The sequence below is a fragment of the Pseudomonas sp. GL_117 genome (genome assembly GCF_057835125.1).
In genome coordinates this window covers 4,284,879-4,342,549 of sequence record NZ_CM174418.1, presented here as the reverse complement: position 1 = coordinate 4,342,549, position 57,671 = coordinate 4,284,879, and the positions used below count along the sequence as shown (strand labels likewise).

44 protein-coding genes (2 of these 44 cut by a window edge) are annotated in these 57,671 nt (G+C 62.8%); 19 read left to right on the top strand and 25 right to left on the bottom strand.

Features of this window, described 5'->3' with window-relative positions:
- The 5 genes from AC3ISR_RS19675 to yegS form a co-directional block, all read left to right on the top strand.
- On the top strand, nt 1-1,589 hold the 3' portion of the coding sequence (locus tag AC3ISR_RS19675) for a hemagglutinin repeat-containing protein (RefSeq protein WP_489324414.1). 6,181 nt of this gene lie to the left of the window's left edge; only the last 1,589 of its 7,770 coding nucleotides appear in the window; its start codon lies beyond the left edge, outside the window; its stop codon occupies nt 1,587-1,589.
- 11 nt (nt 1,590-1,600) lie between these two features.
- A complete protein-coding gene (locus AC3ISR_RS19670; protein ID WP_192296982.1) occupies nt 1,601-1,906 on the top strand; it encodes a hypothetical protein in 306 nt (101 codons plus the stop codon).
- Between the two features lie 24 nt (nt 1,907-1,930).
- Nucleotides 1,931-2,260 (top strand): hypothetical protein, encoded by a 330-nt coding sequence (locus tag AC3ISR_RS19665; RefSeq protein ID WP_192296981.1) that lies wholly within the window; start codon nt 1,931-1,933, stop codon nt 2,258-2,260.
- A 138-nt stretch (nt 2,261-2,398) separates the two neighbouring features.
- Nucleotides 2,399-2,941: a hypothetical protein gene (locus tag AC3ISR_RS19660; protein WP_192296980.1), complete on the top strand. Its 543-nt coding sequence runs from the start codon at nt 2,399-2,401 to the stop codon at nt 2,939-2,941.
- Nucleotides 2,942-3,034: 93 nt separating this feature from the next.
- A complete protein-coding gene (gene yegS, locus AC3ISR_RS19655; protein WP_192296979.1) occupies nt 3,035-3,952 on the top strand; it encodes a lipid kinase YegS in 918 nt (305 codons plus the stop codon).
- On the opposite strand, the gene AC3ISR_RS19650 is transcribed toward yegS, so the two are convergent.
- The 3 genes from AC3ISR_RS19650 to AC3ISR_RS19640 form a co-directional block, all read right to left on the bottom strand.
- Nucleotides 3,911-4,570, bottom strand: coding sequence for a response regulator (locus tag AC3ISR_RS19650; RefSeq protein WP_192296978.1), 660 nt, complete (start codon nt 4,568-4,570; stop codon nt 3,911-3,913). The genes yegS and AC3ISR_RS19650 overlap by 42 nt on opposite strands.
- A complete protein-coding gene (locus AC3ISR_RS19645) occupies nt 4,567-5,460 on the bottom strand; it encodes a sensor histidine kinase (protein ID WP_463984090.1) in 894 nt (297 codons plus the stop codon). The genes AC3ISR_RS19650 and AC3ISR_RS19645 overlap by 4 nt, the downstream gene beginning before the upstream one ends.
- Before the next feature lie 258 nt (nt 5,461-5,718).
- Nucleotides 5,719-6,168 (bottom strand): hypothetical protein, encoded by a 450-nt coding sequence (locus AC3ISR_RS19640; protein WP_192296976.1) that lies wholly within the window; start codon nt 6,166-6,168, stop codon nt 5,719-5,721.
- 548 nt (nt 6,169-6,716) lie between these two features.
- Between AC3ISR_RS19640 and AC3ISR_RS19635 the strand changes: the two genes are divergently transcribed.
- Together AC3ISR_RS19635 and AC3ISR_RS19630 are read left to right on the top strand one after the other, a co-directional pair.
- The gene (locus AC3ISR_RS19635) at nt 6,717-7,652 is read left to right on the top strand and encodes a chemotaxis protein CheV (RefSeq protein WP_192296975.1); all 936 of its coding nucleotides are present in this window, start codon (nt 6,717-6,719) and stop codon (nt 7,650-7,652) included.
- A 104-nt stretch (nt 7,653-7,756) separates the two neighbouring features.
- A complete protein-coding gene (locus tag AC3ISR_RS19630; RefSeq protein ID WP_192296974.1) occupies nt 7,757-8,563 on the top strand; it encodes an MOSC domain-containing protein in 807 nt (268 codons plus the stop codon).
- A gap of 49 nt (nt 8,564-8,612) precedes the next feature.
- Here AC3ISR_RS19630 and ppnP read toward each other — a convergent pair whose 3' ends face one another.
- The 8 genes from ppnP to AC3ISR_RS19590 all read right to left on the bottom strand — a co-directional run bounded on the left by ppnP (nt 8,613) and on the right by AC3ISR_RS19590 (nt 17,785).
- On the bottom strand, nt 8,613-8,897 hold the full coding sequence (gene ppnP / locus AC3ISR_RS19625) for a pyrimidine/purine nucleoside phosphorylase (RefSeq protein WP_192296973.1): 285 nt from the start codon (nt 8,895-8,897) through the stop codon (nt 8,613-8,615).
- 64 nt (nt 8,898-8,961) lie between these two features.
- On the bottom strand, nt 8,962-9,504 hold the full coding sequence (locus tag AC3ISR_RS19620; RefSeq protein ID WP_192296972.1) for a 3'-5' exonuclease: 543 nt from the start codon (nt 9,502-9,504) through the stop codon (nt 8,962-8,964).
- Between the two features lie 72 nt (nt 9,505-9,576).
- Nucleotides 9,577-11,460 carry an acetyl/propionyl/methylcrotonyl-CoA carboxylase subunit alpha gene (locus AC3ISR_RS19615; protein WP_463984091.1) on the bottom strand — a complete coding sequence of 628 codons (1,884 nt, stop codon included), beginning with the start codon at nt 11,458-11,460 and terminating at the stop codon, nt 9,577-9,579.
- 111 nt (nt 11,461-11,571) lie between these two features.
- Nucleotides 11,572-12,333, bottom strand: a complete 762-nt coding sequence (locus AC3ISR_RS19610; RefSeq protein ID WP_463984092.1) for an enoyl-CoA hydratase/isomerase family protein — start codon at nt 12,331-12,333, stop codon at nt 11,572-11,574.
- Nucleotides 12,330-13,487, bottom strand: a complete 1,158-nt coding sequence (atuD, locus tag AC3ISR_RS19605) for a citronellyl-CoA dehydrogenase (protein ID WP_192296969.1) — start codon at nt 13,485-13,487, stop codon at nt 12,330-12,332. The genes AC3ISR_RS19610 and atuD overlap by 4 nt, the downstream gene beginning before the upstream one ends.
- A 13-nt stretch (nt 13,488-13,500) precedes the next feature.
- The gene (atuC, locus tag AC3ISR_RS19600; protein ID WP_192296968.1) at nt 13,501-15,117 is read right to left on the bottom strand and encodes a geranyl-CoA carboxylase subunit beta; all 1,617 of its coding nucleotides are present in this window, start codon (nt 15,115-15,117) and stop codon (nt 13,501-13,503) included.
- 3 nt (nt 15,118-15,120) lie between these two features.
- Nucleotides 15,121-15,993, bottom strand: coding sequence for an SDR family oxidoreductase (locus AC3ISR_RS19595; protein ID WP_192296967.1), 873 nt, complete (start codon nt 15,991-15,993; stop codon nt 15,121-15,123).
- A 13-nt stretch (nt 15,994-16,006) separates the two neighbouring features.
- Nucleotides 16,007-17,785, bottom strand: coding sequence for an acyclic terpene utilization AtuA family protein (locus AC3ISR_RS19590; protein ID WP_192296966.1), 1,779 nt, complete (start codon nt 17,783-17,785; stop codon nt 16,007-16,009).
- Nucleotides 17,786-17,938: 153 nt separating this feature from the next.
- Here AC3ISR_RS19590 and AC3ISR_RS19585 point away from each other — a divergent pair, with 153 nt between their 5' ends.
- Both AC3ISR_RS19585 and AC3ISR_RS19580 read left to right on the top strand, forming a co-directional pair.
- Complete coding sequence (locus AC3ISR_RS19585) at nt 17,939-18,562, top strand: TetR/AcrR family transcriptional regulator (RefSeq protein ID WP_463984093.1); 624 nt, start codon at nt 17,939-17,941, stop codon at nt 18,560-18,562.
- A gap of 93 nt (nt 18,563-18,655) precedes the next feature.
- Nucleotides 18,656-19,444 (top strand): substrate-binding periplasmic protein, encoded by a 789-nt coding sequence (locus AC3ISR_RS19580; protein ID WP_463984094.1) that lies wholly within the window; start codon nt 18,656-18,658, stop codon nt 19,442-19,444.
- 209 nt (nt 19,445-19,653) lie between these two features.
- On the opposite strand, the gene AC3ISR_RS19575 is transcribed toward AC3ISR_RS19580, so the two are convergent.
- Nucleotides 19,654-20,205: an RNA polymerase factor sigma-70 gene (locus tag AC3ISR_RS19575; protein WP_005789991.1), complete on the bottom strand. Its 552-nt coding sequence runs from the start codon at nt 20,203-20,205 to the stop codon at nt 19,654-19,656.
- Between the two features lie 302 nt (nt 20,206-20,507).
- Here AC3ISR_RS19575 and AC3ISR_RS19570 point away from each other — a divergent pair, with 302 nt between their 5' ends.
- The 3 genes from AC3ISR_RS19570 to AC3ISR_RS19560 all read left to right on the top strand — a co-directional run bounded on the left by AC3ISR_RS19570 (nt 20,508) and on the right by AC3ISR_RS19560 (nt 37,052).
- Nucleotides 20,508-21,260, top strand: coding sequence for a thioesterase II family protein (locus AC3ISR_RS19570; RefSeq protein ID WP_192296963.1), 753 nt, complete (start codon nt 20,508-20,510; stop codon nt 21,258-21,260).
- 51 nt (nt 21,261-21,311) lie between these two features.
- Nucleotides 21,312-34,217: a non-ribosomal peptide synthetase gene (locus AC3ISR_RS19565; RefSeq protein ID WP_463984095.1), complete on the top strand. Its 12,906-nt coding sequence runs from the start codon at nt 21,312-21,314 to the stop codon at nt 34,215-34,217.
- Between the two features lie 129 nt (nt 34,218-34,346).
- Nucleotides 34,347-37,052: a hypothetical protein gene (locus AC3ISR_RS19560; protein ID WP_192296961.1), complete on the top strand. Its 2,706-nt coding sequence runs from the start codon at nt 34,347-34,349 to the stop codon at nt 37,050-37,052.
- Between the two features lie 57 nt (nt 37,053-37,109).
- On the opposite strand, the gene dsbG is transcribed toward AC3ISR_RS19560, so the two are convergent.
- The 3 genes from dsbG to dsbD are packed head-to-tail and all read right to left on the bottom strand — an operon-like array spanning nt 37,110 to nt 40,419.
- A complete protein-coding gene (gene dsbG / locus AC3ISR_RS19555) occupies nt 37,110-37,871 on the bottom strand; it encodes a thiol:disulfide interchange protein DsbG (protein WP_192296960.1) in 762 nt (253 codons plus the stop codon).
- The gene (locus AC3ISR_RS19550; RefSeq protein ID WP_192296959.1) at nt 37,847-38,692 is read right to left on the bottom strand and encodes a TlpA disulfide reductase family protein; all 846 of its coding nucleotides are present in this window, start codon (nt 38,690-38,692) and stop codon (nt 37,847-37,849) included. Before AC3ISR_RS19550 ends, dsbG begins: the two co-directional genes overlap by 25 nt.
- Nucleotides 38,692-40,419: a protein-disulfide reductase DsbD gene (gene dsbD, locus AC3ISR_RS19545; protein WP_463984533.1), complete on the bottom strand. Its 1,728-nt coding sequence runs from the start codon at nt 40,417-40,419 to the stop codon at nt 38,692-38,694. The genes AC3ISR_RS19550 and dsbD overlap by 1 nt, the downstream gene beginning before the upstream one ends.
- Before the next feature lie 176 nt (nt 40,420-40,595).
- On the opposite strand from dsbD, the gene AC3ISR_RS19540 reads away from it, so the two are divergent.
- The 5 genes from AC3ISR_RS19540 (at nt 40,596) to AC3ISR_RS19520 (ending at nt 45,297) form a co-directional block, all read left to right on the top strand.
- Nucleotides 40,596-41,276 carry a response regulator gene (locus AC3ISR_RS19540; protein ID WP_192296957.1) on the top strand — a complete coding sequence of 227 codons (681 nt, stop codon included), beginning with the start codon at nt 40,596-40,598 and terminating at the stop codon, nt 41,274-41,276.
- Nucleotides 41,273-42,595 carry an ATP-binding protein gene (locus AC3ISR_RS19535; protein WP_192296956.1) on the top strand — a complete coding sequence of 441 codons (1,323 nt, stop codon included), beginning with the start codon at nt 41,273-41,275 and terminating at the stop codon, nt 42,593-42,595. Before AC3ISR_RS19540 ends, AC3ISR_RS19535 begins: the two co-directional genes overlap by 4 nt.
- A 122-nt stretch (nt 42,596-42,717) precedes the next feature.
- On the top strand, nt 42,718-43,485 hold the full coding sequence (locus AC3ISR_RS19530; protein ID WP_192296955.1) for an N-acetylmuramoyl-L-alanine amidase: 768 nt from the start codon (nt 42,718-42,720) through the stop codon (nt 43,483-43,485).
- A gap of 113 nt (nt 43,486-43,598) precedes the next feature.
- Nucleotides 43,599-44,993 carry an aspartate aminotransferase family protein gene (locus AC3ISR_RS19525; RefSeq protein ID WP_192296954.1) on the top strand — a complete coding sequence of 465 codons (1,395 nt, stop codon included), beginning with the start codon at nt 43,599-43,601 and terminating at the stop codon, nt 44,991-44,993.
- Nucleotides 44,994-45,075: 82 nt separating this feature from the next.
- Nucleotides 45,076-45,297, top strand: a complete 222-nt coding sequence (locus AC3ISR_RS19520; RefSeq protein ID WP_192296953.1) for an MbtH family protein — start codon at nt 45,076-45,078, stop codon at nt 45,295-45,297.
- Between the two features lie 129 nt (nt 45,298-45,426).
- Here the strand turns inward: AC3ISR_RS19520 and AC3ISR_RS19515 are convergent, their stop codons facing one another.
- The 7 genes from AC3ISR_RS19515 to minC form a co-directional block, all read right to left on the bottom strand.
- Nucleotides 45,427-47,574: a mechanosensitive ion channel family protein gene (locus AC3ISR_RS19515; protein ID WP_463984532.1), complete on the bottom strand. Its 2,148-nt coding sequence runs from the start codon at nt 47,572-47,574 to the stop codon at nt 45,427-45,429.
- A 52-nt stretch (nt 47,575-47,626) separates the two neighbouring features.
- Nucleotides 47,627-47,803, bottom strand: coding sequence for a hypothetical protein (locus tag AC3ISR_RS19510; protein WP_010208820.1), 177 nt, complete (start codon nt 47,801-47,803; stop codon nt 47,627-47,629).
- 192 nt (nt 47,804-47,995) lie between these two features.
- On the bottom strand, nt 47,996-49,285 hold the full coding sequence (locus AC3ISR_RS19505) for a M18 family aminopeptidase (RefSeq protein ID WP_463984531.1): 1,290 nt from the start codon (nt 49,283-49,285) through the stop codon (nt 47,996-47,998).
- Between the two features lie 187 nt (nt 49,286-49,472).
- Nucleotides 49,473-50,108, bottom strand: a complete 636-nt coding sequence (locus AC3ISR_RS19500) for an RluA family pseudouridine synthase (protein ID WP_005789965.1) — start codon at nt 50,106-50,108, stop codon at nt 49,473-49,475.
- 96 nt (nt 50,109-50,204) lie between these two features.
- On the bottom strand, nt 50,205-50,459 hold the full coding sequence (minE, locus tag AC3ISR_RS19495) for a cell division topological specificity factor MinE (protein ID WP_003175252.1): 255 nt from the start codon (nt 50,457-50,459) through the stop codon (nt 50,205-50,207).
- Nucleotides 50,460-50,462: 3 nt separating this feature from the next.
- A complete protein-coding gene (gene minD / locus AC3ISR_RS19490; RefSeq protein ID WP_192296950.1) occupies nt 50,463-51,275 on the bottom strand; it encodes a septum site-determining protein MinD in 813 nt (270 codons plus the stop codon).
- Between the two features lie 200 nt (nt 51,276-51,475).
- The gene (minC, locus tag AC3ISR_RS19485; RefSeq protein WP_192297237.1) at nt 51,476-52,213 is read right to left on the bottom strand and encodes a septum site-determining protein MinC; all 738 of its coding nucleotides are present in this window, start codon (nt 52,211-52,213) and stop codon (nt 51,476-51,478) included.
- Nucleotides 52,214-52,332: 119 nt separating this feature from the next.
- On the opposite strand from minC, the gene AC3ISR_RS19480 reads away from it, so the two are divergent.
- Entirely contained in the window at nt 52,333-53,268 is a 936-nt protein-coding gene (locus tag AC3ISR_RS19480; RefSeq protein ID WP_192296949.1) for a lipid A biosynthesis lauroyl acyltransferase, read from the top strand.
- 80 nt (nt 53,269-53,348) lie between these two features.
- Nucleotides 53,349-54,497, top strand: coding sequence for a patatin-like phospholipase family protein (locus AC3ISR_RS19475; protein ID WP_192296948.1), 1,149 nt, complete (start codon nt 53,349-53,351; stop codon nt 54,495-54,497).
- 139 nt (nt 54,498-54,636) lie between these two features.
- Here AC3ISR_RS19475 and AC3ISR_RS19470 read toward each other — a convergent pair whose 3' ends face one another.
- The 3 genes from AC3ISR_RS19470 to AC3ISR_RS19460 form a co-directional block, all read right to left on the bottom strand.
- Complete coding sequence (locus AC3ISR_RS19470) at nt 54,637-55,422, bottom strand: outer membrane protein OmpK (RefSeq protein WP_305391284.1); 786 nt, start codon at nt 55,420-55,422, stop codon at nt 54,637-54,639.
- 228 nt (nt 55,423-55,650) lie between these two features.
- The gene (locus tag AC3ISR_RS19465; RefSeq protein ID WP_192296946.1) at nt 55,651-57,000 is read right to left on the bottom strand and encodes a nucleobase:cation symporter-2 family protein; all 1,350 of its coding nucleotides are present in this window, start codon (nt 56,998-57,000) and stop codon (nt 55,651-55,653) included.
- A gap of 195 nt (nt 57,001-57,195) precedes the next feature.
- Nucleotides 57,196-57,671: the end of a urate hydroxylase PuuD gene (locus tag AC3ISR_RS19460; protein WP_192296945.1), read on the bottom strand. The gene runs 811 nt beyond the window's last position; the window shows 476 of its 1,287 coding nt (coding positions 812-1,287); the start codon falls outside the window, past its right edge; it ends in the stop codon at nt 57,196-57,198.

Below are 57,671 nucleotides of genomic sequence, written 5' to 3'. Positions count from 1 at the left end.
GCAAGGACACCACCCTGCGCGGTGCGGTGGTCTCGGCCGACAAGGTCAAGGCCGACGTCGGCGGCGACTTGAATATCGAGAGCCTGCAAGACACCAGCACATTTGCCTCCGAGCAGAAGAGCATGAGTGCCGGCATCAGCATCTGCATTCCGCCGGTCTGCGCCGGCGCGGCGACGGCCAGCTTCAGTTCGAGCAACACCAAGCAGAAGTCCAACTTTGCCAGCGTCATCGAGCAATCGGGCATTCGCGCCGGCGACGGTGGTTTCGACCTCAACGTACGCGGCAACACCGGCCTCAAGGGCGGCGTGATTTCCAGCACCGACAAGGCCATCGCCGACGGCAAGAACAGCCTGACCACCGGTACGCTGACCGTGGCCGACATCCACAACACCTCCGAAGCCAGCGTCAAGACGTCAGGGGTGGAGCTCAGTTCGGACATGCTCGACGGCAAGCTCGGCACGGCCAAGGCGCTGCTCGCCAACAGCCTCGCCAACGGCTCGGACTCCGACTCCGCCGCCAGCGACACCCGCAGCGCCATCAGCGCCGGCACCCTGGTCATCACCAATGCCGAGCGCCAGCGCGTGGTCGCCGGCATGAGCGTCGACCAGACGATTGCCAACCTCAACCGCAATACCGAGGCTGCCCATGCTGCCGTGGAGCGTCTGGACGTGGCGGAAATGGGGCGCAAGGTCGAGGCTGAGCAGGAGATCAAGCGTGAGTTCTACAACCAGGTGTCGCTGCTGGCGGATGAGGCGTATCGCAAGATCTTCCTTGAGAAGGCGCGGGTGTATGAGGTGTTGAAGGATGAGAATGGCAAGGCGCTGCTGCTCGATGGCAAGAAGGTTCAGTACCGCGAGTTGAGCGACGAAGAAAAGCAGCACCTCAAGCCTGGCCCGGACGGCAAGGTACATATCGCCAACAACGGCATTTTCAACGACGCCGACGGTGCCGCCAAATATGCCGAGCAACACAGTTCGGCCGACACTGGGCCGCAGTATCTGATCCATTTCGAGAAGGCCAACAACTTCACGTCGGAGTTGATGATCGCGGCGTATCAGAAGAACCTGGAAAACGATTTCTGGGGCCTGTCCAACGCGACGGTGCAGACCAAGGAATACATGGTCCAGTTCGGTCAGAGCGGGTTGCATATCGACGGGCATAGCCGTGGCACCATGACCACGGGCAATGCCATGGAGTCGTTGGTACGTGATCAAGCGAACGTTGGGCTGTTGGGTGATACATCGATGAACTTCTTCGGGGCGGCGTATGGGGTGAAAAAGGCCGATACGCTATTGGGGATATTGCAGGACCGTACAAAAATCACCTCGGCGGAACAGCGCGACGGGTTGATCTTGCAGTATCAGAACCATGACTTCGACCCCGTTGCCCGCACACCGGGCGTAGGGTTCAACCCGGGGACTGGCGGCAACATTCCCGATGGCAGTAATCGCTTGTGGGAGTGGTTGAAGGTATTTGGTGCTGAGAACACCGTGCATAACTGCTACGCCAATGGCGGAGAAGCGTGCCGCAAATACTGGAGCCACTCCCCCACGGGCAAGCCAGAGTTCGTCAAGGTCCCGCAATCATGAGGAATCCGAATATGTTCAAGATTACCGTTATGTTGAGTCTGTGCCTTTTGGCACTCGGCGCGTGTACGCCCTTCCAGCCTCCGCCTGGGTCCTACACCCAATGGAAAAAGAAGGGGGTCTCCCAGCAGGGCGTCGACGACGCAATGCGTGCTTGCGGGTACACCAACCTTGATGGTGTGGGAGACAAGTCGCCAATTGATGTGGTGCTGACGCGCTTCTACTGCATGAAGGATGCAGGTTTTACCCGCAAGGACAACCTGGACCTGTGCAAGGAAGGCCGCATCGGCGAATCGCCGGTGTGCGAAGGCCGCCGCTAATCCATCACTAAAAGGAACCAAGGAATGATCGATCTACGCAAAGGACTGTACGGCGCCGCATTGGTGCTGGCGGCAACCACCCTGGGCGGTTGCGCCTCGTCGGCCGCCGTCACTGGCGAGCCAGGAGTGAACATGGGTGACAGCTACCAGAAGGTGCTCGCCGTGGTCAGCCGTAACAACACCGTGACCAAGCAAGTCGATGGCCAGGGCTTTCGCGCCGAGGGCTATTCGCCGATGTTCAAGGATTGCCGCGCCAAGTACTTCCTGTTCCAGGGCGCCGACGGCTTGCAGCGCGTGAGCTACGAACCGGCGCCGCACCTGTCGGTCAACCAGAACTGCCGCCAGCCCCAGTAATGAGCGGGCTTGCCCGCGCTGGGTGGCGAAGCCGCCCCAATCCATACACCGCGTTTATCCTGTTAAACCGTGTCGCCAGGTTTTGGGGCGGCTTCGCAACCAGCGCGGGGCAAGCCCGCTCACTACAAGGATGTGCTGATGAAGTATCCAAGCGTTATTGCTGTTGTGTTGTTCGCGCTAAGCGGCTGCGGCCAGGTGGCGAACATCCGTTCGTTGTCCACCGGCTACGTACCGCCGCAAAGCGGCGAGACTGCGCGGGTGCGCATTGTCACCGACGGCCTGGTGCGCGCCGTGCCTGGGCGTGATTGCCTGGACTGGAACGTGCCGGGCGCCGGGGTGATGGCGTCGGTGAAAGCCGGTTTTCCCGATCACAATGGCGAAAACCTCGGCATGCCCGGGCCGATCTACTCGTGGGCCGGTGCGGTCACGTCGGAGTTGGTGGTGCCGGCGAACAAACCCATCGCGTTCCATTATCTGGGCCGGCTGCAATACCCTCGCCAGTGCGCCAAGACCATGACCTTTGTCCCCAAGCCAGGGCGTGACTACATGGTGCAGGCGTCCATGTCGGCAGATTGTTCGATCCTGCTCGACGAGTTGCCGGTGGACGGCAAGCAATGGCTGCGGATCGAACCGACCCCGGTGGGCAAAGTCCCGATGTGCAACGCGATGGATAATTTCTAGGGCGGCAGATTAATTTGCCTCGCCGATGGCTTTTTTCCGGTTGCCAAAGGTCCACATCCTTCATGCACCTTTGAATCCAGGAGTAAGCCCGCTATGACCAGCCCCAAGGCACTGTTGATCCTTCACGGCAAGCAAGCCCTCAACGAGGACGTGCGCGCCGCGGTGCTGGCTCGGCGTGAGCAGGGCTGGGAGTTGGCGGTGCGCGTCACGTGGGAGGGCGGCGACGCCAGGCGCCTGGTGCATGAGGCGCTGGACGCGGGCTACACCCACCTGATCGCCGGCGGCGGTGACGGCACCTTGCGCGATGTCGCCGAAGCCATGGCCCAGGCCAAGACCGACGCGAGCCTGGTGCTGATGCCCCTGGGTACCGCCAATGACTTCGCCCGCGCCGCCGGTGTGCCGCTGGCGCCAGCCGAGGCCCTGGCCCTGTTGGACGTGCCGCCCAAGGCCATCGACCTTGGCCAGGCCGGCGAACAGATCTTCCTGAACATGGCCACCGGCGGCTTCGGCAGCCAGGTCACCGCCAACACCTCCGAAGACCTGAAAAAAGTGCTGGGCGGCGCCGCCTATCTGTTCACCGGGCTGACGCGCTTCAGCGAGCTGAAGGCGGCCTATGGCGAACTGGAAGGGCCGGGCTTTCACTGGAAGGGCGACCTGCTCGCGCTGGGCATCGGCAACGGTCGCCAGGCGGGCGGTGGGCATGTGCTGTGCCCGGGGGCGATGGCCGACGATGGGCTGCTCGACATCAGCATCCTGCCGGCGCCCCAGGAAGTGGTCGGCACGTTGCTGACCCTGATGACCGACGGCGGTCTGGACAATATCTTCGTGCGGGCGCGGTTGCCGTGGGTCGAGATCAAGGTGGCCGACGGGCTGTATATCAACCTCGACGGCGAGCCGCTCAAGGGCGACGACTTGCGTTTCAGTGCACTGCCCAAGGCCTTGCGCGTGCACCTGCCGGTGGGGTCGCCGCTAGTCGTCGAGGCTGATGATTTGCTCGCGCACCGCGAATAACACCAGGCCCGCCACGTCGAAAATCTGCAGGCGCTTCATGATCTGCGAACGGTGCGCCTCCACGGTCTTGATGCTCAATCCCAGGCCGTGGGCGATCTCCCGGGTGGACTTGCCGCGCACGATCAAACGCAAAATCTCCAACTGACGCGCCGTGAGGTTATGACTGTGGGCGATGGCCGCGGCGGGCGCCTGGCTGCGCACCAGCGCCTGGTTGATCACCGTATGGGCAATTGCCGGGCTCAGGTAGCGTTCGTTGTTGCGCAGCGCCAGCAGGGCGTGTTCCAGCTCGCTGGCGCTGGTGTCCTTGAGCAGGTAGCCGTGGGCGCCAGACTCCAGGGCACGCATGATCAGCTCCGGGTCGGTGTGCATCGACAGGATCAACACCTTGCACTTGGGATGGGCGCGCTTGAGCTGCTGCAACGCGTCCAGGCCGCCCATGTGCTTCATCGACAGGTCGAGCAGCACGATGTCCGGTTGCAGCGCGTCGAACTGCGCCAGCAACTGCGCGCCGTCGCCAGCCTCGCCGACCACCGCATAGCCGGGTATATCCATGATCAGCGCGCGCACGCCAGCGCGGATCAGCGCGTGATCATCCACCAGCAGTAAATTGCACGTCACTCTAGCACCTTAGGCGCGCTGGCCCGTTCGAGGGCGCGGGGTGCCCAGGGGAAAAGGGCGTCGATCCGCGTGCCGCAGCCTGGCTGGCTGAGCACCGCCAAGGTGCCCCCCAGTTGATCGATGCGCTCGGCCATCCCGGCCATGCCCCGTTGCCCTTCCAGGCCGGGGTTGGAGGCGGGCGAAAAACCCTGGCCATCATCGCAGATGCTCAGCGACAGGCCTTCCGGCAAGCGTTGCAGGCGCACCCGCAGGTTGCGCGCCTGGGCGTGGCGCAACATGTTGGTCACCGCTTCCTGGGTGATGCGAAACGCGGCCACGGCCATTTCTTCGGGGATGCCGGTGAGCCGTTGCTGGCACTCCAGGCTCCAGTGGATGGGGGTGTTTTCCAGGGTCTTGAGCAGGTGCGCGCGCAGGCTTGCTTCCAGGCCCAGGCTCGCCAGCTGGCGCGGGTTGAGGATGGCGGACACATCGCGCACTTTCGCCAGGGTTTCACTCAGGGTGTTGCACAGCACCGTGCATTGGCCTTGCAGCTCTTGGGGCATGCGCCGTTGCAGCCATTCGCTTTGCAGCTTGGCGGCGGTCAGCAGTTGGCCGATGTCGTCGTGCAGTTCACGGCTGAGGCGGTGGCGTTCGTTTTCCTGGACTTGCAGCAGGCGGTCCGCCAGTTCCTGGGGTTGGAACTTGATGGATTTACGCGAGGACCACTGTTGCAGGGCAACGATGCTCAAGGTGCTCAGGTTGAGCAGGAGCAGCGCCAGCGGCACCGGCGCAGAGCGGCTGTAGGCCCAGAGGCTGATCAGCAGCGAACACAGGCACAACGCGAGAATGATGCGGCGTGCCTGACTGCGGGAAATGGATTTGGCGAGGAGTGACTTGAGGCTGGCGTACATAGCGGATGCTTTTTCAGTTTTTATGCATCATGAAGTTGAGTCACTTCGAGGGCTGCATGGTAACACTTTGATTACCGTTGGTCGCCAAACGTCACTTTAGCAACGAAGGTTATATATCGCCGCTCGCGCTGTATAAGCGTGTGCTTATAACCGGCGTTATTTTGCCGGGATATAAGTGCACGTCGCGTATTAGTTAATGTTGTCGTTTTTGGATAAGTCATTGATTAAAAGCGACAACTTTACCCAGTCAGCATGCAGTCATGACGCGTGATGCAGGCGCTGCTGTGGTTTATGGCCGAAGTTTTTCTGCGGGATCTGCAAGGCCACCGTCGCAATCAAAGTGGTTTGTTCGCTTTCGTCCAGGCCCAGTTCGCCGGTACGCGTGTCGATCAGTTCCAGTTGCCAGGCCAACAACGTCAGGCAGGCATGCAACGCATCCAGGGCCTGATCATGCAGTTGCAGCGGGTTGACGGCGTTGGCGATCAGGTACTGGATGTGCCGCGAGAATTCGCTGATGGCCTGCAGGGCCAGGCTATCGGCCTTTTCGGCTAGTTTGGTGAGGCTGAGTTTCATGCAGTCGATCGCATCGCTGTCGTTGCGGATCAGATGCAGGTGGCTCAGGCATTCTTCCGACTTGGCCAGCAGTGTTTCCGCTTCGAGCAGAAACTCTGGAAGTGCGGTTTGCCATTCGTTTGCGCTATTCATCATGCAAGTCTCCACAACGTAAGGTCGTAAGGTCGGGCGATGAGATGCCGCATCGGGTGAATGGCGTAAAACTAGCGCTGAAATATGACTTGGGTCTGTAGGGGGCGTCTGAACTTTTAGTAGGACGTTTATTTGAATGCACACAAAAACCGCGCATTGCCCACATCATTGGCGGCGTTTGCGCGGCTTTGGTTGCCAGCATGTAAATGTCTGGAAGACCCGTGGGCGGGGGGCTTGGCATAGCAAACAAAAGCCTGACTCCATTCATGCAAGTGAGAATGGCGTCACATTAATGGCTATTAGATATTGCGAATATCAGGTTGGGCCTGATTGCGTATAGGGGAATCCCTTATATGACGGAACCTTGCGTCGGTTTGAGTGTCGCCGTGGGTCGCAAGATTGCCATATGAAGCGTCAGGCCAGTAAAGCATGATGTCAGTGTGACATCAATTAAATTACGTGGCATTTTAACGGGGTCAAGATCTGGCGGTCGCCGCCGATAAACAGCCATAAGTGAGCTACACAAACCCTTAGCGCATCAGGAGCTTTTAATGGCCGGCATTCTCGACACGGTAGATCAACGTACGCAACTGGTCGGTGAGAATCGTCTGGAGATCCTCATGTTTCGCCTGGCCGGGCGGCAGCTGTTCGCAATCAACGTGTTCAAGGTGCAGGAAGTCCTGCAATTGCCCAAGTTGACCCTGATGCCCCAGCGCCATCCGTTTGTCTGCGGCGTGGTCAACCTGCGCGGCCAGACGTTGCCGGTGATCGACCTGTCCCAGGCCATCGGCATGCGCCCATTGGTGCCGGGTCCGAACAGCACCATCATTGTCACCGAGTACAACCGCTCGGTGCAGGCGTTCCTGGTGGGCGGCGTGGACCGCATCGTCAACATGAACTGGGAAGCCATCCTGCCACCGCCGACCAGCGCCGGGCGCCAGCATTACCTCACGGCCATCAGCAAGGTTGACGACCAGTTGGTGGAAATCATCGACGTGGAAAAAGTCCTGGCCGAAATCGTGCCGTACAACGCCAAAGTCTCGCGGGAAAAACTCGAAGACCCGGTGCTGGAGCGTGCACGTGGCCGCGAAGTGCTGCTGGTGGATGACTCCAACGTGGCCCTGTCGCAACTGCGCGATACCCTCGGCCAACTGGGTGTGAAGATGCACATCGCCAGTGACGGCCTCAAGGCGTTGAACATGCTCAAGGCCTGGGCCGACGCCGGCCATGTGATGACCGACAAGCTGCTGATGATCTTCACCGACGCTGAAATGCCCGAGATGGACGGTTACCGCCTCACCACCGAGATCCGCAATGACCCGCGTCTGCGCAGTCTTTACGTGGTGTTGCACACTTCACTGTCGGGCAGTTTCAACGAATCGATGGTGAAGAAGGTCGGCTGCGACAACTTCCTGTCCAAATTCCAGCCCGACAAGCTGGTGGACGTCGTGCGTCAGCGCCTGATGCTGGACGAAGCGCCCGTTTGACCTGAGGCGAGGGCGCAAGCTCTGTCGCCACAGGTTCAGCACAAGGTGCCAGAAGGTGGGGATTGGGATAGGGTAGTGGCTTTCGTCCCAAGGAACGCAGGCCCATGCTTCGTCTCAGCGCGTTGTACCGTTACCCCTTGAAGTCCGGCAAGGCCGAGGTCTTGCAACAGATCGGCCTGGATAAACTCGGGCTGGACGGCGACCGACGCTGGATGCTGGTGGACGAGGCCAGCGGGCGTTTCCTCACCCAGCGTGCGGTGGCGAAGATGAGCCAGCTGTCGGCTCTGTGGAACAGCGCCGGTGGCCTGACCCTCAGTTCACCCGGCCACCCCGCGCTGGACGTGACGCTGCCCGGCAGCGACGCTGAGTTGCGCGGCGTGACCATCTGGCGCGACACCCTGCGCGTGCCGGATGCGGGTGATGCCGCGGCGGCCTGGGTCAGCCGTTTTATCGGCAAGCCCACGCGCCTGGTACAGATCCCCCTGGAACGCGCCCGCACCACCGAAGCGGGTTACGGCAAGGACGATGACCAGGTCGCGTTCGCCGATGGTTACCCGTTGCTGGTGATCGGTCAGGCGTCCCTGGACGACCTGTCGCAACGCATCGGCCGTCCCATGGAAATGCTGCGTTTTCGCCCCAACCTGGTGATCGAAGGCAGCGCGGCCTTTGCCGAAGACGGTTGGAAACGCCTGCGCATCGGCGATGTGGAGTTTCGTGCGGTCAAGCCCTGCTCGCGTTGCATCCTCACCACCATCGACCCGCAGACCGGCGAGCGCAGCGCCGACCGTGAACCCTTCGCCACCCTGGAGACCTATCGCAAGACCGAGAACGGCGCGATCTTCGGGCAGAACCTGGTCAACGATGGCATCGGCCAACTGGCCGTCGGGATGCCGGTAACGATCCTGGAATAAAAAAAGCCCGTCTCCTGCGAGACGGGCTTTTTTTTCCGCACGCGACGGCTTAGCCGCGGTATTCGCACAGGTAAGCAGTGTCTACGGCGACTTTCAGCTGGAACTTGCTGTTGGCCGGTACGTTGAACTGGCTGCCGGCGGCGAAGGTTTCCCACTCGCCGGCTTCAGGCAGCTTGACGGTCAGCGCGCCGGACACCACGTGCATGATTTCCGCTTGGGCGGTGCCGAATTCGTATTCACCCGGGGCCATCACGCCGATGGTCGCCGGACCTTCTGCGGTGCCGAAAGCGATCGACTTGACGGTGCCGTCGAAGTACTCGTTGACTTTAAACATGGGTGAATCCTCGGAAAAAGGGTCTGGAAAGGTCGGCCAGTATGCCCAAGGGCAGGGGAGCTGCCTAGACCGGCAAAATCAGCGGCAGCAGGCGTGCCGTGTTACGCGCATCCTCCAGGGCCCGATGTTGCTGACCCTGGAACTGCATCCCCGCCAATTGCAGTGCGCCGTTGAGCCCCAGCGGCTTGTCCAGCCGCCGGGCCTTGGCAAAGCGTTGCTTGAGGTTCACATGGGGCGTTTGCGCCAGTGCGCTGGCCAGGCCATGGCGCTGCCATTCCAGTTCCAGTTGCTTGCGGTCGTAGTCACCCCAACTGCTCCAACCTTCCAGGCGCGCCTGATGCTGGGCCAGCCAGCGCTCGAACAGCGGCCACACCTCGGTGATCGGCGCGGCGCCGTCGATATTGGCCTGGGTGATGTGGGTCAGCTGGCGGCAGAAGGGCGTCAGCAAGGGCCGGCGCAGGGGCCGCACAAAGCGCTGGAAGTGATCCAGTTCGCGGCCCTGGCGGTTCACCAGACTCGCGCCGATCTCGATGACTTCCATCTCCGTCACGGGCCAGCCGCCGTCATCCGTGGTGGCTTCAAGGTCAATAACAAGCCAATGAGGCATCGTGCAGGTTCCCGTCTCTTCCCTTCTTGATGGGGATAGAGCGTAGCCCGGCCGCGTAGTTCCGCCTAGGCGTTATTCGATCTCCAGCAATACCTGGCGGTTGCGCACCTGATCGCCGGCGATCACCTGCACGTCCTTGATCACCCCGTCGATGCCGGCCAGCAGTGGATGCTCCATTTTCATCGCTTCGAGCACCAGCAACAGTTGGCCTTTGCTGACGCTGTCACCGGCGCAGACGCGCACATCGACAATGGCCCCATCCATCGGCGCCTTGACCGTGCCGCTGCGCGCGTCGGCCTGGCGGCGGGCGACTTGTTGGGTGCGGTTGGTCACGCTCAGGCCCGGCAGCCACAGTTGGTCGCCGTCGAGGTGGTAGGCGATGCGTCGGCGGATGCCGTTGAGTATGGCGCTGACGTGGCGGCCGTCGCTGGTCAGCGCCAGCGGGGCAACGCTGACGCTATGCAGCGTGTCGTTGACCTCCAGGCGGTAAGTGCCCGGCACACCGACGTTGTTGCGCCAGCCCGCCAGGCCCGGGGGATGCCGCTCGGCGCTGTGCTGATAGAACAGCGCGGCGGCCAGGGCGAGTTGTTCGGCTGATACGGGCGGTTGCGCGATGTCGTTGAAGTGTTCGGCGATAAAGCCGGTGCTGAAATCGCCGCCGATAAAATCCGGATGCCTGAGCAACGCCACCAGTAACCGCTGATTGGTGGTCACGCCGAGCAACAGCGTGTCTTCCACCGCCCGCAGCAGCTTGCGCCGCGCTTCTTCGCGGGTGGCGCCGTGGGCGATGATTTTGCCCAGCATCGGATCGTAGAACGGGCTGATGCGCTGGCCTTCGCTGACGCCGTGATCGATACGTACCCCCGCTGCTGGCGTCCAGCGCAGCACTTCGCCGGTTTGCGGCAGGAAGCCCTGGGTCGGGTCTTCGGCATACAGGCGCACTTCCATGGCGTGGCCGGTCAGGCTCACCTGCTGTTGCGTCAGCGGCAGTGGCTGGCCGGCGGCGATCTGCAATTGCCAGTCGACCAGATCAAGGCCGGTGATCAGCTCGGTGACCGGGTGCTCCACTTGCAGGCGGGTGTTCATTTCCAGGAAGTAGAACCGGCCATTGCGGTCGAGCAGGAACTCCACAGTGCCGGCACCCACGTAATTCACCGCGCGCCCGGCTTTCAGCGCGGCTTCGCCCATGGCGTGGCGCAGGTCGGGCGTCATCACCGGGCAGGGCGCTTCTTCGATGACTTTCTGGTGGCGGCGCTGGATCGAACAGTCGCGTTCACCCAGGTAGATCAAGTGGCCGTGGCTGTCGCCGAACAGCTGGATCTCGACATGGCGCGGCTCGATCAGTGCCTGTTCGAGGATCAGTTCGTCGCTGCCAAAGGCGTTGCTGGCTTCGGAGCGTGCGGTGTGGAGGTTCTCCAGCAACGTCTCGGCACTGTGCACCAGGCGCATGCCGCGCCCGCCACCGCCGGCGCTGGCCTTGATCATCAGCGGGTAGCCGACGCGCTCGGCTTCGCGTTGCAGGGTGGCGTCGTCCTGGGCACTGCCCTGGTAACCGGCGATGCACGGCACACCGGCGTCGAGCATGGCAAGTTTGGACCGACGCTTGCTGCCCATCAGCTCGATGGCCTCGGCGCTGGGGCCGATGAAGGTCAGGCCGGCCGCCAGACAGGCGCGGGCGAAGTCGGGGTTTTCCGAGAGGAAACCATAGCCGGGGTGGATCGCATCGGCGCCGGTTATTCGAGCCGCTGCGAGAATCGCCGCCGTATTCAGGTAGGACTGCTGCACGGGCGCGGGGCCGATAGGCACCGCTTCATCGGCCATCTGCACATGCAGGGCGTCGGCGTCGGCGTCGCTGTAGACGGCCACGGTGCGATAGCCCAGGGCTTGGGCGGTGCGCTGGATGCGGCAGGCGATTTCGCCACGGTTGGCGATGAGAATTTTGCTGAATGTGGGCATGGAGTTATCCCTCGGCTGATGGGGTGTTGGTTCTGGCCTCATCGCAGACAAACCAGCTCCCACAGGTGGAACGCATTTCAACATGTGGGAGCGGGCTTGCTCGCGAAAGCGTCATTTGCACCACCCAGGCATGCGCTTTTGCACAAACGCCCGCGTCCCCTCAATCCCTTCCTCCCCACGCACCGCTTCGGCAAACCACTGCGCCCCGCGATCCAGCACACGTTCCAGCGGCTCATCCACACTGGCCAACAACAACGCCTTGGTCCGCCCATTCGCCCCCGGCGCGCAGCGCAACACCTGGCCCAACAGCTCATCCAGGCGCTCGGCCAATGCCTGGGGATCGCGCTCGGTAAAGTGCACCACGCCTAATCGCTGCGCCTCCACCCCATCGAACCGCGCTGCCGTCAGCGCCAGCCGCCGTGCCTGGGTCAGGCCGATACGCTTGACCACAAACGGCGCAATCTGCGCTGGCAGCAACCCCAGCCCTGTCTCCGGCAAGCCGAACTGCGCCTGATGATCAGCCAGTGCGATGTCGCTCACACAGGCCAAGCCAAAGCCACCGCCGAGCACCGCGCCTTGCAGCACTACGATCACCACCTGCGGCACGGCTTCGACGGCTTGCAGCAAGGTGCCGAACGCCCGGTTCAGCGCCTGCAAATCACTGCCCGCGGCGGCCAGGTCCTTCACATCCGCGCCGGCGCAAAAATGCCCACCGGCGCCGCTGATCACCAGCGCCCGGGTGTGGCCATCCAGCTGTGCCAACACGGCATGCAGTTCGTTGACCATCTCCAGGCTCATCGCATTGCGCGATTGCGGGCGGTTGAGGGTGATGTGCAGCACACCGTTGTGTGATTCCAGCAACAGGGTATTCATGGTTTTTTCCCCGGCAAGGTGCCCATCAGTTTGCAGATGATGCCCAGCATGATTTCGTCGGCGCCGCCGCCAATCGACACCAGCCGCACATCGCGATAGGCGCGCGCCACCGGGTTGTCCCACATAAAGCCCATGCCGCCCCAGTATTGCAGGCAGCTGTCGCTGACTTCACGCCCCAGGCGCCCGGCCTTGAGCTTGGCCATGGACGCCAGGCGCGTGACGTCCTGGCCTTTGATGTATTGCTCGGTGGCCTGGTAGACCAGCGCGCGCAGGCATTCGATTTCGGTGGCCAGTTCGGCCAGGCGAAAGTGGATGACCTGGTTGTCGATCAGCGCCTTGCCAAAGGTCTGGCGTTCCTTGCAGTACTCGATGGTGCTGTCGATGCAGTACTCCAGGCCCTTGATCATGTTGGCCGCGCCGAACAGGCGTTCTTCCTGGAACTGCAACATCTGCATCATGAAGCCCGCGCCTTCGTGGCCGATGCGGTTGCGCTGTGGTATGCGCACATTGTCGAAGAACACCTGGGCGGTCTCGGAGCTGCGCATGCCGAGCTTTTCCAGGGGCTGGCTGACGCTGATCCCCGGTGTGTTCATCGGCACCATGATCAGCGATTTGTTGATGTGCGGCTTGTCGTCGGAGGTGTTGGCCAGCAGGCAGATAAAGTCGGCGCTGGGCGAGTTGGTGATCCACATTTTGCTGCCGTTGATCACGTAGTCGTCGCCGTCCTTGCGCGCATGGGTCTTGAGCCCCGCCACATCTGAACCGGCACCCACTTCCGACACGCCGATGCAGCCGACCTGCTCGCCACTGATGGCCGGGCGCAGGAACTCGTCGCGCAGTTCATCGCTGCCGAAGCGGGCGAGGGCGGGGGTGCACATGTCGGTCTGCACGCCGATGGCCATGGGGATGCCGCCGCAGCGGATGCTGCCGAATTCTTCGGCGGCGACGATGGAGTAGCTGTAGTCCAGGCCCATGCCGCCGAATTGTTCCGGCTTGGAAATACCCAGCAGGCCGAGGTCGCCGGCCTTGCGGAAGATCTCGTGGATGGGAAAGCGCCCGGCTTTTTCCCATTCATCCACATAGGGGTTGATCTCGCGGTCGACGAAGGCGCGCACGGTGCGGCGCAGTTCCTGATGTTCCTGGGTAAAAAGCATTTTTATTGTTCTCCTAGAAGCGCGCTACGCCGAAGGTATTGGGTTGCAGTTCACGCATCTGGGCCTCGTGGCAAAGGTCCAGCAGAAAGCCGAGCAGGGTCCGTGTATCCCGGGGGTCGATCAGCCCGTCGTCCCACAGGTTGGCACTGCCGTAGAGGGCGGTGGACTGGCTGTCGAGCTTCTGCGCGGTGACTTGCTCCAGCATGTCCAGCACCTTGGGATCGGGCACCAGGCCGTCTTTCAATTGCTTGGCCTCGGTGACGATCCGCAGCACCTTGCCCGCCTGCGCGCCGCCCATCACCGCCGTGCGGCTGTTGGGCCAGGCGAAGATGAAGCGCGGGTCCAGGCCACGGCCGCACATGGCATAGTTGCCGGCGCCGTAGGAGCCGCCGAGCACAATCGTCAGTTTAGGCACTCGCGCATTCGCCACCGCCTGGATCATCTTCGCGCCGTGCTTGATCACCCCTTGTTGTTCCGATTCGGTGCCGACCATGAAACCGGTAGTGTTGTGCAGGAACAGCAGTGGCGTGCGGCTCTGGTCGCACAGCTGGATAAATTGCGCAGCCTTGCTCGCGCCTTTTGGCGTGATCGGGCCGTTGTTGCCGATCACGCCGACGGCGCGGCCCTGGATGTGCAGGTGGCCGCAGACGGTGTGGGCATCGAACTCGCCTTTGAATTCGAGCAAGCGCGACGCGTCGGCCAGGCGCGCGAGGACCTCGCGCACGTCGTAGGGTTTTTTCGGGTCGTCCGGGATCAGGCCCAGCAGCTCTTCGATGGGGTAGAGCGGTTCGTCGTAGGCGCGCTTGGGCACCTGCGGCAGTTGATCATTCCATGGCAAAGCGCTGACGATCTCACGCACGATGCGCACGCCATCGGCATCGTTTTCCGCCAGGTATTCCGCGGTGCCGGCGATTTGGGCGTGCATTTCGGCACCGCCCAGTTCCTCATCGGTGGCGACTTCGCCGGTGGCCGCCTTGAGCAACGGCGGCCCGGCGAGGAACAGCTTGGCCTTGCCGCGCACCACCACCACGTAATCCGACAACCCCGGCTGATACGCCCCGCCCGCCGTGGCCGAACCGTGCACCACGGTGATCTGCGGCAAGCCCATGGCCGACATGCGCGCCTGGTTGGCAAAGCTGCGCGCGCCTTCGACGAAAATTTCGGCGGCATAGTTGAGGTTGGCACCGCCGCTCTCGGCCAGGGTCACCACCGGCAGTTTGTTTTCCATGGCGATCTGTTGCAGGCGCAGGGATTTTTTCAGCCCCGTGGGGGAAATCGTGCCGCCCTTGATCGCGCTGTTGTTGGCCACCACCAGCATGCGCACGCCACTGACGTAGCCGATACCGGCGATCAAGCCACCGCCGGCGGCGCTGCCGTCCTTGTCGTCGTGCAGCTTGTAGCCGGCCAGGCTGGCGAGTTCGAGGAACGGCGCGCCCGGGTCCAGCAGCAGATTGAGGCGCTCACGGGGCAGCAGTTGCCCGCGCTTGTCGAACTTGGGCCTGGCCTCTTCGGCCTTGTTCAGCAGGTTCTGCTCCAATTGGCGCAGGTGCTGGATGCCCACCAGCATGGCTTCACGGTTCTGCGCGAACTGGGCGCTGTGGGGGTCGATCAAGGATTCAAGCACCGGCATGGTTTATTGCTCCGCCTTGAGCACATCGGGCAAATACGCGCGGTGGAAGCCGTTGAACGGCTCGCTCGGCGGTTGCGCCTTGTGCAATGGCCAGGCGCGGCTGCCCAGGCTCGCGGCACCGTCGATGCGCAGGGTGCTGCCGCTGATAAAGGCAGCGGCGGGGCTGAGCAGGAACACGATGGCCGCGCTGACTTCCGATTCGGTGCCGATGCGCTTGAGCGGCACATGTTCGCCCAGGGTCGGGATCACCGCCTTGAATGCACCTTCGTAGGTGTCCATGCCGCTGGACGCAATCCACCCCGGCGCCACGGCGTTGACCCGCACCCCGGCGCAGCCCCACTCGAAGGCGGCCGTCTTGGTGAAGTTGTCCATGCCGGCGCGCGCCGCGCCCGAGTGGCCCATGCCGGGCATGCCGCCCCACATGTCGGCGAGCATGTTGACGATGGCGCCGCCCTGTTTGCTCATGGATTGGTTGAACACTTCCCGGGCCATCAAGAAGCCGCCGACGAGGTTGGTGCGCAGCACGGTTTCGAAGCCTTTCTGGTTGATCGAAGCCAACGGCGACGGGTATTGGCCGCCAGCGTTGTTCACCAGGCCGTGGATCGCCCCGTGCTCCTTGAGGACCTGCGCGACCAGCGACTTCACCGCCTCTTCATCGCGAATATCGCAGGCCAGCCAATGGGCGTTGCCGCCGTCTTCGGCAATTTCTGCCGCGACTTTTTCCAGCTTCTCGGGCTTGCGTCCCACCAGGATCACCCGCGCACCGAGCGCCGCCAGCTCATGGGCGGTGCAACGACCGATGCCGCTGCCACCCCCGGTGACTATCACGGTGTGCCCCTGGAACAGGTCGGCTTTGAAGATCGAATCGAAGGCCATGGCCACGCTCCTGTCAGTTGAGTTGGTCAGCTAGGTGTTGCGGCACGGCGATGGGGATTTCCAGCAGTTGCTGGGCGAAGGCCTTGCCTTGCGGGTCGATGCGCAGGCTGGCGATACCGCCGCCGCCCAGGGCGTTTTCCAGCAGGAAATTGAGGCTGTGGCTGCCCGGCAGATACCAGCGTTGAACGCGGCCGCGCTGTGGGTCGAGCACGTGGCCCATCCACTCGACGATCACCTCGGGGGTCAGCGCTTCGGCGATCCACGGCAGGTACTCGGGCGCACGGGCGATCACGCCGATATTGCTGTGGTTGCCCTTGTCCCCCGAGCGCGCCACGGCGAGTTTGACCAGCGGCACGCTCGCGTCGGCCTGGCCCTCGGGTTTGGGGGGCGCAACCGCTGCGGTGGGTGTGCAGGGGCGGGTGGCGGCGGGCAGTTCAACGTTGTGACGCTGGCCCTGGAAATCGATCAGCGGCGCGCACACGGATTTATCCACCAGGAACGAAAACAAGCGGATCAGCGGATACACCGTCGGCCGTCCGCCGACGATCCCGGTCAACCCCGGCGCCATGCCGGTGGCGGCCTGGGCAATCTCGCGGGCGAACAGCACCAGCGCCTGTTTGCTGGGGTGACGCACCGCCAGTTTCACTACCACTTCGCGGCAGTCGTGGCGCCTGGCGTGGGGGCCGTAGGTGGCTTCGCTGCCGAGCAGTTCGATGTTCACCTCGGTATACGGCGCCCAGCCGCGTTGGCGGAACAGTTCGGCGGTCTTGTCGATGATCGCCTGGCTGACCCGCTCGGCCTTGGCCACGGCGTCGATCCCGGCGATCAGGCAACTGGCGGTGCAACGGAAGCCGTCCGGCCAGGTGGCGCTGACCTTGTATCTGTCGGTGGGCGGCAGGCCCTTGGCGCCGAGCAGGCGCACGCGGTTGCCACCCTGTTGCTGCAAGGTGACCTGGCTGAAGTCGCAGATCACATCCGGGAGTAAATAGGCGCGTGGGTCGCCAATCTCATACAGCAGTTGTTCGGCCACGCTCAGTTCGCTGATCAGGCCGCCGGTGCCCTCGACTTTGCTCACCGTGAACTGACCGTCGGCGCTGACCTCGACGATGGGGAACCCGATGTGTGCGTAGTCCGGCACATCGCGCCAATCGGTGAAGTTACCGCCGGTGCACTGTGCGCCGCATTCGATGATGTGCCCGGCCAGCGCGGCTTGGGCGAGGCGGTCGTAGTCGTGCCATGACCAGTTGAAGGCATGCACCAGTGCCGCGCTGACCACGGCGCTGTCGACCACGCGGCCGGTGATGATGATGTCTGCGCCCAACCCCAGTGCTTGGGTTATGCCGGGCGCGCCGAGGTAGGCGTTGGCGGACACGCACACGGGGGGCAGGGGCGTGCCGTCGAACATGTCGGTGATGTTTTCGAGTTTTTTGAGTTGGGGTTGCAGGTCGTCGCCCAGCAGCACGGCGATTTTCAACGCGATGCCGGCCTTGTCGCAGGCCGCTTGCAGGGCGGCGGCGCAGGCTTGGGGATGGATGCCGCCGGCGTTGCTGATCACGCGGATACCCTGGCGCTGGATGTCTGCCAGCAGTGGTGTGAGCACCTCGACAAAATCCGTGGCATAGCCGGCCTGGGGATCTTTCATCCGCGCTCCGGCAAGAATCGACATCGTGACTTCCGCCAGGTAGTCGAACACCAGGTAATCCAGCGCACCGCCATGCACCAGTTGGGCGGCGGCGGTGCAGGTGTCGCCCCAGAAGGCGCTGGCGCAGCCGATACGAACCGTGTCACTCATGAGAAATCCTTCCTCTGATGGCTGTTGCTGAGACTACCAAGCAAGCGCTTGGTTTGTAAACTCTGGACATAGATTTTGCCCAAGCGCTTGCTTGGGTAGCGGCCACGGCCTAAATTGCCGGCCAAGACGTCAGTAGAAGTAGAGGAGAGAGGCATGGATGAGCACAAAGCCCTGGGGGTGATGCGCGCCATGGTCGACGCCGGCCAATTGACCGACCCCGACAGTGCTCGGGGCAAGTTGCTGCAAACTGCTGCGCACCTGTTTCGCAACAAAGGCTTTGAGCGCACCACCGTGCGTGACCTGGCAAGTGCCGTGGGCATCCAGTCCGGCAGCATTTTTCATCACTTCAAGAGCAAGGACGAGATCCTGCGCGCGGTGATGGAAGAAACCATCCACTACAACACGGCGATGATGCGCGCTTCGCTGGAAGAAGCGAGCACGGTGCGCGAACGCGTGCTGGCGCTGATCCGCTGTGAATTGCAGTCGATCATGGGCGGCAGCGGCGAGGCCATGGCGGTGTTGGTGTACGAGTGGCGTTCGCTGTCTGCCGAAGGCCAGGCCCAGGTGCTGGCGCTGCGCGACGTGTATGAAGCCCTGTGGTTGCAGGTCCTTGGCGAGGCCAAGGCGGCTGGCTACATCAGGGGCGATGTGTTTATCACCCGGCGCTTTTTGACCGGGGCCTTGTCCTGGACCACCACCTGGTTTCGCGCCGAGGGCAGCCTGACCCTGGAGCAATTGGCCGAGCAAGCGCTGCTGATGGTTCTGAAGGCCGATTGAGGCGCAAGCTATTAATTTGGCGGTGGAAAGTTGTCTCCCTCGACAAAAACGCCTAGCTTATCGCCATCACAGTATGAAACGGTGCGTGCCTCAATGTTTTCGCCATGGCGGCTGGCTGCAGGAGTTACTTTATTGGCACTGGGCACCGCATGTTGGGTGCCGGCTTCGGCTGCGCAATTGGTGAGGATCGGCGCGGCACACTTTCCGCCCTACACCGTACGCCCTGAGCAAGGCGCCGACACCGGGCTGCTGCCGCAACTGGTGGAGGCCTTGAACACGTCGCAAACCGACTACCAGTTCGTGCTGGTACCCACCTCCATTCCGCGGCGCTTCCGTGATTTCGAGCAGGGCCGGGTCGACATGGCGATCTTCGAAAACCCCGACTGGGGCTGGCAGAAGATTGCCCACACCAGCGTCGACATGGGGCTGGAAGACGCCGAAGTGTTCGTCGCTCAACGCCTGCCTGCACGCGACCAAAGCTATTTCACCGACCTGGATGGCAAACGTTTGGCGGTGTTCAGCGGTTATCACTATGCCTTCGCCAACTTCAACCCCGACCCCAAGTACCTGGTCGAACACTTCAACGCGACGTTGACCTATTCCCATGACAGCAACCTGCTGATGGTTGCACGCGGGCGTGCCGATATTGCCTTGGTGACCCGTTCGTACCTGAGCGATTTCATGGTGCGCAATGCACAGATGGCCGGGCAGTTCCTGGTTTCGCAACGCATTGATCAGGTGTATCACCACTATGCGTTGCTGCGGCCGAATGCGCCGATTACGGCGCAGGCGTTTGCCGAGTTGCTCAAGCGTTTGCGCGATAGTGGGCAGATGCTGAAGATTTTCGAGCCGTATCGCATCGATGTGATGCCGATGCCCTGACAGGCGCAACGCGGACCAACATGTGGGAGCGGGCTTGCCCGCGAAAGCCGTGGTTCAGCCAACACCTCTACCAGCAATGCCGCCGCCTTCGCAGCCTCGCTAAAGCTCGACAGCTCCCACAGGGGATTGGCAGTGCCTGGGATCTGCAGCCGAGCACTCACTCTCCAGCAACTCCCACAAAAGCCCACACAGTCAGTTTTGTGCTGTGTTCAGACCCGCCGTGCAAACGTATCGCTATGGCTGCCCGACACCTTGCGGCAGTGCACCAGCGCATCACGGATCATGAAGTTCACCAACGTCGGCGACACGCCGAGTTCCTTGGCGATGTCTTTTTGCGGCACGCCGTGCAAGCGGTACATCTCGAATGCGTAGCGGGTGCGCTGGGGCAGCTCCGTCAACGCGTCGGCGATGTTTTCCAGGGTGTTGAAGTTGATGTGGGACGTCTCCGGTGAAGCGCCGTGAATAACCACATTCAAGCCTTCCTCTTCTGTCCCGGAGTACTTGAGCTCCAGGGCCTGCTTGCGATAGTGATCGATCGCCAGGTTACGCACGATCTGAAACAGGTAACTCAATTGGGCCTTGAACGATGACGTGATCGTCGGCGCCGATTGCAGTCGGAAGTAGGCGTCCTGCACTACGTCTTCGGCACGGGAACGGCACCCGGTAATGCGTGCCGCGATCTTCACCAGGATCAGTCGATTGTCGACAAATGCCTGTAGAAGGGGTGAGTCGCACCTGCCTGTGGATACTTGTTCCGTCATGGAAAATCACCTTGTCGCAAAAAGGTTAGGGGAGGGCGTCCTTGCTGAGGCCTCCTACACATCGGGCAACAAATTATGCTGAATGATAATGATTGTCAAATGAGAAGGCGAACTAATCTTATGCTTTCTGGTTCGATGTGAAGCACGTCTGGCGCAAAGCCTGCGACTAATTATTTGCCGGCTCCGTCCGTTCTCATGGGTGACAGGTCCGTTCGTAAAACGGCCAAGGATCAGCACCCGCAGGAGGGCGAAATGGGTTTTTATCGTGCACACAGCGTGTTTCAGTGTGGAGTGCTCGCCAGATGAGTACGCCGACGCGCCTGCGCCTGTTTTGCCTGCCCTATTCGGGCGCCAGCGCCATGGTCTACGCCCGCTGGCGGCGGTCTTTGCCGGACTGGTTGCAGGTCTGTCCGCTGGAATTGCCCGGGCGCGGCATGCGCATGGACGAGCCGTTGCAGCGCGACATCCAGGCCCTGGCCGCGCAGCTCGCCGAGGAAATCGGGCGCGACCTGAACGGTCCCTACGCCTTGTTCGGCCATAGCCTCGGCGGCCTGTTGGCATTCGAACTGGCCCACGCGCTCAGCGCCCGCAACCTGCCTGCGCCCCTTGCGCTGTTCGCCTCCGGCACCGCCGGCCCGGCGCGGCGTGACGTCAGCGAATACGCCATCGAGAAGACCGATGAGCAACTGATCGCCCGCCTGCGCGAACTGCAAGGCACCGCCGAAGAAGCCTTGGCCAACCCCGAATTGATGGCGTTGATGCTACCGATCCTGCGGGCGGATTTTCTGCTCTGCGGCAGTTTCAGCTACGGCCGACGCGCGCCGCTGCGCATGCCGATCCACGTGTTCGGCGGCAAGCAAGACAGCGTGCGCGCCGATCAACTGCTCGACTGGCAGGACGACGCCGCCAGCGGCTTCTCCCTGGACATGTTCGACGGCCACCACTTCTTCCTCGTGCAGCACGAAAGCGCCGTGCTGCGTTGCATCCGCCGTTACGCCGACGAACACCTGGCCCGCTGGCGCAATGGCGCGGCGCGGCAATTGATCGCTGGCTGAGCGCACCCGACTTCCCGAATTTCCCGTAAGCCGATTCCAGGCAGGAACCCCATGATGGACGCCTTCGAACTCCCCCGCACTTTGGTCCAGTCCCTTCAACGCCGCGCCGCGCAGACCCCGGACCAGGTTGCCCTGCGCTTCCTCGCCGAGTCCGCCGAGCACAGCGTCGTGCTCAGTTACCGCGACCTCGACAGGCGCGCACGTACCATCGCCGCCGCCTTGCAGGCCAATGCCGAACCGGGCGACCGCGCGGTGCTGTTGTTCCCCAGCGGCCCGGACTACGTCGCGGCGTTTTTTGCCTGCCTGTACGCCGGGGTGATCGCGGTGCCGGCCTATCCGCCGGAGTCGACCCGTCGCCATCATCAGGAGCGCCTGCTGTCGATCATCAGCGATGCCGAACCGCGCCTGCTGCTGACCATCGCCAGCCTCGGCGACGGCCTGGCTCAGATCGAAAACGCGCCGCCGGTGTTGAGCGTCGACACCCTGGATGCAACGCTCGCCGACCGCTGGAGCGCCGTCGACCTGCAATCTGACGACATCGCCTTCCTGCAATACACCTCCGGTTCCACCGCATTGCCCAAGGGCGTGCAAGTCAGCCACGGCAACCTGGTCGCCAACGAGGTGCTGATCCGCCGTGGTTTTGGCATCGACCTCAACCCCGACGACGTGATCGTCAGCTGGCTGCCGCTGTACCACGACATGGGCCTGATCGGCGGCCTGCTGCAACCGATTTTCAGCGGCGTGCCGTGCGTGCTGATGTCGCCGGCGTACTTCCTGGGGCGGCCGTTGCGTTGGCTTGAAGCGATCAGCGAATACGGCGGCACCATCAGCGGCGGCCCGGATTTCGCTTATCGCCTGTGCAGCGAACGGGTCAGCGAGTCGGCCCTGGAACGCCTGGACTTGAGCAAGTGGCGCGTGGCCTATTCCGGCTCCGAGCCGATCCGCCTCGACACCCTGGAACGCTTCGCCGAGAAGTTCGCGGTGTGCGGTTTCAGCGCGGACAATTTCTTCGCCTCCTACGGCCTGGCCGAAGCGACCTTGTTTGTCGCCGGCGGCAGCCGTGGCCGTGGCATCCCCGCGCTGCACCTCGACGAGCAAGCGCTGGCCGCCAACCGCGCCGAGCCGGGGCAGGGCAGGGCGATCATGAGCTGTGGCACCAGCCAGCCGGACCACGCGGTGCTGATCGCCGACCCGCACACCCTCGCCGAACTGCCGGACAACAGCGTCGGCGAACTCTGGGCCAGCGGCCCGAGCATCGCCCACGGTTACTGGCGCAACCCCGAAGCCAGCGCTAAGACCTTCGTCCAACACAACGGCCGTACCTGGCTGCGCACCGGCGACCTGGGCTTTATCCGTTCTGGCGAGGTGTACATCACCGGGCGCCTCAAAGACCTGTTGATCGTGCGTGGCCACAACCTGTACCCCCAGGACATCGAACAAACCATCGAGCGCGAGGTGGAAGTGGTGCGCAAGGGGCGGGTTGCGGCGTTCGCGGTGAATGACGGTGGCCTGGAAGGCATCGGCATCGCGGCGGAAATCAGCCGCAGCGTGCAGAAGATCCTGCCGCCCGCAGCGCTGATCAAGGCGATCCGCCAAGCCGTCGCCGAGGCCTATCAAGAAGCGCCAAGCGTGGTGGTGTTGCTCAACCCCGGCGCCTTGCCCAAGACCTCCAGCGGCAAGGTGCAACGTGCCGCGTGTGGTCTGCGCCATGCCGATGGCAGCCTCGACAGCTACGCGCAGTTCCCCGACGCGGGCGCCTCAGTCAGCACTGCGGCGCTGGAATCCGACCTGCAACACCAGATCGCCGCGATCTGGTGCGAGCAGCTGCAACTGGCCAGCGTCGCCGCCGATGACCACTTCTTTCTGCTCGGCGGCAACTCCATCACCGCCACCCAAGTGGTTGCCCGGCTGCGCGAAACCCTCGGCCTGGAGCTGAACCTGCGCCTGCTGTTCGAAGCTCCGACACTCTCGACCTTTGCCGCCAGCGTTGCGCAATTGCAGCAGGACGGCGGCGTCGCCCAAGGCGCCATCCACGCTCTGTCACGCCAGGACGAGCTGCCGCAGTCCCTGGCGCAAAACCGCCTGTGGATCACTTGGCAACTCGACCCGCAGAGCAGCGCTTACACCATCCCCGGCGCCTTGCGTTTGCGTGGCGAGCTGGATGAAGACGCCGTGCGCGCCAGCTTCGAACACCTGATCCAGCGCCACGAAGCCCTGCGCACGCGCTTCTACGAACGCGACGGCCAAGCCTTCCAGCGTGTCGATAAAAACACGGCGTTCGACCTGCAAATCATCGACCTCAGTGACCTGCCCGCCGCCGACCGCGAAGCCCGTGCCCGGCAGCTGCGCGAGGACGAAGCGCGCACCCAGTTCGACCTGGAACAAGGCCCGCTGCTTTGGGTCACCCTGGTGCGTCTGGACGATGAAGATCACCAGTTGTTGGTGACGCTGCACCACATCATCGCGGACGGCTGGTCGCTGAACATCCTCATTGATGAATTCTCACGCCTGTACGCCGCGGCCGCCCAAGGCCAGACCCTGGAGCTGCCACCCCTGGCGCTGCAATACGCCGACTACGGCAGCTGGCAGCGTCAATGGCTGGCCGAAGGGGAAGGCCAGCGTCAACTGGCGTACTGGAAAGCCCAGCTCGGCGACGAGCATCCGCCGCTCGGCCTGGCCACCGACCACCCGCGCTCGGCGCAACACCTGCACAGCGCTTCGCGCCACAGCGTGCGCCTGGATGCCCGCCTCAGTGCGGCGATCCGCCAGACCGCCCAAGCCCATGAGTCGACGCCGTTCATGCTGCTGCTCGCGGCGTTCCAGACGTTGCTCTACCGCTACAGCGGCCAGCGCGACATCCGTATCGGCGTGCCCAGCGCCAACCGCCCGCGCCAGGAAACCCAGGGTCTGATCGGCTTCTTCATCAACACGTTGGTGTTGCGCGCCGAACTGGACGGGCGCCTGCCGTTCAACCAGTTGTTGGCCGCAACCCGCCAGACGACGTTGGGCGCCCAGGCCCATCAGGACCTGCCCTTCGAACAGTTGCTCGAAGCCTTCCCCCAGGCCCGCGAACAAGGCCTGTTCCAGGTCATGTTCAACCATCAGCAACGCGACCTCAGCGCCTTGCGCCGCCTGCCGGGGATGCTTGCCGATGAGTTGCCGTGGCACAGCCGCGAAGCCAAGTTCGACCTGCAACTGCACAGCGAAGAAGACCGCAACGGGCGCCTGAGCCTGTCGTTCGACTACGCCGACGAGCTGTTCGATACCGCGACCATCCAGCGCCTGGCCGAGCACTTCACCCACCTGCTGCAGGCCGCCTGCGAACAACCGCATCAAGCCATCGGCGATCTGCAACTGCTGCAAGCCGAACTCCAGCCGTGGGGCGCCGCGCCGTGCACACCTGCCCAACAGTGGCTGCCCGAATTGCTCAACGCGCAGACCTCGGACAACACCGCACTGGTGTGGCAGGGCGGCACCTTGACCTTTGCCCAACTGCACACCCAGGCCAACCGCCTGGCCCACTACCTGCGCGACAAAGGCGTCGGCCCGGACGTGTGCGTGGCCATCGCCGCCGAACGTTCGCCGCAACTGCTGATCGGCCTGTTGGCGATCATCAAGGCCGGCGGCGCCTACGTGCCGCTGGACCCGGATTACCCCGCCGAGCGCCTGGCCTACATGCTCAACGACAGCGGCGTTGAACTGCTGCTGACCCAAACCTCACTGCTGGAACAACTGCCCACGGCGGACGGCGTCAGTGTGATCGCCATGGACAGCCTGCACCTCGACAGCTGGCCGACCCAGCCGCCGGGCCTGCACCTGCACGGTGACAACCTCGCCTACGTGATCTACACCTCCGGCTCCACCGGCCAGCCCAAGGGCGTGGGCAACACCCATGCAGCCCTGGCCGAGCGCTTGCAGTGGATGCAGGCGACTTACCGACTGAACCCAACCGACGTGCTGATGCAAAAGGCGCCGATCAGTTTCGACGTGTCGGTGTGGGAATGCTTCTGGCCGCTGATCAGCGGCTGCCGCCTGGTGCTGGCCGGCCCCGGCGAGCATCGCGACCCGCACCGCATCGCGCAGTTGGTGCAGCAACACGGCGTGACCACGCTGCACTTTGTGCCGCCGTTGTTGCAGCTGTTTATCGACGAACCGCTGGCAGCCGAATGCACCAGCCTGCGTCGCCTGTTCTCCGGTGGCGAGGCGTTGCCCGCCGAGCTGCGCAACCGCGTGTTGGCGCAGTTGCCGGCGGTGCAATTGCACAACCGTTATGGCCCGACCGAAACCGCGATCAACGTGACCCACTGGCATTGCCACGCCGAAGACGGCGAGCGTTCGCCGATTGGTCGGCCGTTGGGCAATGTGATCTGCCGTGTGCTCGACGAGCACCTGAATCTGCTGCCGGTCGGCGTGCCGGGCGAGCTGTGCATCGGCGGCATCGGCCTGGCGCGCGGTTATCTCGGGCGTGCCGGTTTGACCGCCGAGCGGTTTATCGCCGACCCGCTGGGCGAGGCGGGCGCACGCTTGTATCGCACGGGTGACCGTGTGCGCTGGAGCGCCGACGGTGTGCTCGACTACCTCGGCCGCCTCGATCAGCAGGTCAAGCTGCGCGGCTTTCGCGTGGAACCGGAAGAAATCGAAGCGCGCCTGCTCGCCCTTGAGGGAATCGCCCAAGCCGTGGTGCTGGTGCGTGACGCGCAGTTGATCGGCTACTACACCGCCCACACCGCATTGGACGAAGAGGACGTGAAAAGCGCCTTGGCCGCCGAGTTGCCGGAGTACATGGTGCCTGCGCTGTTGATGCGCCTGGATGCCATGCCCCTGAGCCCCAGCGGCAAACTCGAGCGCCGTGCCCTGCCGGAACCGGTGTGGCAAACCCGCGAACATGTCGAACCTCAAACGCCGCTGCAACAGCAGATCGCCGCGATCTGGCGAGAGGTGCTCGGCGTGCCACGCATTGGCCTGCGCGATGATTTCTTCGCCCTCGGCGGGCACTCGTTGCTGGCCACACAGATCATCTCGCGCACCCGCCAGGCTTGTGACGTCGAGTTGCCGCTGCGGACCTTGTTCGAAGCCAGCGAGCTGGGCGCGTTTGCCGAGCAGGTCGGCTTGATCCAGGCCTCGGGGCAGCGCAACCAACAGACCGCCATCGCCCAGGTCGACCGCAGCCAACCCGTGCCGCTGTCCTATTCCCAGCAGCGCATGTGGTTCCTCTGGCAGATGGAACCGGACAGCCCGGCCTACAACGTCGGCGGCATGGCGCGCTTGCGCGGTGTGCTGGATGTGGGGCGTTTCGAGGCGGCGTTGCAGGCCTTGATCATGCGTCACGAAACCCTGCGCACCACCTTCCCGAGTGTCGACGGCGTGGCTTATCAAAAAGTCTCGGCGCAGACCGGCCTGCGCATGGGCTGGCAGGACTTCTCGGCGCTGGACGAGAGCGAACGCCAGCAACGTTTGCAGCAACTGGCGGATCACGAAGCCCACACCCCGTTCAACCTGGAAACCGGCCCGTTGCTGCGCGCCTGTGTGGTCAAGGCCGGCGAGCGTGAGCACTACCTGGTACTGACCCTGCACCACATCGTCACCGAAGGCTGGGCCATGGACATCTTTGCCCGTGAACTCAGCGCGCTGTACGAGGCGTTCATCGACGAGCGTACCTCGCCGCTGGCACCGTTGCCGGTGCAGTACCTCGACTACAGCGTGTGGCAGCGCCAGTGGCTGGAGTCCGGCGAACGCCAGCGCCAACTGGACTACTGGACCGCGCAACTGGGCAGCGAACACCCGCTGCTCGAACTGCCCGGCGACCGTCCACGTCCGCCGGTGCAAAGCCATCAGGGCGAGCTGTACCGCTTCGACTTGAGCGACGACTTGGCTGCCCGCGTTCGCACGTTCAATGCCGAACGCGGCCTGACCCTGTTCATGACCATGACCGCCACCCTCGCCGTGCTGCTCTACCGCTACAGCGGCCAGACCGACCTGCGCATCGGCGCCCCCGTGGCCAACCGCATCCGCCCGGAAAGCGAAGGGCTGATCGGCGCGTTCCTCAACACCCAGGTGCTGCGTTGCCAACTCAGCGGGCAGATGAATGTCGCCGAGCTGTTTGAGCAGGTGCGCCACACCGTGATCGAAGGCCAATCCCACCAGGACCTGCCGTTCGACCACCTGGTGGAAGCCCTGCAACCGCCGCGCAGTGCGGCGTACAACCCGTTGTTCCAGGTGATGTGCAACGTGCAGCGCTGGGAATTCCAGCAGAGCCGCGAACTCGCCGGTATGACCGTCGAGTACCTGGCCAACGATGCACGGGCGACCAAGTTCGACCTCAACCTGGAAGTCACCGATCTTGACTATCGCCTGGGTTGCTGCCTGACCTACAGCACCGACTTGTTCGACGAGCCGCGCATTGCGCGCATGGCCGAACATTGGCGCAACCTGCTCGAAGCGTTGATTGCCGACCCGCTGCAGCGGCTGAGCGAACTGCCGTTGCTCAGCCGCGATGAGCAGCGCGCCTTGCAGCACAGCCTGGGCAGCGAACCGGGCGAACACCGTCTCGACCAGTGCATCCATCAGTTGTTCAGCCAGCAGGCGCTGGCCCGCGGTGATGCGCCGGCCCTGACCTTTGCTGGTGCGACCCTCAGCTACCGCGAACTCAACGAACGTGCCAACCGCCTGGCCTGGATGCTGCGCGAGCGTGGCGTCGGCCCGCAGGTGCGGGTCGGCCTGGCGTTGCCGCGATCCCTGGAAATGGTCATCGGCCTGTTGGCGATCCTCAAGGCCGGCGGCGCCTACGTGCCGCTGGACCCGGAATACCCGCTGGACCGCCTGCACTACATGATCGAAGACAGCGACATCGGCCTGCTGCTCAGTGACACAGCGATGTTCGAAGCCCTCGGTGAACTGCCGGCGACGGTGGCCTGCTGGTGCCTGGAAGATGACCTGCCAGTGCTTGGCAACTACCCGGTGGACGAGCTGCCGTTGCTCAGCCTGGCGCAGCATCAGGCGTACCTGATCTACACCTCCGGCTCCACCGGCAAACCCAAAGGTGTGGTGGTGGCCCACGGTGAAATCGCCATGCATTGCCAGGCGGTGATCGAACGTTTCGGCATGCGCGCGGATGACTGCGAGCTGCACTTCTATTCGATCAACTTCGACGCCGCCACCGAGCGCCTGTTGGTGCCGTTGCTCAGTGGTGCGCAGGTGGTGTTGCGGGCGCAAGGGCAGTGGGACGCGCAAGAAATCTGCGCGCTGATCCGCACCCATCGCATCAGTATCCTCGGCTTCACCCCAAGCTACGGCAGCCAGTTGGCGCAGTGGCTGGCGACCCAGCAGCAGACCTTGCCGGTGCGCATGTGCATCACCGGCGGCGAGGCGCTGACCGGCGAACACTTGCAGCGGATCCGCGCGGCGTTCCAGCCCGAGGTGTTCTTCAACGCCTACGGCCCGACTGAAACCGTGGTCATGCCGCTGGCCAGCCTCGCCCCCGAGCAATTGGAAGAGGGCGCCGCCAGCGTGCCGATCGGCAGCATTATCGGCGAGCGCGTGGCGTACATTCTCGACGCCGACCTGGCCCTGGTGCCGCAAGGCACGACTGGCGAGCTGTACGTCGGCGGCGCAGGCTTGGCCCAGGGGTATCACCAGCGTGCGGGGATGACGGCGGAGCGTTTTGTCGCCGATCCGTTTGCCGGCAATGGTGGGCGTCTGTACCGCACTGGCGACCTGGTGCGTCAGCGCGCCGACGGTTTGGTCGAGTACCTGGGGCGTATCGACCATCAGGTGAAGATCCGTGGCTTTCGCATTGAACTGGGCGAGATCGAAACCCGCCTGCTGGAACACGACGCGGTGCGCGAAGCGGTGGTGCTGGCGCTGGACGCGCCAAGCGGCAAACAGCTGGTGGCGTATCTGGTCAGCGATGCCGACCACGCCCCATTGCGCGAAGCACTCAAGGCCGATCTGAAAGCACAACTGCCGGACTACATGGTGCCCGCGCACCTGATTGTGCTCGACAGCATGCCGCTGACCGCCAACGGCAAACTCGACCGCCGCGCCTTGCCGCAACCGGACTCGCAGGCCAATCGTCAAGAGTACGTGGCGCCGCGCAACGAACTGGAAAGCACCTTGGCGGCGATCTGGTGCGCAGTGTTGAACGTGCAGCAGGTCGGCCTCGACGATAACTTCTTTGAGCTGGGTGGCGACTCGATCCTGTCGATCCAGGTGGTCAGCCGTGCGCGCCAGGCCGGGATTCATTTCAGCCCGCGGGACCTGTTCCAGCACCAGACCGTGCAAACCCTCGCTGCCGTCGCCACCCGCTCCGAACAGGTCACCGCGGAGCAGGGCGTGTTGGTCGGCAGCTCGGGCCTTACGCCGATCCAGCACTGGTTCTTCGATATCGAGATTGCCCAGCGCCAGCACTGGAACCAGGCGCTGCTGCTCCAGCCGCTGCAGTTGCTCGATCCACATCGCCTGGAGCAAGCGCTGCTGGCGGTGCTGGAGCACCACGATGCACTGCGTCTGAGCTTCACCCAGCGCGATGCGCAGTGGCACGCCGAGCACTTGGCAGTGCCTAAAGGCGGTGTGCTGATGCAGGCGCAAGTGCGCGACATGAGAGATTGCACCGCGCTGTTCACCGACACCCAGCGCAGCCTCGACCTGGAACACGGCCCGTTGCTGCGTGCCTTGCTGGTGGACGGCCCCGAGGGGCAACAACGCCTGCTGATCGCGATCCATCACCTGGTGGTGGACGGCGTGTCGTGGCGTGTCTTGCTCGAAGACCTGCAAAACGTCTATCGCCAGTTGAGCGACGGCCAGTCCGTCAGCCTGCCGGCCAAGACCAGCGCGTTGCGTGATTGGGCAGCACGTTTGCAGGCGTATGCCGGCAGCGAATCCCTGCGCGAAGAATTGAGCGTGTGGCAGGCGCAGTTGGCCGGGCCCGCGGTGAGCTTGCCGGTGGACCGTCCACACGGCAGCCTGCGCCATCGCGATGCCGAGACCGTCAGCGTGCGCCTGGATGCCGAGCGCACCCGCCAGTTGCTGCAACAGGCGCCAAGCGCCTACCGCACCCAGGTCAATGACTTGCTGCTGACCGCCCTGGCCCGCGTGCTGTGCCGCTGGAGCGGGCATGCTTCGGCGCTGATCCAATTGGAAGGCCACGGCCGCGAAAGCCTGTTCGACGACATCGACCTGACCCGCAGCGTCGGCTGGTTCACCAGCGCCTACCCGCTGCGCCTGACCCCGCTGCACATCGAAGAAGCCGCCGGGCAGGGCGCCTCGATCAAGGCGATCAAGGAGCAACTGCGCGGCGTGCCGCACAAAGGCCTGGGTTATGGCGTGTTGCGCTATCTCGCGGACGACGTGACCCAGCAGACCCTGGCGGCACTGCCGAGCGCCGAGATCACCTTCAACTACCTCGGCCAGTTCGACCAGAGCTTTGGCAGCGATGCGCTGTTCCACCCGCTGGACGAATCCGCCGGCCTCGCCCACGACCCGGACGCGCCGCTGCCCAACGCACTGAGCGTCGACAGCCAGGTGTACGGTGGTGAACTGGTGTTGCGCTGGACCTTCAGTCGCGAACGCCACGCCCCGCAAACCATCCACGAACTGGCCGACGCCTACCTCGCCGAACTGCACAGCCTGATCGCCCACTGCCTCAAGGACGATGCCGGCGGCCTCACGCCGTCCGACTTCCCACTGGCACAGCTGACCCAGGTGCAACTGGATGCCTTGCCCGTACCGGCCAGCGTTATCGAAGACGTCTACCCGCTGACGCCGATGCAGGAGGGCCTGTTGCTGCATACCCTGCTGGAGCCGGGCACCGGCCTGTACTACATGCAGGATCGCTACCGCATCAACAGTGCCCTGGACCCCGAGCGTTTCGCCCAGGCCTGGCAGGCAGTGATCGCCCGTCACGAAGCCTTGCGTGCGTCGTTCTGTTGGAACGTCGGCGAAGACATGTTGCAAGTGATCCACAAGCCGGGCAGCACGCCGATTGAATACCTGGATTGGAGCAACGTTCCTCAAGAAGAGCAGGAACCGCGCCTGCAAGCCTTGCTCAAGGCCGAGCGCGAAGCCGGTTTCGATCTGCTCAACCAGGCGCCGTTCCACCTGCGTTTGATCCGCGTCGGCGCCGAGCACTACTGGTTCATGATGAGCAACCACCACATCCTGATCGATGCCTGGTGCCGGTCGCTGCTGATGAACGACTTCTTCGACATTTACATGGCCCTCGGCGAAGGCCGCGAGGCGCAACTGGCGGCGCCGCCGCGTTATCGCGACTACATCGCCTGGCTGCAACGCCAGAACCTGGACGAGGCACGCCAGTGGTGGCAGCAGAACCTGCAAGGCTTTGAACGCACCACGCCGATCCCGAGCGACCGCCCCTTTATGCGTGACCACGCGGGCCACGGCGGCATGGTGGTGGGGGATTGCTACACCCGTCTGGATGCCCGCGATGGGGCGCAATTGCGTGAGCTGGCCCAGGCCCATCAACTGACCGTCAACACCTTTGCCCAGGCGGCGTGGGCGTTGGTGCTGCGGCGCTTGAGCGGTGAGCGTGACGTGCTGTTCGGCGTGACCGTGGCCGGCCGCCCGGTAGAAATGCCCGAGATGCAGCGCACCGTCGGCCTGTTCATCAACAGCATCGCGCTGCGGGTGAAACTGCCCGAGGACGGTCAGCCGTGCAGCGTGCGCCAATGGTTGAACGGCCTGCTCGACAGCAATATGCAACTGCGCGAGTACGAATACCTGCCGCTGGTGACGATCCAGGAACACAGCGAACTACCCAAGGGCCAGCCGCTGTTCGACAGCCTGTTCGTGTTCGAAAACGCGCCGGTGGAAGTCTCGGTGCTGGACCGTGCGCAAAGCCTGAATGCCACCTCGGACTCCGGCCGCACCCACACCAACTTCCCACTGACGGCGGTGTGTTATCCGGGCGATGACCTGGGCTTGCACCTGTCCTATGACCAGCGTTACTTCGACGAAACCACCGTGCAAGGCATGCTCGGCGAGTTCAAGCGTCTGTTGCTGGCGCTGGTGCAGGGCTTCCATGGCGACATGGCCGACTTGCCGCTGATTGGCGAGCAGGAGCGTGAGTTTTTGCTGGAGGGCTGCAATCAGAGCGACCACGACTACCCGCTGGAAAGCAGCTACGTGGAGCTGTTCGAAGCCCAGGTGGCGGCGCATCCACAGCGTGTCGCCGCCAGTTGCCTGGACCAGCACTGGAGCTATGACGAGCTGAACCGGCGCAGCAACGGCCTGGGCCATGCGTTGATCGAAGCGGGTGTAGGCCTTGATCAACCAGTGGCTCTGCTCGGCGAGCGCAACCTCGACCTGCTGGGCATGATCATCGGCAGCTTCAAGGCTGGTGCCGGTTACCTGCCGTTGGACCCGGGCCTGCCGAGCCAGCGGTTGCGCAGCATTATCGAGCGGAGTCGTACGCCATTGCTGGTGTGCAGCGAGGCGTGCCGCGAGCAGGCCATCGAATTGCTCGAAGGCTTCGACTGCCAGTTGCTGGTGTGGCAAGAAGTGCCGGCTCGCGGTGCCAACCCTGGGGTCTACAGCGGCCCGGACAACCTCGCCTACGTGATCTACACCTCGGGTTCCACCGGGCTGCCCAAGGGCGTGATGGTCGAACAGCGCGGCATGCTCAACAATCAGTTGAGCAAGGTGCCGTACCTGAATCTGAGCGACGCGGATGTGATCGCCCAGACCGCCTCGCAAAGCTTTGATATTTCCGTCTGGCAGTTCCTCGCCGCGCCACTGATTGGCGCACGGGTGGACATCGTGCCGAACGCCCTGGCCCATGATCCGCAAGGCTTGCTCGAGCATGTCCAGGTGCAAGGCATCACGGTGCTGGAGAGCGTGCCGTCATTGATCCAGGGCATGCTCGCCCAGGACCGCATCCACCTCGACGGCCTGCGTTGGATGCTGCCGACCGGCGAAGCGATGCCACCGGAACTGGCGCATCAGTGGTTGCAGCGTTACCCCGGGATCGGCCTGGTGAACGCCTATGGCCCGGCGGAATGTTCGGATGACGTGGCGTTCTTCCGCGTCGACCTGGCCTCGACCCGTGGCACTTACCTGCCGATTGGCACACCGACCGACAACAACCGTTTGTACCTGCTGGACGGTGCGCTGGAGCTGGTGCCGCAAGGCGCAGTCGGCGAGTTGTGCGTGGCCGGTACGGGCGTCGGGCGTGGTTACGTCAGCGACCCGCTGCGCACCGCGCCGGTGTTTGTGCCGAATCCGTTTGGTGCACCGGGCGAGCGCCTGTACCGCACCGGCGACTTGGCGCGTCGGCGCAGCGATGGCGTGCTGGAGTACGTCGGGCGTATCGACCATCAGGTGAAGATTCGTGGCTACCGCATCGAACTCGGTGAAATCGAAGCACGCCTGCACGAGCAACCGGAAGTGCGCGACGGGGCGGTTGGCGTGCAGGACGGCGTCAACGGCAAACACCTGGTTGGCTACCTGGTCGCTGCCAATGAAACCCTCAACCCGAGCGAACGCCTGGACCGCATCAAGCAACGCCTGCGCGCCGAACTGCCGGAATACATGGTGCCGCTGCACTGGCTGTGGCTTGAGCGTCTGCCGTTGAATGCCAACGGCAAGCTCGACCGCAAGGCGTTGCCTTTGCTCGAAATCGGCCAGCTCCAGAGCCAGGATTACCTGGCGCCGCGCAACCCGCTGGAAACCACCCTGGCTGCGATCTGGGCCGAGGTGCTGAAGGTTGAGCGGGTAGGGGTGCAGGACAACTTCTTCGAACTGGGCGGGCACTCGTTGCTGGCCACGCAGATTGCCTCGCGGGTGCAAAAGAGCTTGCAGCGTGATGTGCCGTTGCGGGCGATGTTCGAGTGCAGCACGGTGGCGGAGTTGGCCGAGTATATCGATGGGTTGGCGGCCAATGAGGTCAGCGCCGAGAAGGTGGATCGGTTGAGTGATTTGATGGCGCAGTTGGAAGGGATTTGAGCGGGCCGCTAGTCAGAACTGTCAGATCTGACAGTAGGCAAAGCTCCTGATCCAAGCGTTAGATCACCGAAGGCTCTGGCCGATATGGCCAGCTATGACGGTGATCTAACGCTTGACAGGAGTCTTATCGTGGCTAAAAAACCGATCCCTGAAAATACCTCATCTCTTCAACCGGCCAGCACTCCACCGCGCTCGCCGAAAGGGCCCAAGGCACAATTCCCCGTTCCTGTTGTCGAGTTCGCAGCCAATAACAGCGTGCTGTACCCCATGGATGCGATTGACGGGACGCAGGCCAAGTTGACGCTGCCTGCGGGTGCCACGGGCTGCACATTTTTTATCGCTATCAAGGATCAGGCCGAGCCTGCATTCGAGCCCGTTTCTGTGGATGACGGCGATGATGTCGTTCCGATTTCTGCGCAGTCAGTCAGTTTGATGATCGGACACACGGTGCAGATGTGGTACACGGCTATGGTGGGGGGCAAGGAGGAGGCTTCCCACGTGCTGGAGCTGGAAGTTCAGTTGTTGCGGGAGGAGGATCTGGTTGTATCGAGGCCGGTGTATACGCACGCCAAGAATGAATGGAACACATTGTGGCTGAGGATGCAGAGTTTCACTGGTAATGAAACCATCGAAGTCGAGGCCTGGCCCCTTATCTATGCAGGGCAACGGTTGTTTATTACCGTCGCCGGCAACCAGCACGTCGCGCCGTACCGCTTCATCTGGGTTGCGCTGGATTATGTGGTACAGCCCCATGAGGCTCATGCGGGATATGTCTTCAGGTTTCCTCTTTCACGCCCATGGATGTCCAGGCTGGATGACTACTCGGCGCTGACGGCCCACTTAGGTGTCATCTGGGATAGAAGCCAGCCTGTATTCCCTGAGCCAGGCGACCCTGTTCTTGAAAATCCACTGCCTATCAACGCCCAGGATTTCCACTTGCGTACCACCACACTGCTGCAGGTGGACCCGTACCAGGAACTGAACCCTCCAAATCTGCGAGAGTCGGTCGAGCTGCGTCCCGGGCATTGGGAGGTCAACCCAACCAACACGGTCAACGGCGGACATGCGATTGTCAATTATGAGGGCATGACTAAAGGCGATCTTGTTTGCGCTCGGGCTGAAGGGGGCGACTATGGACCTATATCGCTTGGTTGTCAGCACGTAAGCGCGGGCGAAAGCAGCTTGTCATTTGAGGTTCCTCCCGAGGTCTTTGCTGCGCTATTCCATAAGACGCTGAGACTGGGCTATACCCTCCAATTCAATGATTACGCACCGCAACCTTCGCCGCTGCGCCATATCGACGTACTGGCGCCACAGCTTCCACACCCGGGCATTGAGCAAGCAACCGCGAGTACGGTGGATCTGAGCACATTCATTGGTGACGGCACAGGTATCGTTCCTCTCTTTGACTACGCCGCCGTGGGTCAATGCTGCTGGATGTGGGTAACCGGTGAGCTTGAGAATGGCAACATCCATGAGTTCGACGTATTGGCGGGTAAGCCCCTTACCGCAGATTGGGTGCAGAGGGGGGTGGATGCCCCCATCTCACGCGGTGAGTTGAAAAAACTGGCGGATTGCAGCGAATTCCAACTGCATTTCGCAGTGGGTTTTGATGGCAAATGCAATCGGGCGACCGCCATTGAGTTTCCTTCGCAGACGTTCACTATCGAGCAAGAGCCGCTGGTGTTGCTTGAGCCCAACGTTACAGAGGCGGTGGGCTCCAACTTGACTGCTTACAATGGGCGCAATGGCGTACACGTTGAAGTGAATTACGTCGGCATGAACCCCAAGCACACCATCAGCGTCTGCTGGAAAAAGGCTGATGGAGCGTGTTGGCCTCTGGCTTCCCAATCCGGCAGCGCTTCGGGGCCGGTCATCTTCCTTCTGCCGTCGGAAGCCGTGATCGAGAGTATGGGGAAAGTGGTGCAGATCACTTACACGGTCACCACTGCATGCAAGGTGCAGACCTCACTGCCGTTGAACTTGAGCGTCAGTTTGCCTGTGCGCCTGGAAACGCCGAACGTGCTGGAGGCGACGCCACCCAGGACTCAGAACGCCGTTCTGGACCTGAGGACATTTACCGGGGATGCCAATTCTCTCGAAGATCCGATGTGGTTTCTGCGGGCAGGGCAGAAGTGCTGGTTACGAGCGGAGGGTACGGACAAAAACGGCAAAGCCTACTCGTTTAATGTGTACTCGGCCAGAACCATTACGTCGCCAGAGCTGACTGCAGGGGTGGCGGCTCCTGTACTGCGATCCGAGTTGGATAAGCTAAAGGACACAACCAACTTGTCCCTCACATTCAGCGTCGCAACGGACGGTAGTTCAAATGAGAATGTGGTATGTCCAAAGCGGATGCTGAGAATGGTTACGCCAGCTTTAATTCTCTATGAGAACTTCGATGTTCGTGATGTACCCAATCCTCAAATGATGACTGCTGGCGGCAGTCTTGAAACTCCACGCATGACCATCAGGCACATAAGTGGTCCCGGTGAGTCCGGTATTATGCATAACCCATCCTCCACGTCGGGCCCTGGTTTTATGTTCGGTTACCTGCACAGTGGCCCTCAGCATATAGAGTTGGATTTAAAATTCTCGTGTCGACGCGTAACCTTTTCGCTGGTATGGCTTGATGGTTTCTTTACGATGGAGTTTTTCGACAGCAGTCATTTCTCAGTAGGGAGAAGGGTGCTACGCGGCACAAACGAGGGCGGATCAGATGTTCATTGGATCGATTTCTCCGCTCCCTTGAACACGAGCTTCTCAACAATTAGTTTAGAAACTAGCGTCAAAGACTGGCTGATGATTGATACGTTTACTTTCTATCTGACGTAGGACTGGGGCTCGATAAAGGTGCCCATGCATTTGAATGGTCACCTTTATCACTGAAAATCACTGCGGGCCAAGAATCCTCACCAACTTCTCCGGCGACGGCGCCCCCTGCTGTTGCTGCAACCCACCTTTGTCATCCAGATAGAAAATCGCCGGCGTCGCCGACAATTCCAGCTCATCCATCAGCTTCATATTCCCATCCAGCTTGGCTTCAATATCCGCCGGGATCTTCGCCAGTGCCTGCAACTTGCTGCCCTTGCCGGCGGCTTCGTGTTCTTGCAACGCCTTTTGCGGGTCTTTGGCGGCGAACAATGCGGCGGATTTGGCCGCGCTGTCTTCGCGGATGATGCCCACCATGATGTGGCGCAACTGCACCTTGCCGGCCTTCACCCATGGCCGCGCCTGTTCCCAGAACATGTTGCAGTAGGGGCAGTTGGGGTCGCTGAACAGGTAGACGATGCGTGGCGCCTTGACGTCGCCGTCCTGGATCCAGCTGCTTTTTTCCATCTTGGCCCAGACTTCCTTGGCCATCGGTGCGTACACCAGCTTCTCCAGCGGTGCGCTGCTCAAGTCGTTGCCTTGGGCGTCATACAGGTTGCCGGCGAGCACGCTTTTGCCGTCGGCAGTCAGGTACAGGGCCATGCCACGGTTCTGGTATTGCGCGGCGTAGCCGGTGAGGCCGCTGGGGGCGTCGAATTTGCCGATGATCTTGGCACCCTTGGCCTCGATCTGTTTGATCGGCGCGGGCCAGTCTTCGGCGTGGGCCAGGGTAGCCGCCAGCGTCAGTGGCAGCAGGGTCAGCAGGTGGCGGAGGCTTGGCATGTGGGTTTCCTTGTTGGGGCAGTGTCGAAGGCTTCGAGCGAACGGGCCAGGCTGGCCTGGGACAGTTCGCCCAGGTGGCTGTGGATCAGGCGCCCGTCGGCCTGGTAGAACAACGTGGTCGGTAGGGCCATGGAGCCCACGGCCTGGCCGAGGCGGCCACTGGCGTCGAACAGCATATTGTCGAGGGTCAGGCCCTGGGTGGCGAGGAAGGTGCTGACGCTTTGCATGCTTTCGGCCTGGTTGACGAACAGAAAGGTCACGTCGGGGCGTTGGCGCTGGGCGCGTTCGAGCACCGGCATTTCCCGGCGGCACGGTGGGCACCAGGTGGCCCACAGGTTGATCACCAATGGGCCGCCTTTGTAGTCGGCCAGTTGCACGGTTTCACCGTTGGCATTGCGCAAGGCGATGTCCGGCAGTTGCACGCCTTTGTCGTACAGGCTCAGGGACAGGCTGGCCAGCCCCCAGAACACCAGGCCGGTAACCACCCCGGCGGCGAGTGGCTTGCGCAGGGGCGGGCGGCGCCAGCCATAGGCCAGGGCGCCGAGGACCAGGGCGATCACGCCGGGCCAGGCGAGGAAGCCGCCGTCGCGCACGTCGACCATTTGCAGCCAGTCGTTGCTGTAGTCGTTCCAGTACATCAACACAAAGCTGACCCGCGCCGCGAGCATCCCCAGCAGGAACAGGCTGAACAGCACCGATTCCGGGTTCTCGCCGCCACGCTTGGCCACGCGCCAGCCCACCAGGGTGGCGAAAATCAGCGCGCTGATCAGCAGCAGGTGATTCAGGGCGATGGCAAAGGTGCCAATGGTCAGGGTCAGCATCAGCGCGCGTCCCGGGTTTGCGTCCAGCGTTGCAGGAAGCCGGCGGCATCCACTTCGCCGGTGATGCGTTGGGCGCGGCGCTCTTCACCGTCCGGGCCGATCCATACGAAGCTCGGCGGGCCGGGGACTTTGTAGCGGCCGAGCAGTTCGCGGCTGGCGGCGTTGTCGGCGGTGACGTCCAGGCGCAGCAGGCGCACGTCTTTCAGGGCGTCGAGGACTTCGGGTTTGCCGAACACCTGTTTTTCCATGATCTTGCACGACACGCACCAGTCGGCGTAGTAGTCCACCAGCACCCATTGGCCCTGGGCCTTGGCGCTGTCGAGTTGGGTTTGCAGCACGGCGGGGTCGTTGATGGTCATGAAGGCGTCGTGGGCTGTCGGCGCGGCAGCCGTCTGTGAACCGCCGTAGACCTTCAACGGTTGCCAGAGGTCGTCGCCGCCACCGGCCGCGCCCACCACCAGCACCGCCCCCCACAGGCCCAACACCAGGGAGCCGGAGCCGAACACCTTGGCGGTCAGGCCGTATTCGTGGGCCAGGGTCCAGCCGCAATAGGCCATGATCAACGCCAGTGCGCCCCACAGGCCGATCCACAGGCTTTCATCGACCACCGGGCGAATCATCAGCACGGCGGTGCCGAGGAACAGGAAGCCGAAGACACCCTTGAGCACGCTCATCCAGCTGCCCGGCTTGGGCAGGAAGCGATTGCCCACGGTCACCAGCAGCAACAACGGAATGCCGATGCCAATGCCCATGGCGAACAGGATCAGGCCGCCGTGCAGCGCGTTGCCGCTTTGGGCGATATACAGCAGGGCACCGGCCAGCGGGGCGGTCATGCACGGGCCGACGAGCAGGCCGGACAGCGCGCCGAGCACCCCGGCGCCGACCAGGCTGCCGCCGCTTTGCTGGCGGCTGACGGTGTCCAGGCGGTCACGCAGGAAGGCGGGCAGTTGCAGTTCAAAGAAGCCGAACATCGGCAGGGCGAGGAACACGAACAACGTGGCGAAACTGCCGAGAATCCACGGGGTTTGCAGCAGTGCGGCAAGGTTGCCGCCGGCCAGCGCCGCCAACACGCCCAGCGCCGCGTACACCAGCGCCATGCACACCACGTAGCTGCTGGCCAAGGCAAAGCCGCGACGCGGGCTGGCGCCACTGCCGACTACCAGCCCGGCGAGGATCGGCAGCATCGGCAACGAACACGGGGCGAATGCCAGCAGCAGGCCCAGGCCAAAGAACACCAGCAGGCTCCAACCCAGGCTGCGTTGTTGCAGGCCACTGGCCAGGCTTTGGTCGCTGGCTTCGGCGGTGGCGGCCACGGCCGGGTTGCCACCCAGGTCCACCGTCATTGACTGCGGCGGATAACACAGGCCCGCATCGGCGCAACCCTGCCAGCCCAGCTTGACCTTGCCGGTGACACCGGCGGGGATCTTCACTTCCAGCCCCTGGCGATACACTTGCTGCTCGCCGAAGAACTCATCGCTATGGGCTTCACCCTGGGGCAGCACGGGTTTCTCGGCCAGGCCGTCGAATTTCATGCGCTGCTGGTACAGGTAGTAACCGTCGGCAATCTGCCAATACAGCTGGGTTTCGCCGCTTTCCAGGCGCTCGGAGGTAAAGGCGAAGGCCTTGCCCACCGGGAGGAAGTCGGGTTTTGTCTCAAACGGATTGCCCGGCGCGGCCTGGGCGAACCCCGCGAACAACACCAGCAGAAAGATAAACAGATGCCGCATGGTCAAGCCTTAGTTCGATGCAAGTGAGGCACACAATGTGTGGCGTTGATTAACCGATGATTAACCGGCGCTATTCTAGAGTGTAGGGAGTGTCTGAGCGCGCCTCTTTTCACGGCATAATCTGCGCTTAATCCGTGGCACCTTTAATCTCCCCCATCTTTTATGAAGGGTTTAGCATGCACGTACTGGTCTGCGAAGACGATGAACTGATCGCCAGCGGCATCGTGGCCGGCCTCACCGCCCAGGGCTTCACGGTCGAGCGCGTGGGCACGGCGGCGGCTGCGCGGGCGATGCTCAAGGCGGCGACCTTCGACATCATGGTGCTCGACCTTGGCCTGCCCGATGAAGATGGCCTCAAGTTGTTGCAGCAGCAGCGCAGCCAGGGCCTGGAGATTCCGGTGCTGATCCTCACGGCACGGGATTCTGTGACCAATCGCGTCGACGGCCTGCAAGCCGGTGCCGACGACTACCTGCTCAAGCCCTTCGACCTGCGCGAATTGGCCGCACGCCTGCAAACCCTGTTGCGCCGGGTGGCGGGGCGCAGCGTCAACCTGATCGAACACGGACGCCTGGCCTACGACCCGAGCAGCCGCGAAACCTTCCTCGGCGGCCAGCCGGTGGACCTGTCCCGCCGCGAACAGGCGCTGTTGCAGGCGCTGCTGCACAACAAGGGCCGCGTGCTGTCCAGCGAGCAACTCAAGGACAGCGTCTACGGTTTCAACGACGAGCTGGAAAGCAACGCGTTGAACGTGCACATCCACCACCTGCGGCGCAAATTGGGCAACGGCATCGTCGAGACCGTGCGCGGCCTAGGCTACCGCCTGGGCCCGGCGGATGACGGAGAGAACGCGTCGTGAAAAGCCTGCGCCTGCGCCTGACGTTCAAGCTTGGCGCCGCCTTTGTGCTGATCTGGGCCCTGGCGGCAGCGTGGATGCTCAACGACCTGCGCAACCAGATGATGTTTTCCCTCGACCAGCGCCTGGTGGCATCGGCGCGCATGGTCGCCGGGCTGACCGAGCAGATGCCGGGCCTGGCCAGCATGAGCGGCGGTGCGCATTTCAGCGCGCAGCAATTGAATGTGCCGGGGGGCATGGCCTGTCAGGTCAGTTCCTTGCGCGGCGAAGTCCTGGCGCGCAGCCACGCAACGCCGGACGAAGGCCTGGAGTCGCGCAAAAGCGGTTTTCGCGACCAGGTGATCGATGGCGTGAATTGGCGCAGTTTTACCCTGTCCCGGGGCGATTTGTTGATCACCACCGCCGACCGCCAGGTGGAGCGCGAGGCGCTGAACCTGTCGATCCTGCTCGCCGCGTCGGTGCCGGTGGGCGTGGCGATGCTCGGTTGCCTGTGCCTGTTGTGGCTGGGCATCGGCCAGAGCCTGCTGCCGCTCAACCGCATGCGTGACGCGCTGATGCGGCGCAGCGCCGACTCCCTCGAACCGTTGCAGATCCACCCGTTGCCCAGTGAACTCAAGCCGCTGCTCGACACCCAGAACCAACTGTTGCAGCGCATCGCCAAGACCATCGAGCGCGAACGTCGGCTCACCGGCGATGCTGCCCATGAGCTGCGCAGCCCGCTGACGGCGATCAAGACCCACCTGCAAGTGGCGCGCATGACCGACGGCGCGGCCCGCGACCAGTCCCTGGCCCACGCCGAAGAGGGCGCCGACCGCCTGCATCGCACCCTGGAACAATTGCTGCTGCTGGCACGGGTCGAAGGCAGTTTGTCGTTTGACGATGGTTTGCAGTCCAGCGCCGAGGAAGTGGCGCGGTTGGCGATCCAGGACGCCAACGCCGGCGATAACGGGCGTATCGACCTGATCCTGGCGGACAACCTGCGCACCACCCCGGTGGAAATGCCCGTGGGCCTGGCCGTTGCGGCCCTGCGCAACCTGCTGGACAACGCCTTGCGCCATACCCCGGCGCACACCCGGGTGGAACTGCGCGTGTTCACCGACGCCGACCATGTGGTATTTCGCGTACGTGACCATGGCCAGCAGATCTCCAGTGAAGACCTGCAATACCTGACCCAACGCTTCTGGCGCAACGGCAGCAGCGAAGGTTGCGGCCTGGGCCTGGCGATCGTGCAAGCGATTGTGCAGCGCTGCTCGTGCTCGTTGAAATTCGACAGCCAGGCCGATGGCCTGCGCGTCGACCTGGGCATGCCGCTGCGGCACTGATCTTTTTCTTTCAAGCGCCACATAGTTACCGCCCGCCTGAAGGTGAACCCTTCAGGATGGCGTTGGTTTTTTGCGCTTGAACGGGCCGAACGACTCGGCCTGGATTGAAAAGGACAGCTCTTATGTTGGTGATCGATACCAGTTTCCCAGCCAAGGATTTCAACGAACGCAATGGCGAGCCTGTGCGCCAGTTGATCCTGCATTACACCGCCGCCCCCTTCGGCGCATCCCTGCGCGCCCTCACCCAGGATGGCGTCAGTGCCCACTATCTGGTGCCCGACCCGGATGAGCCGAGCTACCGCGCCGCCGGGTATGACGAATTGCGCGCGTTCCGCCTGGTCGATGAAGGCAAGCGCGCCTGGCATGCCGGGGTCAGCCACTGGGGCGGGCAGGACAACCTCAACAGCCGCGCGATCGGCATCGAACTGGTCAACCTGGCACGGGATGACGCCGGGGTGTTTACCTTCCCGACGTACCCTGAGGAGCAGGTCGAAGTGCTGATTGCACTGGCACGGGACATCCTGGCGCGCCACCCGCAGATCGGCCCGAGCGAGGTCCTTGGGCACTCCGATGTGGCCTATTGGCGCAAGAGCGACCCCGGCCCGCGTCTGCCGTGGCAGCGTTTGCACGAGGCGGGCGTAGGCGCCTGGTTCGATGACGCCACCCGTGCGATGTATCAGCGCCGGTTTTGCCTTGGTTTGCCGCCGGAGGTTGAGGTCGAGCGGGCGTTTCAGCGTTATGGGTACAAGCCTGCGCAGAATCGGCGAGCGTTTGAACAGCGCACGCGAGCGTTCCAGATGCACTTTCGGCCGCGGGATTATTGCGGTTTTCTCGATGCGCAGACCTGCGCGATCCTGTATGCCCTGAATGAAAAGTACCGAGGCCTGTGACCTTATGCCTGGTCGAGAGGTAGGAGGTGCATCCATCAGTTAGCGACCGTGCGGCCTAAATCCTTTCCACGCTGGTGCGTTTCCAGAACAGGAATCAGATGAGGGATCGAGCAATGTCCGTCGCTATCAGCCATATCGAAGACACCCAGCTTCACGAAACGCTGTACCAGTTTGACGAAAACCCGCTGCTGGCCCGCCAGCGCCAGCAGGAGTCCAACGCCCGCAGCTACCCACGGCGCATCCCCCTGGCGCTCAAACGCGCCAAGGGCATCTACGTGGAAGACGTGGAAGGTCGCAGTTTCATCGACTGCCTGGCGGGTGCCGGCACCCTGGCGCTGGGGCATAACCACCCGGTGGTGATCGCCGCCATTCAGCAAGTGCTCAGCGATGAGCTGCCGCTGCATACACTCGACCTGACCACGCCGGTCAAGGATCAGTTTGTACAGGACCTGTTCGGCCTGTTGCCGCCAGAGCTGGCGCGGCAGGCGAAGATCCAGTTCTGCGGCCCGACCGGCACCGATGCGGTAGAAGCCGCATTGAAACTGGTGCGTACCGCCACCGGGCGCAGCACGGTGCTGTCGTTCCAGGGCGGCTATCACGGCATGAGCCAGGGCGCACTGAGCCTGATGGGTAGCCTGGGGCCGAAAAAACCCTTGGGCGCGTTGCTCAGCAGTGGCGTGCAATTTCTGCCGTTTCCTTACGACTACCGCTGCCCGTTCGGCCTCGGCGGTGCCGAAGGCGTGCGGGTCAACCTGCATTATCTGGAAAACCTGTTGAATGACCCGGAAGCAGGCGTAACGCTACCGGCGGCGGTGATCGTCGAAGTGGTGCAGGGCGAGGGCGGTGTGATCCCGGCCGACCTCGACTGGTTGCGCGGCCTGCGCCGTATCACCGAACAGGCGGGCGTGGCGTTGATCGTCGATGAAATCCAGAGCGGATTCGGTCGTACCGGCAAGATGTTTGCCTTCGAGCACGCCGGCATCCTTCCGGACGTGGTGGTGATGTCCAAGGCTATCGGCGGCAGCCTGCCGCTGGCCGTGGTGGTGTATCGCGACTGGCTCGACACCTGGCTGCCGGGCGCCCATGCCGGCACGTTCCGTGGCAACCAGATGGCGATGGCGGCCGGCTCGGCGGTGATGCGCTACCTCAAGGAACATGACCTGGCCGGTCATGCAGCGGCCATGGGCGAGCGCCTGGGTGAACACCTGCGCATCCTGCAGCGCGATTTCCCGCACCTGGGCGACATTCGTGGGCGTGGGTTGATGCTTGGCGTGGAGTTGGTCGACCCGGATGGCACCCCGGATATTCAGGGGCATCCGCCGGTGCATCGCCAACTGGCGCCGCTGGTGCAGCGCGAATGCCTCAAGCGCGGGTTGATCCTGGAACTCGGCGGCCGCCATGGCAGCGTGGTGCGCTTCCTGCCGCCGCTGGTGATCACCGCGGCTGAAGTCGACCGCGTCGCCGAACGCTTCGGCCGCGCCGTCGCGGCAGCGGTCGCCAGCCTCTAATTTTTTGGCGGTTTGGTACGTTTCTACAGATATGAGCGCTGCGCACGGTGCGCAGCCGGCCTTTGAGCGATGGAGAACAGCAATGACCTCAGTATTTGACCGCGACGACATCCTGTTTCAGGTAGTGGTCAACCATGAAGAGCAGTATTCCATCTGGCCCGACTACAAGGCTGTGCCGGAAGGCTGGCGCACCGTGGGCAAGAGCGGCTTGAAGAAAGAATGCCTGGCCTATATCGAAGAAACCTGGACCGATATGCGTCCACTGAGCCTGCGCCAGAAAATGGACGGCACCGCCCTCGCCTGACTGTAGTGAGCGGGCTTGCCCCGCGCTGGGTGGCGCAGCCGCCCCAAATCCAGGCACCGCGTTATCCCGTCAAACCATGTCGGTAGGGTTTGGGGCGGCTTCGCCCCCCAGCGCGGGCGAGCCCGCTCACTACTGGGGTGGCGTGGTGGTGACTACTTGCACGCTCAGGCGCGGTGTGGCCAGGTCCAGCCCTGCCTCATCCAGATGCCGCTTCAACGACAGGTTGAACGCCCGCGACACTTCCCATTGCTTGATCGGCGCCGTCTTGAAGCGTGCGCGCAGGATCGCGCTGCCCGACTCGAAACTCTCCACCCCTTGAATCTCCAGCGGCGACCAGATGTTGCGACGCTGCAACGGGTCATTGCGTATTTTCTGGCCGACATCGCGTATCAGCTTGATCGCGTCGTCGATGTCCATGTTGTACGGAATCGCTACCCGGAAGATCGCGTAGCCGAACTCCCGTGAGTAGTTCTTGATGCTCTTGATCTCGCTGAACGGGATGGTGTGCACGATGCCGTCGATGTCGCGCAGGCGCACGGTGCGGATGGTCAGGCCCTCGACGGTGCCGAGGTGGCCGCCGACGTCCACGTAGTCATCGATGGCCAGGGAGTCCTCGATGATGATGAACAAGCCGGTGATCAAGTCCGCCACCAGCGACTGTGCGCCAAAACCGATCGCCAGGCCGATCACACCGGCACCGGCCAGCAGCGGCGTGACGTTCATCCCCATGTTCGCCAGGGCGACGATGGCGGCGATGATAAAGATGGTCACGAACAGCACATTGCGGATCAACGGCATCATGGTTTGCGCGCGCGCATTGGCCAGGCCTTTGCGCGAGCGGGTGAGGGCGTGGTGGATCGCGGTGTCGCTGAGGATCCAGATCAGCCAGGCAAACAGCAAGGTCCCGGCCAGGCCGAACAGCTTGACGCTGACTTCATGGCCGTCGCCCTCGGTAAAGCGAATCAGCGACAGGCCCCACACCCGCAGGCCCAATTCGATAAAGGCCAGCCACACTACCAGGTGGGCCAGTGTGTAGAAAAAGCTCTTCAGCCGTTCGGAATACAACGCATGACGCTTGTGCCCACGGTGCGGCTTGAGTGCATGGCGGCGCACCAGGCCGTTGATCACCATGCACAACACCAGCAAAACCGTGCACAACAGGGATTGGCGCAGGGCGGTACTGGTGTCGCCGGCCGAAACAAAAGTGGCGAACAGCGAGATACCCACCAGCAGCAAGGCCGGGATGTACCAGAACGAACCGATGATTTCGATGGTGTCGCTCAGGGCGCGGCGCGTAAGGCGGCGCGACAGCGGCTGGTTGCGGATCAGGTGGGCAATCGGCCGGCGGAAACGCAGGATGAACACACCAGTGGACAGCGCCGCCATTACATTGGCCACGGTCGCGGCGGTGTGGGACAAGTGCTGGCCCAGGGCCTGGACCAGGCGCGGGTCGCTCAAGGCTTCACCAAACGCGGCAAAGCTGCCGATCCACCACAACGGGCGGAACGCCTGGTGGCGCAGGATATACAGCGCGCGATGGCGATGGGGGCCGTCGAGCACCGAGAAGGCAATCACGCAGATCGCCGAAAAGCAGGTGCCGACCACCAGCGCGTACGCCAACACCATCGCCAGGGATTTGCCCAGGGACGACGGCAGCGCGTAGCTCAGGTATACCGTGATCACCAGGGCGATCATCCACGGCCCGAGTTTGCGCAGGGCGAAGCGCACCATGTCCCAGGTGCGCGGGTGTTGCGGCAGTTCTTCGGGCAGGCCGAAACGTTCGCGCACGCGGTGGCTCAGCCAGATCAGCGCGTAGGCCAGCAGGCTCCACAGCGCGAGGATCAGGGCAAAGCCGAAAATGATCGGCAGCCATTCGTTGGCCGGCAGGATCAGGGCACTGAGCTCGTCCTTGGCCTGGTCGATCTCATTCGACCAACGCCCCAGCGGGCTGTCGTCCCCGGAAAACTGTGCTTCGAGGCTGGCCAGGGTGCCGCCGATCAGACCCAGCACCCCCTCTTCGGCGGCCGGTTGGGCTTTTTGCGTAGCGGCACGCAGCTTTTTCAGGTCGCTCAGCAGCTGGGTACGCTGCTGATCGTTTTCCAGGGTCTTGATCACCTCGTCCAACGACTGCCCCAACGGCACTTCGGCCTGGGGTTGGGTCTTGTTGCCGCTGCCGAGCAGGCCGGGCAAACCCACGGCGTGGGCGGGCGCGAGCGGCAGCAGGGTGAGCAGGGCGATCAGCAGGTAGCAGGGTAGGGCAAACAGGCGGGAGAGCACGAGGCGGTCAACCTTGAAAGCGACGGATCGACCGAGTGTACGAGTGAAGGGGTCATTCGGCCAGTTTGGCGAGGATTTTGTACACCACGGTGCCCAGGATCAGCAGCATGCCGATCCACATGCCGAACACGCCGAGGGGTTTGTCGCGAAAGTTGAAGCCAACAGCCAGCATGATCATGCCGATGAGGATCGGGATAAGCATGGCGTGGAAGGAGGACATGGAGATCATGGTGCGACGGCCTTGTCGGAGTGGGAATAGTGACAAGTCTAGGTCGGAATACGGGAAATGGCGTTGATGTGTGTCAGATAGCATTGGGGTGTTTGACATTGCCCCATCGCAGGCAAGCCAGCTCCCACATTTGAATGTGTTCACAAATCAAAATGTGGGAGCTGGCTTGCCTGCGATGGCCGTACCTCGGTCTCAGGGCAGGTCGTGGCTCGCGTAGAACGCGCCGAGCACTTTCACCAGGTGTGCCAGGTCATGGCTGCCGCACAGCTCGCGAATGGAGTGCATGGCAAACGTCGGCAAGCCGATGTCCACGGTGCGCACGCCCAGGTGGCTGGCGGTGATCGGGCCGATGGTCGAGCCACACCCCATGTCGCTGCGCACCACGAAGCTCTGCACCGGCACTTCCTCGGCCATGCACAGGTGGCGGAAGAACCCGGCCGTTTCGCTGTTGGTGGCGTAGCGCTGGTTGCTGTTGACCTTGATCACGGGCCCGGCGTTGAGCTTGGGGCCGTGGTTGGCGTCGTGCTTGTCGGCGTAGTTCGGGTGTACGCCGTGGGCATTGTCCGCCGATACCAGCAGGGATTTCTGGATGGTGCGTACGAATTCATCACCTTCCGGCAGCAGGCGGCGCAGGGTCTGTTCCAGCATCGGGCCATCGGCACCACAGGCGGAACAGGAGCCGACTTCTTCGTGGTCGTTGCACACCAGCACGCAGGTTTCATCGCTGTCGCTGGTGAGCAAGGCTTGCAGGCCGGCGTAGCACGACAGCAGGTTGTCCAGGCGTGCGCCGGCGATGAAGTCGCCGTTCAGGCCAATCACCGCTGCGCTCTGGGTGTCGTAGAAGCTCAGCTCGTAGTCGAGCACCACGTCGGCGTTCAGGCCATGTTCGCGGGCCAGTTGTTCGGTGAGCACGGCGCGGAAGTCCACGCGTTCGTCACCGGCAAATTGCGCGAGGATCGGCGGCAGTTCGGTCTGGGCATTGATCGCCCAGCCCTGGTTGGCTTCACGGTTCAGGTGAATGGCCAGGTTGGGGATGATGGCGATGGGCAGCTTGAAGTCGATCAGCTGGCTTTCGACCTTGCCGTCGCGGCGGAAGGTCACGCGGCCGGCCAGGGACAGGTCGCGGTCGAACCACGGCGCCAGCAGCGCGCCGCCGTAGACTTCCACACCCAGCTGCCAGAAACCCTGGCGTTGCAGCTCGGGCTGGGGCTTGACCCGCAGGCACGGGCTGTCGGTGTGGGCGCCGACCAGGCGGATCCCGCCTTGCAACGGCGAGTGACGGCCGAGCTTGAAGGCGATGATTGAAGAGTCGTTACGGGTCACGTAGTAGCGACCGTTGGCTTCAGTGGCCCAGGTTTCGCGCTCGTCGAGACGCTGGTAACCGGCGGCCTCCAGGCGTTGGGCCAGGGCGGCAGTGGCATGAAAAGGAGTAGGGGAGGCCTTGAGGAAGTCGATCAGGCCTTGATTCAACGCTTCGCGCATAAATAGCTCCAGACAGCAATGCGCGGAGTTTACCGTCGGTGGCGAAAAGTGCACAGAACAAATGTGGGAGCGGGCTTGCTCGCGAATGCGGTGTGTCAGTCAACATTTTTGGTACTGACAGGCCGCCTTCGCGAGCAAGCCCGCTCCCACACAAGCCCGCTCCTACATTTTGATTGTATTGCCAGCTTTAGAACGGTGCAGGGCACTCGAAGCGCAAACGCTCGCCGCTTTGCGGATGGGTGAAGCTGAGCATGCTGGCGTGCAGGCACAGGCGTGGCCAGGCGGCCAGGGCTTGTTCGTGGGCGTACAGGCCATCCCCCAACAGCGGATGCCCGATCGACAGCATATGCACACGCAACTGGTGCGAGCGCCCGGTAATCGGCGTCAGCTCCACGCGGCACCAGTCGCCACAACGCTCCAGCACTTTCCAGAAGGTCAGCGCGTGCTTGCCGAACTCGTGGTCGACCACATGGCGCGGCTTGGTCGGCGGGTCGTAGCGCAGCGGCAGGTCGATGCTGCCGCTGTCCAGTTCCGGTTGGCCCCAGGCCAGGGCGGTGTAGGCCTTTTCGGTTTCACGGTCGTGAAACTGGCGGGACAGTTCGCGGTGCGTGTCGGCGTCGCGAGCCAGCAGGATGATGCCCGAGGTTTCCCAGTCCAGTCGATGGACGATGCGGGCTTCGGGGTAACCGTTTTCCTGCAGGCGGGTGATCAGGCAGTCCTTGTTGTCGTCGGCGCGGCCGGGCACCGAGAGCAGCAGGGTCGGCTTGTTCACCACCAGGACAGCGTCGTCCTGATGGAGGATATGGATATTGGACAGCGGCATTAAACAGCCTCGTAACAAACGCCAACGGCGGCTCGCCCACCCGGTTCCCGAAACGGGATCAAGGTGTGCGAGCCGCCGTGGCGACCGCCTTGTCGATTAACGATCAGGCAGGGTGATATTGAGTTCCAGAATCGAGCAGCTGCCGTCGTTTTCCAGGGCGACATGCACGTCGTCGTTGCCGATGTTGACGTACTTGCGGATCACCTCCACCAGTTCCTTCTGCAAGGCTGGCAGGTAGTCCGGCGTGCTGCGTTGGCCGCGTTCGTGCGCCACGATGATCTGTAGACGCTCTTTCGCTACCGACGCGGTACTTGGCTTTTTGTTGGCGCGAAAGAAGTCGAGAAATTTCATTGTTTAGTTGCCTCCAAAGATACGCTCGAAGAATCCCTTCTTCTTTACATCGAGGAAGCGATGTTCCACGGTCTTGCCGAGCAAGCGATCAACCGCGTCACTGTAAGCCTGGCCTGCGTCGCTCTGGTCATCGAGGATGACCGGCACACCTTGGTTGGACGCTTTCAGCACGGCCTGGGATTCCGGGATCACGCCCAGCAGGGTCACGGCGAGGATGTCCTTGACGTCTTCAACGCCGAGCATTTCGCCATTGTTGACGCGCTCAGGGTTGTAGCGGGTCAGCAGCAGGTGTTCCTTGATCGGGTCTTCACCCTTCTCGGCGCGCTGGGACTTGCTGGCCAGCAGGCCGAGCATGCGGTCCGAGTCACGTACCGAGGAGACTTCCGGGTTGGTCACCACGATGGCTTCATCGGCGAAGTACATCGCCAGGTGAGCACCGGTCTCGATGCCGGCCGGGGAGTCGCAGACCACGTATTCGAAGGTTTCCTTCAGTTCAGCGAGGACTTTGCCTACGCCTTCCTTGGTCAACGCATCTTTGTCACGGGTCTGGCTGGCGGCCAGTACGTACAGGTTCTCAAGGCGCTTGTCCTTGATCAGGGCCTGTTGCAGGTTGGCTTCACCGTTGACCACGTTGACGAAGTCATACACCACGCGGCGTTCGCAGCCCATGATCAGGTCGAGGTTACGCAAACCGACGTCGAAGTCGACGATGACTGTCTTGTGGCCGCGCAAAGCGAGGCCGGTACCGATAGCGGCGCTGGTGGTGGTCTTACCCACACCACCCTTGCCGGATGTAACCACGAGAATCTTGGCCAAGGTGTTTCACCCCTAAGGAAAAAGGACTTTTCAGTCCCTGAAAAACATCTCTTGGAACTCGCCGCAGGCGGACAGCCTTTGTAGGGAAAAGACGGGTTGGCGTACGAAAAACGCCAGCCTTCAGATGTTCCTACACAAGTATTGCCGGTTTCGCTGTGCTATCAGAGTCTAGAGATGCTTGGAAAATGCGGCAGTATCCGTTAAAGCCGGATGATGTTCAACACATCGCCCGACAGGCTGACCTGCACCCCGGCCCCCCACAGTGGATCGCGGCGCAAATCTTCGGAAACCTTGTACCGGCCCGCGATGGACACTAGCTCAGCGGTCAACTGCTGGCAAAAAATCCGGGCCTTGGTATCACCCTTGATGCCGGCCAGGGCACGGCCGCGCATCGGGCCGTATACATGGATGTTGCCATCGGCGAGAAGTTCCGCCCCGGGACTGACCGAAGCGATCACCACAAGGTCGCTGCCCTCGGCGTAAATCTGCTGCCCGCCCCGTACGGGCGAGGTGATGATCTTTGTAGGCTTGATCGTCGGCTCTGGCGGTTTTTCCGGTTTTTTCTTCTCTTCACTGACCAATGGTTCCAGCGGACGCTCCCGTGCGCCGGACGGTGGCAGTACTGGCAGTTCAATGGCGATGGCTGCGGCAATGTCTTCGATGCGGCTGGCACGGATCGCCAGGGTGCGTAGGCCATGGGAGCGGCACACGCGCATCAGGCCGGGCAAATCGATAACGCCCTGGCCGGCCGGGAGTTTGTCCAGGGCCAGCACCAGCGGGGCATTGTTGAAAAAGTTCGGCGCCATGGCGACCTTGGCGGCGAGCTGGCGGTCCAGGGCGTCGAGGTCGTTGCGCGCCAGTTCCAGCACGGTGATGGCGAGCATGCTGCCTTTCAGCTGGAACACGGGATCTTGGTCTAGCGGTTCGGTTTGGCTCATGGTCGGCATAAAGCGGCTTGTCACGAAAAGTGTCGAGACTTATAACGAGAACATCCACTGGCCGCAAGCCGAGTCGAACCGTTGTAGAATGCGCGGCCCTGTCTTTACCGGAATCTGTAATGGATCGCCCGCGTTTTCGAGCTGTATTTTTTCACCCCCGTTTCTGGCTGTTATGGCTGGGGCTCGGCCTGCTGTGGCTGGTCACCCAATTGCCGTACCGTGCGCTGCTGACCATTGGTCGCATTCTGGGTGCGGGAATGTACCGTGTGGCCGGCGAACGTCGCCGTATCGCCGCGCGAAACCTGGAACTGTGCTTTCCGGAAAAGTCCGCCAAAGAGCGTAAGCAGTTGCTCAAGGAAAACTTCGCCTCCACCGGCATCGCCTTTTTTGAAATGGCCATGAGCTGGTGGTGGTCGCGCCAGCGCCTGGCGCGCCTGGCCCATGTCGAAGGGCTGGAGCATCTCAAGCAAGCCCAACTGGACGGCAAGGGCGTGATCCTCATGGCCCTGCACTTCACCACCCTGGAAATCGGCGCCGCGCTGCTGGGGCAGAAGCACACCATTGATGGCATGTACCGCGAACACGGCAACCCGATGTTCGACTTTATCCAGCGCCGTGGCCGCGAGCGTCACAACCTCGACTCGCTGGCCATCGAACGTGAAGACGTGCGCGGCATGCTCAAGCTGCTGCGCGCCGGCCGTGCCATCTGGTATGCGCCAGACCAGGACTACGGCGCCAAGCAAAGCATCTTTGTGCCGCTGTTCGGCATCCAGGCCGCTACCGTGCCGGCCACCAGCAAATTCGCCAAGCTGGGCAAGGCGCTGGTGGTGCCATTCACCCAGGAGCGCCTGGCCGATGGCAGCGGTTACCGACTGGTGATCCATCCGCCGTTGACCGACTTCCCGGGTGAAAGCGATGAAGCCGATTGCCTGCGTATCAACCAGTGGGTCGAAGCCTCGGTACGCCAATGCCCCGAGCAGTACCTGTGGACCCACCGTCGGTTCAAGAGTCGTCCGCCGGGTGAGCCGAAGCTGTACGAAAAACGCCGTCGATAAGACGTGAGAGCACTTGTGGCGACGGAGCAAGCGCCCTCGCCACAAAATAAGACTGACCTTTCCCCACATGGAGTGACGCGATGCGCCCAGCTGAACCGGTTACAGGCTTGATTCTTTCCGGCGGCGGGGCGCGAGCGGCGTATCAGGTAGGGGTATTGGCGGCGATTGCCGAGCTGTTGCCGCCGGGGGCGCCCAATCCGTTCCCGGTGATTGTCGGCACCTCGGCCGGGGCGATCAATGCGGTGAGCCTGGCCAGTGGCGCCATGGACTTCACTGCGGCGATCCAACGCCTGACCGCCTTCTGGCAGGGCTTTCGCAGCCATCTGGTGTTGCGCAGTGACTGGCCGGGGGTGATTCGCCAGGCGAGCCGCTTCTTTATTCACAGCCTGCTGGGGCTGGGCGCGCAAGTGCCGGTAGCGCTGCTCAACAGTACGCCGCTCAAGGCGCTGCTCAAGGACAAGCTGCACCTGGCCGGCATCGACGAAGCCATCCGCAACAAACACCTGCATGCCGTGGCGATCACGGCGTTTGGCTACGAATCCGGGCAAGCGGTGACCTTCTATCAGGGCGGCGGCACCATTGATGCCTGGTTGCGCCACCGACGTATCGGCGTGCCCACCCAGCTGTCCGTAGAGCACTTGCTGGCCAGCTCGGCGATCCCGCTGTTGTTCGCCCCGGTCAAACTCGACGAGGAATATTTCGGTGACGGCGCCGTGCGCCAATCCGCGCCCATCAGCCCGGCGCTGCACCTGGGCGCCAGCCGCGTGCTGGTGGTCGGTGTCAGCGGCAACCCGCGCGGCAACGAGCCGGCGGTGCAGCGTACCTTCACCGGCCAGCAGCCGACCCTGGCGCAGATCGGCGGGCATATGCTCAACAGCACGTTCATTGACAGCCTGGAAAGCGACATCGAATTGCTCGAACGCCTTAACCAGTTCAGTCATTTCCAGCCGGCCGACAGCGCGGCCCGGGGCTTGGCGCCGGTGGAGGTGCTGGTAATCGCGCCGAGCCAGCCGATTGATGAAATCGCGGCACGGCATCGCCAGGAGTTGCCGGCGGCGTTGCGATTGTTCTTGCGTGGGCCGGGGGCGACCAAGACGAGCGGGGCAGGCGTGTTGAGCTACTTGCTGTTCGAGGCGGGGTATTGCAGCGAATTGATCGAGTTGGGGCGCCAGGATGCGTTGGCCAAGCGCGAGGAACTGTCGAAGTTTTTGGGCCTCACACCAGACTGAATGTGGGCAGGGTTGGGGTGGGAGCGGGCTTGCTCGCGAAGACGGTGTGTCAGTCACAGGTATTTCGACTGACCTACCGCATTCGCGAGCAAGCCCGCTCCCACACAAGCCAGCTCCCACAGGAGACTGGCACCGCCAGTTAAAAGTGGTACTTGACCAGGAAGCTCGCGGTGTCCTGGTTGGTCTTGAACGCACCGGAATCTTCGATCCCGTACTTGTTCTTCCAGTAGTCGTATTCGAAACCGACATACAACTGCTTCGCGCCCCAGTTCATCGCCTTGCCCAGGTCATATTTGACCTGCGGGTTGAAGTGCAGGTTGGCGTGGTAAGTGCCGCGGGCGTTCTTGTCGTTGTCCACCACCCAGTCCATGAAACCGTCGATCAGCACGTCGGAGTTGCCCACCGGGATGGTGTACGCCCACACCGGGGTGATCTGCCAAACGCCATCACCCGCGCGATTGCCTTCGGTCTGGCGCTGGTAGAAGTTCAGCTGGAAGTAGTCGAAGCCCGGCACGTTCAGGTCGAAGCCTGGGCCGAGCAGGTACGACTCGTTGTCGCCTTCGCCGAACTCGTAGGTGAAGGCCAGCAGCACATCCTTGATCGGGCCGAAGGACAGGTCCTGGTCAAAGATCTTGCCGAACGACAAGCGTGGGCTGATCTCGCCGTAGTAGGTGCTCGGGCCGACGTTGCCGTCTTCCTTGCCGTTGTAAAAGATGCGGTCGACGAACAGGAAGTTGTCGCCGTATTTCCACGCGTCGGCATGTTCGAACGTGACGGTCTGCTGGATCTGCGGGTTGACGGTGAAGTTCTTGCCCCACAGGTAGGTCAGGCTGTTGTTCTGCCACTGCAACAAATCGCCGGCCACGGCTTGGCCACCGGCCAGCAGCGATCCCGCCAGCATCAGGCCTTTGAACATAGGTTTCATTCGGTGCTCCCGAGTTAAGGTTTTATGTTTTTTTCTAAGGGGCGCTCTGGTGTGGCGCCTTTGGATTCGCTGAAAAACTCGTCTGATTGGTCAGCTTTATTGCTACAGCAAAAGCCGCGCCAAGGCGGTAAGAAACCGTCGATTTAAGCGGGCGCGGAGAATACTGGCTCCCACGTCTGCGCTCAAGTGCGCCGTTACAGCGCGCACCGGGCGACGATGGGGCATGCCTCAGGTGTGGGCATGCTCGACAGCAGGTCGTTCAGCACCGCCGAGGATGTTGAACAGGATGTTCAGCGACAACGCGCTGAGGGTGGCCATGGCAATGCCACTGTGGGTAATCGGGCTCATCCACAGCGGCAGTTGCGCGAAAAACTCGGGACGCACCACCGGGATCAGGCCCATGCCGATGCTCACCGCCACCAGCAACTGGTTGCGCCGGTCGGCGATGTCGGCTTCCTGGAGGATCTTGATCCCGGTGGCCGCGACCATGCCGAACATCGCAATTGCCGCGCCGCCCAGTACCGCCGGCGGGATCGACGCCACCAGGTATGCAGCCTTGGGCAGCAGGCTGAGCACAATCAGGAAGGCCCCGGCCATGATCGTCACCGAGCGGCAACGCACGCCGGTCATCTGCACCAGGCCGATGTTCTGCGCGAAGGAGGAGTGGGTAAACGTGTTGAAGAACCCGGCAAAAAATGACGCACCGGCATCACACAACAGGCCACGGCGCAGCATCTTCGGGGTGACGTCCTGACCGGTGATCTTGCCCAGCGCCAGGAACATCCCGGTGGATTCGACAAAGATGATCACCACCACCAGGCACATCGACAGGATCGGTGCCAGCTCGAACCTGGGCATGCCGAAATGCAGCGGCGTGACCACCTGCACCCACGGCGCCTGGGCCAGGCCGCTGAGGTCGACCATGCCGAGCAGGCCGCACAGCATGTAGCCCAGGCCCATGCCAATCAGCACCGAGATATTCACCCAGAAGCCGCGCATGAAGCGGTTGATCAGCAGGATGGTACCCAGCACCAGCGCAGCAATCGCCAGGTAGATCGGCGAGCCGAAGGTGGCCGCCGCACTGCCGCCACCGGCCCAGTTCACGGCCACCGGAAACAACGACAGGCCGATCGCCGTGATGACGGTGCCGGTGACCAATGGCGGGAAAAAGCGTACGACCTTGGACATGAACGGCGCGATGATCATGCCAAAGAACCCGGCGGCGATGGTCGCGCCAAAGATCCCCTGCAGGCCGATACCGGGCATGCCGGCCATGGCGACCATGCTGCCGACGGCGGCGAAACTGGCGCCCATCATCACGGGCATGCGGATGCCCACCGGGCCGATGCCGAACGACTGCACCATGGTGGCGATACCGGCCACCAGCAGGTCGGCGTTGATCAGGAAGGCGATTTCTTCACGGCTCAGCCCGGCGGCCTGGCCAATGATCAGGGGGACGGCGACGGCGCCGCCGTACATCAGCAAGACGTGTTGCAGGCCTACCAGAATCAGTTGCAAGAGGGGCAGCCGCACCATGGCGGGTGCGGCAGGAATCTGCGGTTCGGCTAACTCGGTCATGCAACACCTCGGATCTTTTTTATTGTTGTGTTGTTTGGCATTCAATTGCCATTTGGAGCGCGATCTTTCAAACACTGCCAATCCCCTGTGGGAGCGGGCTTGCTCGCGAATGCGGTCGTTCAGTCAATGCTTGGTTGAATGACACACCGTTTTCGCGAGCAAGCCCGCTCCCACATTTGGATTTGCATCAATCAGTTAATTTGTGCGAGCCCCCTGATTGATCCAGGTGCCAATCAAATCCCGCTCCTGCTGGGTCATCTGGGTGATGTTGCCCAGCGGCATGATCTGGCTGGCCACGGCCTGCGCTTGGATGCGCGCGGCCTGCTGCTGGATCTGTGCTGGCGTATCAAACATCACCCCCGCCGGTGCGGTGCTGAACAGCGGGCTGGTGGGCTTGGCCGAATGGCACACGGCGCAGCGTTCCTGGATCACCCCGTGGACCTTGTCGAAATCAATCGTGGCCTGGGCGGGTGCCGGTTCGGCAGCAGGAGCAGGGGCGGGCGCAGCGGGTTTCAAGCCACCGCCCAACGCCGTTTCCGGCAATGGCTGGTACTCGATGGCCGCGGGGGCTTTGGCGACTTCAGCCACCGGCTTGGGACCGGTCACGTACGCCAGGCTGATCATCGCCAATGCGCCGACCGGCAGGGTCCACGCGTACTTCTGGCTGTCAT

What these genes read in the sequence shown, in the direction of transcription:
- AC3ISR_RS19670 (WP_192296982.1), top strand. Translation starts at nt 1,601, where the DNA reads ATGTTCAAGATTACCGTTATGTTGAGTCTGTGCCTTTTGGCACTCGGC.
- AC3ISR_RS19665 (WP_192296981.1), top strand. Translation starts at nt 1,931, where the DNA reads ATGATCGATCTACGCAAAGGACTGTACGGCGCCGCATTGGTGCTGGCG.
- AC3ISR_RS19660 (WP_192296980.1), top strand. Translation starts at nt 2,399, where the DNA reads ATGAAGTATCCAAGCGTTATTGCTGTTGTGTTGTTCGCGCTAAGCGGC.
- yegS (WP_192296979.1), top strand. Translation starts at nt 3,035, where the DNA reads ATGACCAGCCCCAAGGCACTGTTGATCCTTCACGGCAAGCAAGCCCTC.
- AC3ISR_RS19645 (WP_463984090.1), bottom strand. Translation starts at nt 5,460, where the DNA reads ATGTACGCCAGCCTCAAGTCACTCCTCGCCAAATCCATTTCCCGCAGT.
- AC3ISR_RS19640 (WP_192296976.1), bottom strand. Translation starts at nt 6,168, where the DNA reads ATGATGAATAGCGCAAACGAATGGCAAACCGCACTTCCAGAGTTTCTG.
- AC3ISR_RS19635 (WP_192296975.1), top strand. Translation starts at nt 6,717, where the DNA reads ATGGCCGGCATTCTCGACACGGTAGATCAACGTACGCAACTGGTCGGT.
- AC3ISR_RS19630 (WP_192296974.1), top strand. Translation starts at nt 7,757, where the DNA reads ATGCTTCGTCTCAGCGCGTTGTACCGTTACCCCTTGAAGTCCGGCAAG.
- ppnP (WP_192296973.1), bottom strand. Translation starts at nt 8,897, where the DNA reads ATGTTTAAAGTCAACGAGTACTTCGACGGCACCGTCAAGTCGATCGCT.
- AC3ISR_RS19620 (WP_192296972.1), bottom strand. Translation starts at nt 9,504, where the DNA reads ATGCCTCATTGGCTTGTTATTGACCTTGAAGCCACCACGGATGACGGC.
- AC3ISR_RS19615 (WP_463984091.1), bottom strand. Translation starts at nt 11,460, where the DNA reads ATGCCCACATTCAGCAAAATTCTCATCGCCAACCGTGGCGAAATCGCC.
- AC3ISR_RS19610 (WP_463984092.1), bottom strand. Translation starts at nt 12,333, where the DNA reads ATGAATACCCTGTTGCTGGAATCACACAACGGTGTGCTGCACATCACC.
- atuD (WP_192296969.1), bottom strand. Translation starts at nt 13,487, where the DNA reads ATGCTTTTTACCCAGGAACATCAGGAACTGCGCCGCACCGTGCGCGCC.
- atuC (WP_192296968.1), bottom strand. Translation starts at nt 15,117, where the DNA reads ATGCCGGTGCTTGAATCCTTGATCGACCCCCACAGCGCCCAGTTCGCG.
- AC3ISR_RS19595 (WP_192296967.1), bottom strand. Translation starts at nt 15,993, where the DNA reads ATGGCCTTCGATTCGATCTTCAAAGCCGACCTGTTCCAGGGGCACACC.
- AC3ISR_RS19590 (WP_192296966.1), bottom strand. Translation starts at nt 17,785, where the DNA reads ATGAGTGACACGGTTCGTATCGGCTGCGCCAGCGCCTTCTGGGGCGAC.
- AC3ISR_RS19585 (WP_463984093.1), top strand. Translation starts at nt 17,939, where the DNA reads ATGGATGAGCACAAAGCCCTGGGGGTGATGCGCGCCATGGTCGACGCC.
- AC3ISR_RS19580 (WP_463984094.1), top strand. Translation starts at nt 18,656, where the DNA reads ATGTTTTCGCCATGGCGGCTGGCTGCAGGAGTTACTTTATTGGCACTG.
- AC3ISR_RS19575 (WP_005789991.1), bottom strand. Translation starts at nt 20,205, where the DNA reads ATGACGGAACAAGTATCCACAGGCAGGTGCGACTCACCCCTTCTACAG.
- AC3ISR_RS19570 (WP_192296963.1), top strand. Translation starts at nt 20,508, where the DNA reads ATGAGTACGCCGACGCGCCTGCGCCTGTTTTGCCTGCCCTATTCGGGC.
- AC3ISR_RS19565 (WP_463984095.1), top strand. Translation starts at nt 21,312, where the DNA reads ATGATGGACGCCTTCGAACTCCCCCGCACTTTGGTCCAGTCCCTTCAA.
- dsbG (WP_192296960.1), bottom strand. Translation starts at nt 37,871, where the DNA reads ATGCCAAGCCTCCGCCACCTGCTGACCCTGCTGCCACTGACGCTGGCG.
- AC3ISR_RS19550 (WP_192296959.1), bottom strand. Translation starts at nt 38,692, where the DNA reads ATGCTGACCCTGACCATTGGCACCTTTGCCATCGCCCTGAATCACCTG.
- dsbD (WP_463984533.1), bottom strand. Translation starts at nt 40,419, where the DNA reads ATGCGGCATCTGTTTATCTTTCTGCTGGTGTTGTTCGCGGGGTTCGCC.
- AC3ISR_RS19540 (WP_192296957.1), top strand. Translation starts at nt 40,596, where the DNA reads ATGCACGTACTGGTCTGCGAAGACGATGAACTGATCGCCAGCGGCATC.
- AC3ISR_RS19530 (WP_192296955.1), top strand. Translation starts at nt 42,718, where the DNA reads ATGTTGGTGATCGATACCAGTTTCCCAGCCAAGGATTTCAACGAACGC.
- AC3ISR_RS19525 (WP_192296954.1), top strand. Translation starts at nt 43,599, where the DNA reads ATGTCCGTCGCTATCAGCCATATCGAAGACACCCAGCTTCACGAAACG.
- AC3ISR_RS19520 (WP_192296953.1), top strand. Translation starts at nt 45,076, where the DNA reads ATGACCTCAGTATTTGACCGCGACGACATCCTGTTTCAGGTAGTGGTC.
- AC3ISR_RS19510 (WP_010208820.1), bottom strand. Translation starts at nt 47,803, where the DNA reads ATGATCTCCATGTCCTCCTTCCACGCCATGCTTATCCCGATCCTCATC.
- AC3ISR_RS19505 (WP_463984531.1), bottom strand. Translation starts at nt 49,285, where the DNA reads ATGCGCGAAGCGTTGAATCAAGGCCTGATCGACTTCCTCAAGGCCTCC.
- AC3ISR_RS19500 (WP_005789965.1), bottom strand. Translation starts at nt 50,108, where the DNA reads ATGCCGCTGTCCAATATCCATATCCTCCATCAGGACGACGCTGTCCTG.
- minE (WP_003175252.1), bottom strand. Translation starts at nt 50,459, where the DNA reads ATGAAATTTCTCGACTTCTTTCGCGCCAACAAAAAGCCAAGTACCGCG.
- minC (WP_192297237.1), bottom strand. Translation starts at nt 52,213, where the DNA reads ATGAGCCAAACCGAACCGCTAGACCAAGATCCCGTGTTCCAGCTGAAA.
- AC3ISR_RS19480 (WP_192296949.1), top strand. Translation starts at nt 52,333, where the DNA reads ATGGATCGCCCGCGTTTTCGAGCTGTATTTTTTCACCCCCGTTTCTGG.
- AC3ISR_RS19475 (WP_192296948.1), top strand. Translation starts at nt 53,349, where the DNA reads ATGCGCCCAGCTGAACCGGTTACAGGCTTGATTCTTTCCGGCGGCGGG.
- AC3ISR_RS19470 (WP_305391284.1), bottom strand. Translation starts at nt 55,422, where the DNA reads ATGAAACCTATGTTCAAAGGCCTGATGCTGGCGGGATCGCTGCTGGCC.
- AC3ISR_RS19465 (WP_192296946.1), bottom strand. Translation starts at nt 57,000, where the DNA reads ATGACCGAGTTAGCCGAACCGCAGATTCCTGCCGCACCCGCCATGGTG.